The following is a 57,671-nucleotide window of genomic DNA, read 5'->3' as shown; positions in this document are numbered from 1 at the left end:
CTAGTCGACGCCCGATTAACTCCAATCTTCATCCTGGAAAATGTTCGTGGCAGACCACGGAATGAATATGGAAATCAAGACTTACCGTGCCAGCTCGATGCAAGAAGCGCTCCGTTTGGTGCGCAGTGACCTGGGGCCTGGCGCCGCTGTGCTGCACACGCGCGAAGCACCGTGGAGCCGATTGCTTGGCTGGTTACCTGGCGTGCGCCGGATCGAGGTCACGGCCTCGAATGATGTCGTCGTGCCCCATCGCTTTCCGCTGCTCGACGGCGACGACGAGCCCGAGGTTGACACCTTTCTCGATACCGAGGCGCCGACTACCGCGGCGCCACGAGAGCTGGCGCAGCAGATCAACGAGTTGCAGGCAATGGTCGAGGATCTCTGCCGGCGCAGCCGCGGCAAGTCGGCCCCCGATCTACCGGATTCGTTGTTCGGCCTATACACCGAACTGATCGATTGTGAGATGCCCGAGGAGCTGGCACGCGAACTGATGGAGCGAGTTCGCGACGAATCGTCGCGGCAGGAACTGACGGACGTAACGGCGTTGCGTTCGCGCGTTGCACAAATCGTCGAACGGGATATCACCGTGCAGGCGCCGATCGAGATCAGTGCCGGCCGCTGCCGCGTGGTGGCGCTCGTTGGTCCGACGGGCGTCGGCAAGACCACCACGATCGCCAAGCTGGCTGCCAATTTTCGCCTGCGCGATAAATGGAACGTCGGCCTGATCACGGTCGATACCTATCGCATCGCCGCGGTCGAACAGTTGCGCACCTACGCGGACATCATTGATTTGCCGATGCAGGTCGTCAGCACGCCGCGCGAGATGCGCGAAGCGGTCGAGCGGATGTCGCACCTCGACCTGGTATTGCTCGATACAGCCGGTCGCAGTCCACGCGACGAAGTCAAAATTCGCGAACTTCGCGCTCTGCTATCCGAGGCCCGCGCCGACGAGGTACACCTGGTCCTGTCGAGCGCCGCCAGCAGCGCCAACCTGGCCAACATCGCCGAACGATTCGCGCCGGCCGGCACCACCGCTCTGATTCTTACGAAGCTCGACGAAGCGAACGGGCTGGGGCATTTACTCCCGGCGCTGCGTAGCGCGCGACTACCGCTCAGCTACTTAACCAATGGGCAGAACGTACCGGACGACATTGAATCTGCCGACGCGAGGCGCGTCGCGCGCACCATTTTGAACGCGAACGTTCGCTAGGCCACGGCGGCCGAGAATCTAATCCCGGGTGTTCCGAATCATGTCCGATCAAGCATTCCGACTACGAACGCTGATGCACGCAGGCACGCGCCCCGGCGCGACGGCCGGCCATGCTGCGCCGACGCTGTTGGCAATTGCGGGCGCCAAGGGCGGGGTCGGCACGACGACACTGGCTGTCAACCTGGCGGTTGCCCTGGCGCAAGAGGGACGACGCACATTGCTGGTTGATGCCGATCCGCAACGTGCGGACGTCGCCGTGCAATGCGGCTTGACCGAGGGGCCCTGCCTGGCTGACGTCTTATCGGGCGCGCGTTCGCTGCACGAGGCCATCCGTCTAGGTCCTGGCGGCATTCAAGTCTTACCAGGTCGCTGGGGAGTACAAGCCGCGGCGGTTTGGTCGCCTCGAGCGCAGGACCGTCTTGTGTGCGAATTGCGTGAATTGGGACAGCACGCGGATACCGTGCTGCTCGACCTGGGCGCTTCGATCGAACCGGTCACACGCTTCTTTTGGCGCGCGGTCGATGAAGTCGTGCTCGTGACTAGCACCGATAGCATTGCTGTGATGGACGCCTACGCGGCCGTTAAAGCCCACTGCCATGATTCGCATTCGATCCGGATTGTGACGCTCGTGAACCAGGCGGCCGACTCGCAGACAGCCCAGGACGCTCACACACGATTGCAACGTGCGTGTCGGCGATTTTTATGCGTCGATACCAGCATGCTTGGTTCGCTGTCATTTGATTCGGCGGTGCCCGATGCGGCTGCAAAGACACGCCCCTTCGTCGTGCATGCACCCGATTGCGCGGCGTCCCAAGAACTGGCAGGCGTCGTCAGTCGATTAACGGCCCACATCGCGCGACGCGGCGAATCAATAACACGCGTTGTCGAACGCGGCGCCGCTTCGGCGGTTGCCGTCCGTTGAGATGTAGATATCGACACCGGTTCGCCATCGGCGGCCCACGCTACGACGAACGATAGCCAACGAAAAAAGTAAGACGACCGAGCGAGATTGCTTCAACTGATACGACCTCGACTGACGATAAATGGAGCGAGTTTCGCTTTATTCCGTTTAGCGGAAATGGAAAAGTTGCTGCGACTTTAACGGCAAGACGACAGCCCCTTCTGGCTCAAGCCCGAAAGACTGCCGACTGACACGCCGAGAGTTGCCGCGAGGAAAAATCGGAAAGTCCACGAAGCGCGTCGCACGGATGCGACTGGCTCGTGGCAATGGCGTCGTCCGGCTCGCCGCTCGTCTCGTACGAACGCATGCCTGGCAATGCGATCGCGGGATGAAGCGCCGAACCGAACGTCGCCTGGCTGATTCACGGAGGATGGCATGGTAATGACGATGGCTCCTGAGGAAGTGGCCCAAATCTGGGAGGCCTTCAAGGCAGATCCCAATAACCAGGATATGCGCAACCGGCTGGTCGAGATGTACCTGCCGCTGGTGAAATACAACGGCGAACGCATCTGGTCGCGTTTGCCTGAAGGGGTCGAACTGGACGACCTGGTATCGGCCGGCGTTTTCGGGCTGATGGACGCCATCGACGCCTTCGATCTTTCGCGTGGCGTCAAATTCGAAACGTACTGCGTGCCGCGTATTCGCGGCGCCATGCTCGACGAACTGCGCACCATGGACTGGGTGCCGCGCCTGGTACGCTCGAAGGCCAGCAAGCTGAACGAAGCGGTCAAATCGCTCGAAACCAGACTTGGCCGGCAGCCGTCCGAGATCGAACTCTCGGAACAGTTGCAGATCAGCGTCGCCGAGCTCGAAAAGATGATGCTCGACGCCAGCGCCGTGAACCTGATCAGCCTCAATAAGAAATGGTACGAGACTGACAGCTACAAAGACGTACGCGAAATCGACATTCTGGAAGACAAGAAGGGGGAAGACCCCACGCGCCGCATCCAGAAAAACGATCTCATGCGTTTGGTGACCAAGGGCCTGAATCGCAACGAGCGGCTGATCATCATCCTCTACTACTACGAAGAGCTGACGATGAAAGAGATCGGCGCCACGCTTGATCTCTCTGAGAGCCGCGTCAGCCAGATGCACAGCTCGATTGTGCAGCGTTTGCAAAGCCAACTCGAGCGGCGCCGCCCCGAGTTCAGTACCTAAGCCAGATTGCATGCCAAGCCATCTTGGCCCGGCATGCATCAAACCGCGAACTCGCAAAACGGCCGGGCAACCGGCCGTTTTTTTATTTGGTCAGCGAGCTGAAATACGCCAGGATCGCCAGCAACACCAATCCCAGCCCCAGCATCGCGATCGTCACGCGATCGTTCAGGTATTCGACCGATTCGGGCGGCTCGTTCTCGCGCCCGGCGCCGAAGTCGTGTCCGCACCAGGCGCAGCGCCGATAGTAGATGGGCGTAAAGGGCTCGTCGCAGGTCTGGCAAATGACGAGGGCCGCTTCGCCCTGCGCGCCGCGCGGCACGGGATCGTCGGCCGCGGGAAACGCATCGCTGGCCGTGTTGCAATACGGGCAGATCGTCATTCGCCCTCGGCCGCACGCGGGGCAAAGCTCGATCTCGCGGCCGGCGAATTCGGCCTCATCATCGGCTGCGGGCGTCGTGGCAATCGCCGCGCCGGCGCTGCGCGCTGCCGCGATGACCAGCGCCGCGCGTGACTCGCCTCGGAACTCGGCCACGACCTGACGCGCTTGTTCCGCATCGACTTCGGCCACGATCACGCGGGGCATGATCGCGCCGGCCGGGAGATCGCCCGCCGCTTGCCCCAGAAACGCGTTATCGACGAACGCCTCGATGCCGGCTTCGGCCAGCCGGTTGTAAACCAGGTTCACCAGCGCCGGCCGCGCGTCGGAAAACACCACGACTTGCCGCCGATCGTCCTCGGATTTTTCAGTCATGCCGGAAATTATACGGGGGCCTGGAATTAGGGAATATCGACACGCCTGGGCCGGCGCCCGCGGACATCGGAAATGCCGAGAAAACGGGCCGGATCTTACAGGTTTTCGGCCGCTCGCCAGACTAGACTTGATAGCTTCAGGCGGCCCTCGACGGCTGCGACATGCCCACCATTTGTTCCCTCCGCATCGATGATTGAAACTCGCACTTACGAAGGGGACGCTGCCCAGGTCGCTGATTTCGCCGGCCGCGTCTGGCAAGGCACCTACGCCGGCAAGATGATGTTGCCGCTGTGGGACGCTCGCTATTTCGATTGGCAATTGCTTTCCGAGCGGCCTGGCGGACGCGACTTTCTCGTGGCCGCGTATGAAGGCACGAAACTGGTCGGCAGCTTGCTGGGGGAGAAGTTCCGCTTTCGCCTGCACGACCAAGAATTCGACGCCACGATGGGAAGCTGGCTGACGGTGGATCCCGAATATCGCCGGCAGGGAGTCGGCATCAAGCTCTTCGAAGAGCAGCGGCGCCGGCACCTGGAGCACGACGCCAAGTTCCATCTTGGTTACGGGTATACCGGCGCGCGAATGAGCATGGGGCCGAAGTTCTGGAAGAGCTTTCCCGACAACACGGTCTTGCTGGGGCACGTCGGTTTTTGGGCGCGGATGTTCGATCCGCCGCTTGTCTCGCGTTGGGATCTGACGCTGCGCGATCGGCTCGGATCGCGAATCCTGGGTGCCTTTCAAACTCGGCATCCGCGACCGCGCCTGACGGGCGTCTATCGGCGCTATCGCCCTGAGGATTTGGAGGATTGTCTGCGGCTCGCCCATGGTTTGCTGAACCGCGTCGACATGGGCTACGTGTGGAGTGCCGAACGCCTGGCGCATCAACTGTCGGGCAGCGACATGCCGCGCACGCTCGTGGCTGAACGCAACGGTCGCGTCACGGGCTTCGTGAATTGGTACTTGTTGGACTTCCTGGGGCGTTACGCCCTGCCGGGTGCCATGGTCGACCTGATGGCGTTCGGCTCGATGTCCTTGGCCGAGAGCAAGGATTTAATCCGCGCCGCCTTGGATCAGATGGTCGAAGAAGGGGCGAAATTCGCCCTGGCGCTGCGGCTTCCCTGCTATCCGTTCATGCCTCTGGCACAAACGGGCTGGATCACGATGCCGCGCGATTTCAGCCTGATTTGCGTGAAGATGGACACATCATTCCCCTTGGACAAAGCCCGCCGGCTGCACATTCACTGGCGGTAACAGAATTGAATTCGAATCTGTTCGCGTACGCGAGTCGTAAACAAGAATAGTGATCTTGTTGTCGATCGGGCAGGATCGGCATCGCATCAGCACCGAGATACGTCGCCTACCGCTTCGTATCCTCGTAGATGGCATTATGCGGTACACGATTGCCCCACAATTGACCAAAGAACTCGCCTACGACTGGGAAGTCGTCAGTGGCGAGTTCGACGATCCCTTCATCGATCCGCGCATGATTGTGGCGGTGCAGGAGAGCATGGGCCACTTGTGCCACTTTCAGAACGTCATCGTCTATGACGAAGAAGATCGGCCCGCCGCCGTGGCCTGCTTCTTTGTCGAACGTGCCGACGCCCTGATGATGGCTCCGCAGCCGGTACGTCGACTGGCGAACGTCGTGCGGCGCGTGCGGGGGAACTTCCTGCGATTCCCCATGCTGTTTTGCGGGCTTCCGGCCTCGGCAGGCTGGAACCAATTGCGAGTGCGCCCCGGGGCGGACGTGCGCGGGGCCCTATCGGCCGTTCATCGTGCCCAAGAGAGCCTGCGTCGCGACGTGCGGCCTCGCGCCACAGTGTTTATGGAATTCAATGACCGGCAGGCCGAGGAATTGGCGGGGCTCTCCGAATTGGGCTATGCACGCGCTGACAGCCCTCCAATGTATGTGCTGCCCGCCGAAGGGCGCACGTTCATGGAATACCTCGGCACGATGAAATCTCACTATCGTCGAGTGATTGCAGGATCCGAGCGCAGATTCGCGAAATCCGGTGTCCGCGTGATCCACGCTACTGGCGCTGCACCGTTTCTCGACGTGTTCGACGACGAACTGTACCAACTCTATGTGCAAGTTGTCCGTCGCGCGGAAGTCATGATGCACGTGCTCCCTCTAGAATACTTTCGCGCCGTGGCGCGACGCTTCGATCAGCAGTTTCTGTCGACGTTTCTTTATCAAGGCGAACGACCGGTTGGATTCGCTGTTGGCATCGTCACCCCGGCGGCTTATTACGGCCTGTTTATCGGGTTGAATTATGCTGCCAAACTCAACGCCGAAAACCAGGCAACAGATCTGTACTTCAACCTGTTTTATCAAAACCTGCGGTACGCCATGCAGCGCCGTGTGCAGAGCGTTTTCATGGGCTCGGATTCCGATCGCTTCAAGCTACGGCTTGGTTGCCGTCGCCAGCGTCGGAACGTTTTCATCCACTTGCATGGATTGCTCGATCGGCCGTTTCGCCAGACGCAGCACTGGTGGCTGCGACCGCACAAACCGGGCGAACCCGAAATGGACGTCTTCCGGGCACCGGCCGACATTGCCTCGTCGAAGTTGCGCTCGATCGTCGACAATCTCTGAAAATGGACCATTCCGCGGCGAGTCACACTGCCGGAATCGGTGGAACGTCGATGCCCAGCGCCGTGGCCAGATCGATGGCGTGCTCTTGTTCCTGGACAAGAATCTGCCGCAGTACTTCACACAGGGCGTACTCTTCCAGAGCGTCGGCCTCGCGAATTCGATTGCGGTAGTTGGCAATCGTCTGCAACTCGTTGTCCAGGTCAAATTGCAGCATCTCTTTGGCTTCTTTCGAGGTTTTTACTGCCTTCGGCGTGACCGTGGGCGATCCGCCCAAGTAGTCGATTTGATTTGCAATCTGTATCGCGTGGGCTAGTTCTTCGCCGGCGTGCTTCTCCAACTCCTTGGCGATGCTCATGTACGCTGCGCCTTTCAGCACCTGGCTGTAGTTCACATACGCAATGATCGCCTGATACTCGCGCGACAGATCTTCATTCAACGCAGCGATCAGCTTTTGGCGGACAGCGGACTTATCGTTGGACATTTCTTCATACTCCCTGGAGATGTGGATACTTGTTTGAAATAGAACTTAACGTCGCGATTATCCTAACGCTTTGCCTGGGCGAAGGGCAGTCTCGTCCTCTTTAAGTCAAAAGAGCCTTCGTAGCGGTCGCCCGTGAAATTTGCGCGAAACGATTGGGCATCGATCCGCCCGCGCCATTGATACGACGCGCCGTCGACGATCGCCGTGCCGCGCAGATCATCAGGCGGCCCTTGAAACGTCACATTGTGATCAAAGTCGACTCCTTGCCATGTTCCTGAGAAGCGCGCCTCCCATTTTTGATTCGCCAGGGGAGTGGCAATGCAGTTCATGACTCCGTCCAGCTTGCGATTGGTGGTTTTCCAGGGCCCGGTGAACGCGTAGTCTTCGCCCCGCTTGTCGTCGGACGAGACGAACATGAGTACTGCGCACATGAGAAACTTCATCGTCCCCCTCCTCATCAATCGCCCTGGACGCTTAAAGATCGGTTGGCACTCTCGTGTCCAACTTGGGCAAATTGCGCGCCATCGAGCCGCGTTATTCAATGGCCGGCATTCACCTGCGCCCTCTTAGGCACGTCTTTTGCGTCGGGGAGCGAAACAGCTGGAAATCAATTACTTATTCCTGCGCCAGGAGTTAGGGAAACTGGTTGACCCCATGAGTAACGGAACTGCTACCAAAGGACCTTCAGACGCCCCGCGCGACCCTGCATCCATCGCCCGCGATTGCGCGAAGTCTGCCGGCCTGAAATATCTTGTTGACAACGTTCCAGGCATTCGCCGGAAGTCTCGAGGCCGCGCGTTTACATATCGTTTCCCGGACGGGAAGTCGATCCGTGACGCCGAGACCTTGGCGCGGATTCGAGCGCTCGCGATCCCGCCTGCTTGGACCGATGTCTGGATTGCCCCCGTCGCGAACGCGCATCTGCAGGCTACGGGGCGCGACGCCAAGGGGCGAAAGCAATACCGTTATCACGCCCGCTGGCGCGAATCACGTGATGAGAGCAAGTACGACAAGCTATTACTCTTTGCCGGCGTATTACCGCGCATTCGGCGGCGCGTCGATCGTGACCTGCGCCAGCCCGGTCTCGCGCGCGAAAAGGTGCTGGCCACGGTGGTTCGATTGCTGGAATCGACGTTGATTCGCGTCGGCAACGACGAGTATGCCCAGCAAAATAATTCGTTCGGTCTGACGACCATGCGCGACCGGCATGTCGACATCAATCGCGGCAAGATTCTGTTTCATTTTCGCGGTAAAAGCGGCATCGACCACACGCTCGACCTGCGTTCGCCCCGGTTGGCCCGGATCGTGAAGCGTTGCCAGGATCTGCCCGGCCAGGAACTGTTTCAATACCTTGACGAAGATGGCCAGGTGCGCGACATCGGTTCGGCCGACGTTAACGACTACCTGCGCGAAATCTCGGGCGAGAATATCAGTGCCAAGGACTTCCGCACCTGGGCCGGTACCGCCTTGGCCGCTCGGGCATTGCAGGAATTCGAGGACTTCGATTCTGGCGCCCGGGCCAAGCGAAACATCACGCAAGCCATCGAACGAGTCGCAGAGCGGTTAGGTAATACCAAGACGGTATGCCGCAAATGCTATGTGCATCCTGCCGTGATCGACGCCTATTTGGACCGGTCGCTGATGGACATCGTGCGGCGTCAAACAGAACGTGAGCTACGGCGTGGATTGGCTCACTTGAAGCCCGAGGAGGCAATCGTCCTGGTGCTTCTGCAGGATCGCATGAAGCGCGAGCTGAAGCCGGGCCGGAAAACAAGGCCCTCCATCCCCCGCTCAAGCATCCGCTTCAAAACGCCGCATCGTCGGCTATCTGCCTGATTCGGCTACCTGGCTCAAAAAGGGGATGGTCGCTGCGCCGCCACGGTGGCCGGCAGCGTACCGCTTCCCATACCTTTCCGCCTTAACGCCCACGACGTTCTCTTTTGCGCATTTCACCCCGAACCGTGGCATGCCTTTCGCATTTGTTGCGTCGCCGCGCGAGGCAATCGCTTCGCCAGAAGACTCTGAAGTCGTCTTCAAGTCTCTTTAAGGGGGGGATCCATAATGGCAGTCAACGTTCTGGTGGTGGATATCGGTGGGACCAACGTCAAGCTGTGGATAACGGGCGAGGCCGACAAGATCAAATTCCCGTCCGGCAAGTCGCTCACACCGGATCGCATGGTTGATGAGATCCAGAGGCATCTTGCCGGACGGACGGTTGATCGCGTGTCGTTGGGCTTCCCCGGGCCTGTCGAGAAGGGGCTGCCCGCCAGCGAGCCCTACAATCTCGGGCCGGGCTGGGTGGGCTACGACTTTGCCAAGGCGTTCAACGCGCCGACGCGCGTCATGAATGATGCCTGCATGCAGGCCCTCGGCAGTTACGAGGGAGGACGCATGTTGTATCTAGGGCTGGGGACCAGCATGGGAAGCGTCTATATGGGCGAAGGGCACATCGCCCCGTTGGCCCTGGGACATTTGAAATTCTGCGGCGGCGAATCGTTCGAGCATTATCTCAGTCGCAAGGGGCTGGAACTGCACGGCGAAAAATCGTGGCGCCGCGCTGTGTGTGAAGCGGCCGCGACGCTGAAGGCCGCTTTCCTGGTTGATTATGTAGTGCTCGGAGGCGGGAACGCCAAGCACTTGAACGAATTGCCAGAAGGTTGCCGCCGCGGCGGTAGCCACAACGCTTATTTTGGCGGCCTGAAGATGTGGCATCCCGAACCGGTCCACGAAGCCAGCTTGTCGCTAATCCCCGCGCAAGCGGCAACCGCCGGCTGATCGACGAATGTCGATCGAAACTTTTCTCACGGCGGCGCGCTGATCGCCTCGAATATCTTGATCGCCGTTATCTCTCCGAAGAGGCCTGCGTGCGATATCTCTTACTGGCTTGCGATTACGACGGCACAATTGCCAAAGACGGGCACGTCGACGAAGCGACGATGGCCGCGTTTGATCGATTGCGCGCTTCGGGCCGAAAGCTGATGCTGGTCACCGGGCGAGAAATCGAAGACCTGCAGCACGTTTTTCCCAAGCTCGAAACGTTCGATCGGATCGTGGCGGAAAACGGCGGGCTGCTGTACTTTCCCAAGACAGGCGAGGAACGCCTGCTGTGCGCCCCGCCCGAGCCACGCCTTTTGACGACCCTGGCCGAGCGCCACGTTGCGCCCTTGTCGGTCGGGCGCACGATTGTTGCCACCTGGCATCCGCACGAAGAGACCGTTCTGCACGTCATTCGGGACCTGGGCCTGGAACTGCACGTGATCTTTAACAAGGGGGCGGTGATGATCCTCCCCTCGGGAGTGAACAAAGCCACGGGCTTGCGTGCCGCGCTATCGGATCTTGAAATCTCGCCGCATAACTGCATCGGTGTGGGCGACGCTGAGAATGATCATGCCTTCCTCGAGATGTGCGCGGTGTCGGTCGCCGTCGCCAATGCCTTGCCCAGCCTGAAGGAGCGTGCGGACCTGGTAACCGTCGGCGACCACGGTGCCGGGGTGACGGAATTGATCGATCAGATCGTGGCCGATGATTTGGCGATGCTCAAAGGAGTGCGATAACTTATCAAGATCGCAACCGTTCCCGCCTTAGGTCGCTTGCCCGATAACTTTCCCGAGCGGCGAACTCTTCGCGACCTTCCGGCCTAGCTTGCGAATCATGTTCTTCGCTTGGGCCGCTTGCAAGGCGCCCTGATCGGCTTCATCGCGATTGCACTCAGGCACTGACGCGGTATCCTCGGCCGGGCTGTTTTCCTCTTCCGAGACCTCACTCGTCGCGTCAGTAGCTCTCTTCGCGGCGGCCTTCGCCTCTTTCTCTTCGTCCGTCAGCGGTCGGTAGATATCACCCAGGACTTCCATGATCTCGCTTTGCACCCGGGCGCATTGCTGGAAACTGTTGTACTGTATCCAAAAGCGAACCTCGAAGATCAGCCAGTAGTTGTCGATCTCTTTCACTAGCACTAGCGGGTGCAACGACTTCACGACCTCGGGATGGGCAAACACGGTTTTCAGAATCTGCTCTTTGGCTTCAGTGATCTTGGTTTCGCGATCGACTGTGATGGCGAACGAAGACTGCACGATATTGTCCGAGAGCGTGAAGTTAGTGATCTGCTCGTCCAACAACGACTTGTTCGGCACGATCACCTCGTAATTCGCCTCGGTTTGCAATCGCGTGCTGCGCAGCCCGATATGCAGCACTACGCCGGACGTGCTGCCAAGTGTCACGACGTCACCGACACGAATCGGCTGCTCGGCCAGCAGGATGATACCGCTCATGAAGTTATTCATGATGTCCTGGCTGCCGAAGCCGGCGGCAATCGCAATGGCGCCTCCCAGAAAGGCGAATGCCGCTATTGGAATATTTAAGACGCGAAATGCCATCACGCCAAAAGCGGCGCAAAGCGTATAGAACAGAATCGAATGAATGGCGTCGGTCTTACCGCGATGAAAGCGAAAATGCCGTAGGACAAAGAAGCGAAACAGACGACTTACAGCCCAGGCGCTGATGACTCCGCCTACCACGTAGATCAACAGAATAACGAGCGTTCCCAGGGTGACGCCGTCCTTCTCTTCGCCGACGACCTTTTCACCTAATAACCGACTCAGGCCCGTGGCCGCGAGCCAACCTTGCTTTTCGGTCGGCGCTTTCTCTTTCATTTCGCTTTCGAAGCGATCGACCAAGCGCAGTGCGGCCTGCCCTTCGACGACGCTGGCAGCGCAGAGTTCGGCCAGCTCGTGCCGTTGCGCCTCGTTCAAAGCGCGCCACTCCTTGATGACGGCGTTATCCTCGAACGGCGGCGGCGCGAGCTTCGTTGGTGTCGAGGCGAGGGCCGGCTTCGCTTTGTCGTTGTCGGTGGCCGCCGAATGCTGCCGATTGTCGAATGAGCGCAAATTGTCATGCAACTCGTCACGGAATTCGGATAGCTCTTCGTGCCATTGCTGCAGTTTCGCTGGCTCAGGCTTTGTCGTTGCCACTTCGAAACGGCGCCGCCAGTATTTGCGCAGCCGCGCGAGCCATTCGATCCGTTCGTCCAGGATCACGACCTCGGCCTGGCAAGTATCGGCCGCGCCACGCCACGCTTCGGCCGCGGCCTCTTTCTCGGCCGGTTGTGCCTTGTCAGCGCTCAACTGCGTCTCGGTCGCGCGCTGCTTTTCTTCTAACTGCTGTAGCTGACGCTGGGCGGTGCCGCGCTGCGCCTTAAGCCGGGATTCCTCAAGAGCGATCGCATCCAACTGCTTGTCCCGGTCGGCCGCCGAGAATGCCACCTCTTTCCCAACGACTTCGATCTTCTTAGATAATTCCTTCTGCTTTGCCTGGCAAATCGCCGTGCGTAGCGTGTAAACCTCGATATCTGCTTCGCGCAGCGCTACCTGAGCCCGCTCCTGCTCAACCTTCAGATCGGAAAGATCACTCTCCGCCTTCTTAGGCGCGGAAGCCGCGTCGCCGTCCCCTGAGGGATGCACTTCGGCTTTCGCCTGGTCGAGCGCTTGATGGGCGGAGGCGAGCTGTTTTTTCGCAGTCTTGCCGTCGGCTGTTAACCCTTTTTCCCGCTCTTGTTCGACGGCCAATTGATCTTTCAGCCCATCCCACAGCAGAAACGAATACGGCTTTGGTTCATCAGGCTCGAACTTGTCGAGCGAATCGATCTCGTGGTCGATTCGCTTCTTTTCCGTCTCGAGTTGCTCTTTTTCCTGCAGACGGACTTTGTGCTGGGCGTACAGGGCATCAATGGCCCGCAACTGGTTGAGTCGCTCGTCGCTGGCCCCGGATGTCTCGGCGTTCCCGCCGCTCCCGGATTGATTTCCGTCGAGCTTACTGATCTCGGTGGCTACCGCAGCGCGCTGTTGCTCGAGCGCGATGGCGCCACTTTTAGGATCTGCCGTGGAGTCGCCTCTCGATGTCGCGGCTAGCACTCCGACGAACGCGAAACTGTAGAGGCTAAGTCGCATAACCGAGGTACGCCCGACCAAGCGAGCTTGACCATACGCTTGTTGGAGCAAACGTCGAAACGGTGGGTTTTGCATAAAGTCATCGTCCAGACGGCGTCGCGCATCGTCGGCAGGACCGACGGATTTTCGTTACCGGCCCATCATTTTGGCCACGAGGTACACGACGATGGCTCCGCCAATCCCTCCCCCTCCCAGCAGGTAGACCAACGAGTAGTCAGCGGCCGCGATGGGTAGCGTCGATAACAAGGCGTCCATGATTGTCTCCCAAAAAATGCAGATTCCCCGGGGCAACTCGCTCTCGTCTGGATAAACAAAACGGGTAGTTGCAAACTGCGTACCGAGACCCGATTCGCAGCCGAACGCTCGGAAAACAGCCCTTGCACCCCTCCGAACGCTCGAAATGCGACGAGCGCAGGACTGGCCGGCAATCCGCCAGAGGGTGGGCTCGGGACGACCGCCTGGGGGCGGCCTTTTTGGCCGTCCGTTCTACCGTTCGATTACATCAACTCTGCGGGCTACTGAAACAGCCGGCCGATTCCCTGGACGGCAAATACCAAAATCGCAACCGCCCCGGTCACGGCCAGCACGAGCAGTAGCGCCAGGCCCGCGAGGAATAGCCAATCCGAGCCGCGCGCCTTTCTGCGTTCATGAGGGAGGGCCTCCAAGTGCCGGCGTAGAATCGCCACGTTCCACTGGTTCGATTTCCAATAGACGTCGAACAGGTCGCCGACAAAGGGGATCGCGCCCAGCAGCGAATCGAGGGCCACGTTCATTCCCATGCGCATCAATGTTACGCGCGGCAAACCGTGGCGACTGGCCATCCCAATGATGTACAGCGAAACCAGCGACGTTATCGCGTCACCCAAGCCCGGCACCAGTCCCAAGAGCGCATCCAACCCGAAACGTATGCCGAGTCCGGGAATCTCGAACGCCGTATCCATCCAGTCGGCGATCTTCTGCAGATCGGCCAATTGGCGGTCGGAAGATTCGACGCTCTTGCCGCGTCCTCGCAGCAACGTGACAGGCACACGGATGACGCGATCGCTTGCAGATTGCATATATTGTTTCTCGATGTTTGCGGGAAATTGGGTTCTGTCGAAGGGAAATGCATATACCATGCCGGCTAAACGCGCTTGCGTCCGGACGACGCCGGAATTGGCCGATCAGTCCTGTTTGCCCGAGACGAATCTCCCGGTCCAGAGCCTGATCGGCACCGCATCGCATGGCTATCTGGTTATTCGCGGGCCGGACCGTGAGATTTGGGAGAACTTAAACCCCGCCGGTTCGTAGCGGGGGCCGCTCTTATTGATCGCCGGACGCTGGACGGTCATCATGAAGTGACAGTTACCTGCCCAACGGCCCACCGTAGCCAGCCTTGGCACACCCGCCTCGATCACGCGCTTAGACGGACCAAGGAAAAGATCCTTGCCTCGTTGTTTTCGAAAGACCACGAGTTACCGATGAGCACCGCTTCACTAGAGCCTGCGTCAGCGACCCCGCGTGATGGAGTTGGATCGACCAGGCCGCCACCGACGGATCGCCCTCGACCCGCCATTGGCGATCAACTGTATCGTGTCGTCTGGCGATGGCATTTCTACGCGGGCATGATCGTCGCGCCGGTGTTGATCGTCGTTGCCGCGACCGGTGCGCCGTACATCTTCAAGGATGAACTAGAAGGGGTCTTGTACCCCGGCGTCACGTATGTCGAGCCGGCCACGGAACGTGTTTCGTACGAGCAGCAAATGGCGGCGGCCAAGGCAACCGCGTCCGAGACAGTACGCATCGGCCTTATGCAGGTATTCGCCGACCCGCGGCGCGCGACGGCCTTCGCGATGTTCGACAAGAAGTTTCAATTCGGTTACGTCGATCCGTATCGAGGTCAGTACCTGGGGTCGATCGAGCAAGGAAACTTTTTCGAAATCGTTCTGAAGCTGCACCGGACGTTATTTCTCGGTACTACGGGCCGGATCATGGTCGAGCTGACCACTTGCTGGACAATCGTCCTGGCGGTCACGGGCATTTACCTGTGGTGGCCCCACAAGTGGAATCAGCCGTGGGGCGTCTGGCTGCCGCGACTGCGCAAGAAGCCCTACGTTGTGCTGCGCGACCTGCACACCGTCACTGGCATCTACGTGGCGATTGTCGCAATCGTGATTGCCCTTACCGGGCTGATTTACACGTACGTGTGGGGATACGGATTTCAGTACGCGTCGCAGAAGACCGAATCGTCCGACATGTTCAGCAAGCCCATGCTGTGCAAGTCGCCCCCCGAGGCCAAGGACCTGCCCATCGACCGGTTCATCGAGATCGGGCACGAGAAGATGCCCGGCAAGTCGTTGAATATCTGGTTTCCGCGCGCTCCGAACGCGGTGTACATGGTGTTCGGCAGCGGCAATTACGGACCGCAGGTGCATCGGATGTTATTCATCGACCGCGCCACGGGCGAGGTCCTGGCCGATCGCTCGATTAGCGAGGCCAAACCTTTGTACTGGTTCGGGACGTGGAACTTCGCACTGCACGTCGGCTCGGTTTTGGGAATGCCGTCGAAGATTCTGTGGCTGCTGACGTGCGTAATCTTGATAACTTCCCCAGTGACCGGCGCCTGGATGTGGTGGGAGCGCCGCCCGCGGGGGACGCTCGGCCTGCCGCGCCGGATCGACAGCCGCCGTCCGCGCTGGCTGGTCGCCACGGTCACAGCCTGCTGCCTGTTTCTGCCCGCGATGGGGCTGTCCGTGGTGGCGGTGCTGGTGGGCGAGTTCTTCGTGTCGCGATTGCGACGCGTGTGGAGTTAGCCGATCGCACGCCGCTACCAGCAGCCGCTATGCGCACCGCCATCGACGTACAAGATGTGACCCGTGACGGTCTCGGCGTCGGTCAGAAACATGACCGCATCCGCAATTTCCTTGACCGTCGAAGGGCGACCCATCGGCGAGAGCCGCACCATCATCTCCTGGGGGGTGTCGCGGTGCAGCGGCGTGTAGACGACGCCGGGCGCGACGGCGTTCACACGGATATTGTCCTTGGCGTACTCCATCGCCAAGTGTTGGGTCACGGTTTCCAGGCCACCCTTGGTGATCATCGGCACGGCCGCCGTGACGCCTCGGATTGGATTGCGCGCCAGGGCCGCCGTGATCGTGACGATGCTCCCGCCGGTCTTCTGCGCGAGCATTTGCTTGACCGCAAGCTGCGTGACGTGCAAAAAGCCTTCGAGATTTGTCCCGACCAGCGACTGAAAATCCTCGGCCGTATATTCGGTGAACGGCTTCGTGAAGAAAATCCCGGCGTTATTGACCAACGCATCGATCGACTTGAAACGCGATAGCGCCGTCTCGACGATCTTCGCGGCGGTCGTTGCCTCGCCAATGTCTCCGTCCACTAGCGCGACATGGTCCGAGGCTGTGACCTCCGCGGATTGCGTGATTCGACGGGAACTGGCAACGACGTTGAAGCCCCGTTCGACGAACGCTTTCACGATTCCGGCGCCGATGCCTTGCGAAGCGCCGGTCACGATGGCTGTCTTTTTTGCACTGCTCATGAGTACCTGCCTGCGAATGTCCTGTCAGCCATCAGCACCAGGCGCTCACGGTGATTTGATGCACCACAGGTGATCCGTGGTGCGCAGGAAAATTGTACCGTCGGCCGCGGCTGGCGTGGCCCAGCACATTTCGTCGAGCTTGTTTTCATCGAGCAGTTCGAACTCGGGCCCAGCCTTAATCACGAACGTCTCGCCGCCCGCGTCCAGGCAGAAGACCTTGCCATCGTTCGCCCACGGCGAGGAGGTAAAGCCCTTCGCGCCCTGAACACGTTGCTGGTACGCGCGCTTGCCGTCGGTGGCGTCATAGCAGCTCAGCAATCCGCCTCGTTCCTCCAGGATGTACAGATATCCCTGGTAGACCAGCGGCGAAGCCATCGGTGGGCCCCCTTTTGGCAGCTTCCAGGCAATCTGCTCAGGCTGTTCCTTTCCGGCGGCAAGCGCGAACTTGCCAGCCGCGCCGGCCCGCACGGCTACCAAGGGACCGCTGCCTGCCATGCCACCGCCGGTACCGAGATAGACTCGCTCGTCATCTCCCACCGGCGTCGCTGCGCATCGGCCCACGAAGCCTTCGACTTCCCACAGCACGGCGCCATCTTTGGGATCGTACGAAACGGCACGTTTCGGAGAAGCGACGACTAGTTCGGTGCGTACCTTGTTGCGCCACAAGCAGGGAGTCGACCAGCCTGACTTGTCCTCGCGCGAGACTCGCCATTTCTCATCGCCGGTTTTCTTATCCAGCGCCACAAGAAAAGATTCCTTGTCGTTGTCGCATTGCACGATCAGGTTTTCGCCTGCCAAGACGGGCGAGCTTCCTGTGCCCCAGCCCAAGAACATCGGATAAACGCCTAGATCCTTGCTCCAGATATGCTTCCCATTGAGATCAAAGCAGAACAAGCCCGTCATGCCGAAATAGGTATAGAGATGTTCTCCATCGGTGACGGGCGTCTCCGAGGCATACGTGTTGGTGCTGTGCGTGGGAATCGCCGGCTTCTGCTCGGCGGCGAGTTGCTTCCAGAGAACGTCGCCCGTGTTGCGATCCAGGCAATAGACCTCGAAACGGTAGAGGGCATCAGGCTTCTCGCCGCCGAATCCACCACCTCCTCCGCCGCCGCCACCGCGGCGCCGGCGGCCTTCTCCCTTGGGACCGTCGCCATCCGCGGGCGGGCTCGGCCGATCTGCGGGCGCGTCTTGCGGATTCGCATCGTCGGCCGCGGGACGTTCGCGTCTTGGTCGTTCACCATCCGGACGATCACCGTCAGGACGCTCGCCTCCCGGTCGACCACCACCGAACGTGAACTGAGCAGGCTTTTTCTGATTCTCCGTGATGGCCGTGGTGATGAAGACTTTGTTTCCCCAAATCACCGGCGAGGACCAGCCGACGCCCGGGATCTCGACCTTCCAACGGATATTCTTATCGACGCTCCACTGGGCTGGCAATTTCGACTCGTCGGTCAATCCCGCACCGCCCGGCCCGCGAAACTGCGGCCAATCCGCGCCGCGCGCGGCGTCGGTCAGCGCGACTAGGCAAAAAGCAAATCCGATGAACAGTTTTCGCGACATTTTGATACTCTCCCGCTAACCATGGATCGGTTTCGGTCGACGTTTAAGGATGCCCGGTTTTCATCACGCGCTTTTGAGCGCTAAGGAATTCTTCGAGTCGTTCCACCGTGTTGAAGACATTCGACGGATAGAGCCCCAGAATCTTAGCCGCAACGTATTCCGTAATTCGTACAAACATCTCTGCATCTTGTCGGACAAAATCTCTATCTGGGAAACGACCGTAGTGAACGAGTCGATTTCGAATTGCGACGAGATCATCGAGGCGCGATTTTTCATGCTTCTGAAGTTCGACTCGAACTCCGAAATGCACTAACAGAAAAGCGATCTTCTCCTTCGCACTTAGACGTTCGATAGACGCGTTTGACATCCACGCATCATTTAGACACGCGAATAAATGCTCCCAAATGGTCCAACATTGTGAGAACGCAATTTCAAGCGATCGCTGCTGCATGGCGATTTTCAGCAAAACGAGGAAATAACCGTTTCTATAGCCTTTCCGCCACTTCTCGTCATTCAGTCGCTCGTAGATTTTGGGAAGTTGCTCTAACAAGCCGATGTCGACCTCGTCAGTTGGATTATCTGTCGGGTTAAATCCCTTAAACGGAACAGAGCAACTGAGCACGCCACCCCACGGAAAACAGCGAGGATCTGCGAGTATTGCAAATGGTTTATCGCCGAACCGCGACAGGTCGACAACGAATACATCTCGCTGCGTAAATAGGCTAAGCAGCAATAGGATATCATCCAGCGCCGTCGCATGTGCGAAGCCCCATGAAATCGCTGCGGGAGGGATAGGGTTTGGCGTCGTGGCATTCGCCGTGTGGGCGTGGCCGCCGGTGCAGACTTCCCGGGAGCCCTCTGGATCATGCACGCTGACGAGGTGCTGTAATGCGCGAAATCGACTCGGGTAATCCACTACCCGCGAGAACTCGTCGCCACAAATGGACAACGTCTTGCAGTTAAGCGGAAACTCAAGATTGTAAACGGCGAGTTCCACACGAATCGCTCCGAGCGCCGCTACTCCCCCATCACATACGCGAACATCAGCGGCGCCACGATCGAGGCGTCTGAGTTGATCATGAACTTCGGGGCGTCGCGGTCCAGCTTCCACCAGGTGATCTTTTCGTTCGGTACCGCGCCTGAGTACGAGCCGAATGAAGTCGTCGAGTCCGAGATCTGGCAGAAGTAGCTCCACAGGCTGACGTCTTTTTCCAGGTCCTGGATGATCAACGGCACCGCGCAAATCGCAAAGTCGCCGGCAATGCCGCCGCCGATCTGGAAGAAGCCGATCTGCGACTTTTCGACGGTCTCCAGGTACCAGCGGACCAGGTGCTCCATCTGCGCCGTGCCGCTCTTGATCGCGTTGTGGCTTTTGACGCGCCCTTCTAGAACTCGGGCCGCGAAAATGTTGCCCAGCGTCGAATCCTCGAACCCCGGCGTGTAGATGGGGATCTTCATGTCGTAGGCGGCCCACACCCAGGAATCTTCCTTGGGAATGTGGCGCACTTTTTCCAGCACACCGTCCTTGATCAGGCGATAGAAGTATTCGTACGAGAAGTACGATTCGTTCTTTTCGGCCGCTTCGCTCCAATACTCGAGCAGCTTCCCCTCGATGCTCCGGATCACGGTTTCCGGGATGCAGGTGTCGGTCACCCGGTTGAACCCCTTGTCGCGCAGCGCGACTTCGTCGTCCGGCGACAGGTCGCGATAGTGCGGCACCATGCAGTAGTCGCGATGCGCGACCAGATTGAAAATGTCTTCCTCGAAATTGGCGGCCGTGCAACTGATGGCGTGAACCTTGCCGGCGCGGATCATCTTGGCCAGGGAAATGCCCAACTCGGCGGTGCTCATGGCGCCAGCCATGGCTAGAAGCATCTTGCCCCCCTCGTCGAGATGCTTTTTCCAGGCGCGCGATGCCTCGACGGTCTCCCGGGCGTTAAAGTGCCGGAAGTGATGATCCATGAATTTCGAAATCGACATTCCGCAAAGCCCTCCCAGGTGCGCCTGTCGAGACTCGATCCGCTATGCCAACCACGGCAATCACGCGGCGAGTTCAATCGACCCAGGCTCGTAGTAGCAGATTAATTCCCTCCCTTCCAGGGAGGGCGCAGGAAGGTGACAGGCAACGAAACGTTCGCCCCTCACCTTACCCTCTCCGCGAGGGAGAGGGATTCGGAAGACCCTTCGAACGACTCTCGCCCCCAGGGGGCGAGCAGTGCGTGATTTCTTGCAAATTGTGCAGCCGTGGTCGGGCCGATTCTAACGGACGCTCATTTCGCAGCTCACCCCGCCGGCGGCCGGCAGGTACGAGCGACGGACGTAGTCCATCACCATGCGGTGGGCGCTGAACCGCCAGGCCAGCGAGCCGATCGAGTTCATCATCCGCCGGACCCACATCCGCGGCAAGCCGTCGACGTCGCGGTCGTAATAGAGCGGAATGACCTGCTCTTCGAGCGTGCGATACAAGTCCTCGGCGTCACGCGCATCATTGATCTCGTCCGAGACGTGGCTCGTCCCCTTGCCAATGGAAAAGCCGTTCGAGCCGTCGAACGCCTCGGCCCACCAACCGTCCAGCACCGACAAGTTAAGGCCGCCGTTGAGCACGGCCTTTTGACCGCTCGTACCCGAGGCTTCGAGCGGACGGCGCGGATTGTTAAGCCACACGTCGACGCCTTGCACCAGATGCCGGCAGACGTTGATATCGTAATCCTCGATAAACGCGACGCGCGAGGCGAAGCGCTCGTCGTGCCGCAGGTTCGAGATTTTCTTGATCAGTTGCTTGCCGGGCTCGTCGGCCGGATGCGCCTTGCCGGCGAACACGATCTGGATTGGCCGCTCGCTGTCAGCGATCAAGTCGTAGAACCGATCGACGTCCGTCAGGATCAGGTCGGCCCGCTTGTAAGTGGCGAATCGTCGCGCGAAGCCGATCGTCAATACATTCGGATCGAGCATGTTGCGTGCTGCTTCGATCGATTCATCCGTTTCACCCCGCCGCCGACGCTGTCGGCTGACGCGGCGCCGTACGAACGCCAACAGCAAGCTCTTCAGCGTGTGGTGGATTTCCCATAGTTCGCCCGGGTCAACATTATGAATGCCTTGCCAAACCTCGGGCTCGCCCATTCGCAAGAACCAGTTGACCGGGAACTTACGGTCATACAACTGCTGCATCTGCCAGGCCAGCCAACTGCGGACGTGTACGCCGTTGGTGATATGGCCGATGGGAATTTCTTCTTCGACGCGCCACGGCCACAGATGGGCCCACATTCGGCGTGAAACATGCCCGTGCAGGGCGCTCACGGCGTTGGCGCGGCGCGAAAGCTTGAGCGCGAGCACCGTCATGCAGAAGGTTTCCCCTTCGTTCTGCGGCTCGACGCGTCCCAGCCCCATCAATTGCTGAAACGAAATGCCCAAGTAATCGCGTAACGGGCCCAAGTGCTCTTCGATCAAGCCGCCGTCAAAACGGTCATGACCGGCGGGCACCGGCGTATGCGTCGTAAAGACGGTGTGCTGCGCGACATCGCGGAAGGCTTCGTCGAAGCTCAGCCCGTCGGTCTCCATCATTTCGCGAATGGCTTCCAGCGACGCGAACGCGCTGTGCCCTTCGTTCAAATGGAAAACGCCCGGCGAGATCCCCAGGGCCCGCAAGGCGCGGACACCGCCGACGCCCAACACCAGCTCCTGGCGAATGCGCGTGCGGTGATCGCCGCCGTACAGCCGGCTGGTCAGTTCGCGATCCTCGGGTCGATTTCCTTCGACGTCGCAATCCAGCAAATAAAGATTTACACGGCCGACGTGCATCAGCCAGACCTTGGCGAGCAACTGTCCGGCCCGCGTATCGATCGAGACCGTGATCGGCTTGCCGTGAACGTCGGTGGCCGGCCGCATCGGCAGGTTTTCGACCTTGGTATCGATGTACTCTTCCTGCTGATAACCGTTGACGTCGAGCAGTTGCTTGAAGTAGCCCTGGTCGTAATACAAGCCGATTGCGACAAACGGCACGCTCAGGTCGCTGGCGCTTTTGACATGGTCGCCCGAGAGGACGCCCAGGCCGCCCGAATAAATCGGCACCGATTCGTGGATGCCGAACTCGGCCGAGAAATAGGCGACCGGCTTGGCACCCAGAACGCCAGTGTGGGTCGCTGCCCAGGCGTTTTGCGTCGCCAGATATTCCTTCAAACGGCGGAACGCCTGGTTGATACGGCTGTGCAACACCAGCTCGTTAGCGCGGGCGTCGAGCCGCTCGGGCGTGAATTCCGCCAACAGAGCGATCGGATTATGATCCAATTGTCGCCAGCGAATCGGGTCCAGGTCGCGGTATAATTCCACGACTTCCGGATGCCAGCTCCACCACAGGTTGTTCGCCAAGGCGACAAGCTTGTCGTAGATCGATTCGAACTCGACACCGCCTTTGGACAGGCCTTCGATAGACTTGCTGGGTGCGATTTCGGTTCGGCTCATCGATTATTGATCCTTCAACTACGGGCAATTCCTGGTTTGCCTTACGCACTCAAAGCCGGTGATTTTAGCAAGTTACGCCCCCGGTCGCGACCCCACTGCCGGACGTTTCGCACGTTTCCTACGCCAGCGACCCTCCGGACGGTGTACGACAAGCGTGAGATAGGCTTCTCATAATTCGCTCACGAAACGCGACCACCTACCTGTGCGCCTGCGAATCAAGAAAAAACGAGGAGAATCGATAGCCTTATGCCTGCCACGATAATCACCTCTCCGGATGCACCGGCGCTCGATGACCTTTGCCGCGAGCTAGCGTCGCGCACCGACGCGCTCGACCTGGCCGGCAGTTGGCCGGCCGAGCAGTTGCAATTGCTGGGCAACTACGGCGTCTACCAGTGGTTCATGCCCAAGGCGTGGGGGGGACAGGAATGGAGCGAGCTTGATTGCATTCGCGGCTACCTCCGCCTGAGCGAAGCCTGCCTGTCGACAACGTTCATCCTGACGCAGCGCACCGGAGCCTGCCAGCGAATCGCCGACGGCGAGACCTCGCGCAAACGCGACCTACTGCCGGGCTTGGTCTCGGGTGAGTCGTTTGCCACTGTCGGTATTTCGCACCTCACGACCAGTCGACGTCACCTCGGACGCCCGGCACTCGCGGCCCGGGAAACCGCGACGGGATTCGTGCTCGATGGTTTCAGCCCTTGGGTTACCGGAGGCGCGCATGCCGATTCGATCGTCACCGGGGCGACCTTGGCCGACGAACGGCAGATCCTGGCGGTCGTCCCCGCCACCCTGCCCGGGATTACGGCCGATCCTCCGGCCCAACTGGTCGGGCTGTCTTCGAGCCATACCGGCGCCGTCCAATTTCGCAACGTCGAGCTGTCGCGCGAGTGGCTGCTGGGAGGGCCGGTCGAAAACGTCATGTCACGCGGCATCGGCGGTAACACCGGCGGACTGCAGACGTCGACCTTGGCCATCGGCCTGGCACGTAGCGCCATCGATTACCTGCAGGCGGAGTCGCAAAAGCGAGAAGACCTGCGCAGCGCAGCCGACGCGCTAGCCCGTGACGCCGCCAAAGCCGCCGATGATCTACTGGCGCTGGCCGGTGGAAATGCCGCGTGTACGCAGCAAGACCTGCGCTACCGCGCGAATAGCCTAGCGCTACGCGCGAGCCAAGCCGCGCTGACTGCCGCGAAGGGAGCCGGTTATGTGGCTGGCCATCCGGCTGGCCGCTGGTGCCGAGAGGCGATGTTCTTCCTGGTTTGGAGCTGCCCGCAACCGGTCGCCGCCGCCGCGCTTTGCAACCTGGCCGGCCTGGGCGATTGATGCTCGGCCGTGCCACCGGGACACCGTCCTCTGCTTTGACACGCGCCGGCGCGGACTTCACAATGCTCTTTCTCTGGCCTGCGACTGTTGCCGGAATCGCGCTGCCGCGGCTACTTCCCCAACTGCCAGCAGCCCCGGGTTTGATTGCCGCACCACCTTGATTGCCGCACCACCTTGATTGTTGCACCGCTTGACTGCTTCAACTGGAGCTACGATGTTCGATTCCCGCTCGCCATCAATTTTTCCGGATCAGCCTGGCCGCTCGTATAGCCGTCGATCGTTCTTGGCCACTACCGGTTCGCTTGCCGCGGCGGCTGTGTGGGCTTCGCGTGCCGAAGGCGTGGTACAGCGCAACGTGACGTTCGCCGACTATCCTTTCAAGCTTGGCGTCGCGTCGGGTGATCCGGCGCCCGATGGCGTCGTGCTGTGGACACGGCTAGCACCCAAGCCGCTCGAAGGGGGCGGCATGCCGGCCGAACCGGTCGAGGTCGACTGGCAAATCGCCGAGGACGAACAGTTCAGCAAAGTTATCCGGCACGGCACAACCGTGGCCACGCCCGATTGGGGGCACTCGGTGCATGTCGAGGTCGATGGCCTCGAGCCTGGGCGGTGGTACTGGTATCAGTTCAAAGCCGGCAGCGAGACAAGCCCCAAGGGACGCACGCGCACCATGCCGCCGGTCGATGCGGCTTCGCCGGGACTGCGCTTTGCGTTCGCGTCATGCCAGCATTTCGAGACGGGCTACTACACCGCCTACGAGCACATGCTCAAGGACGATCTCGACCTGGTCGTACACCTGGGCGATTACATCTACGAAGGGGCCGCGCGCGACGACCGTGTGCGGAAGCATCTGGGGGGCAAGCTCCAGTCGCTTGACGATTACCGAAATCGTTATGCGCAATATCGCAGTGATCCGGCGCTGTTGGCGATGCATGCCGCGGCGCCCTGGATCGTGACTTGGGATGATCACGAGGTCGAAAACAACTACGCCGGCCCATTCCCCGAGGATCTGAAAATCTCGCAGGCTGATTTGCTCAAGCGTCGCGCGATTGGCTATCAGGCGTATTACGAGAATATGCCGCTGCGGCGCAGCACGTTGCCGCATGGGCCTGACATGTTGCTCTATCGCAAGCTGCCGTTCGGCCAGCTTGCCAATTTCTACGTGCTCGACACGCGGCAGTATCGTACGGACCAACCATGCGGCGATGGTCACAAAAAGCCTTGCCCCGAAGTGTATGACGAAAAGGCTACGATCATTGGCGAGGCGCAACGCAACTGGCTGCTCGAAGGTCTCAACGCGTCGACGGCGAAATGGAATGTGTTGGCCCAGCAGGTGATGGTCACCAAGATCGATTACGCCGCGGGAGACGTGGAAGTGCTGGATATGGACAAGTGGGCCGGTTACGAAGCCGACCGCCGGCGGCTGCTCAATTTTCTAGTCGAGCGGAAACCATCGAATCCTGTCGTGCTGACGGGCGACATTCACACGAATTGGGCCTGTGATATGACGACCGATTTCAACCAGCAGGATGTGAAGAACGCCGGCGTCGAATTTGTCGGCACGTCGATCTCGTCCTCGGGTGATGGGCTGCGCGTGCCAGGCAACCAGGCCGCGATCCTGGCCGAAAATCCGTCCGTGAAGCTGTACAACGCCCAACGCGGTTACGTGCGCTGCACGGTGTCGCCGCGCGAGTGGCGCACCGACTACCAGGTCGTGGAATACGTGACTCGCAAGGGAGCCCCGCCGGTTACGCTCGCTTCGTTCGTCGTCGAGGACGGCCAGCCGCGCTTGGTGAAGGCGTAGTGTTGACCGTGGAAACTTACGCTCCTTAAGCGCGGGCCTCGCAAAGGCCAGCTACAGAGGGGTTAAACGTCTGGGTTCGGCACACGCGACGAATGGAGTTTGCATCTTGGACGCTCGCATCACATTGATCACTCTCGGCGTAGCCGACCTGGAACGGTCGCTTCGCTTTTACCGGGATGGGCTGGGACTGCCCACGACGTGGTCCGTCGATCGAGGAGTTATCTTCTTCAAAACCGCAGGTACCTGCCTGGCACTGTATCCCTACGACAAGCTGGCCGAAGACATCTCAGAAGAATTCCAGGTACCGAAAGCGAAGTTTGCAGGCATCACGCTGGCGCATAATGTTCGCACCAAGGAAGAGGTCGACCAAGTGCTGGCGAGCGCCGCTGCGGCCGGCGCGAAAATCGAGAAGCCAGGTCAAGACACCTTCTGGGGCGGCTATAGCGGATACTTTTCCGACCCCGATGGCTATCTGTGGGAGGTCGCCTGGGGCGCCTTTCCGATTCGCGACGACGGATCACTCGAGATACCGTGAGCCGCGACGAATCGATTTATCTCTCACTCGAACCCAACCATCTTCAACTAGGATTGCCCAACGATGAACGCCCACGATGTGATCAAGTTCTCGCTCGATTCTGCGACGCACGTTGTTTCGAGCCTGTTAGCCGATCTGACGGACGCCGAGTTGCTGCACCGCCCGGCCCCCGGTTGCAATCACATCAACTGGCAGATCGGTCATTGCATCAATGGCGAGCATCAACGCGTCGAAAAGGTGTTTCCGGGTTCCATGCCGGCGCTGCCGGCTGGTTTCGCCGAGAAATACACCGGCGAATCTGCCAAGTCGGACGACGCCGGGGCGTTCTGCAAGAAGGAAGAGCTGCTACGCCTCTTTGCCGAACAGCGAGCTGGCGCCGCTGCGGCCCTGGCCAAGTGCAGTGCCGAGGACCTGAGCAAACCGTGTGAAGGATGGACGCCAACCGTCGGTGCCATGTTCACCGGCATGGGCAGCCTGCACTGGATGATGCACGTCGGGCAATGGACCGTCGTACGGCGCGAGTTGGGGCGGGCGCCGCTCTTTTAACAGAGTCGGTCGACTAGCGCGCCACTGGCATCGAGGCGGCCGCCGGTTTTTTACGCACGGCAACCGGCTGATGCTGCGCTGCCGGACCGCCCGAGGATTGAATGCGATACAGCGCCGATTCGGTGCGCGCGAAAATGGCGCCATCGGCCGTGGCCAGTGAGGCGAGCATTCGACCGTCCAAAGTGTTCTCGGCCAGTTTCTTCATCGCCTTTCCGGGCGCAATCACCGTGGTCACGCCTTCTTCGCTAGTGATGTAAATCCTTCCGTCGGCCGCGAGCGGGGACGCTGAGAAGGCACCGCGCAACCGTGATTGCCAATGTTGCTTGCCGCTGCGCGCGTCGAGGCACGTGACTACACCTTGATCGCTCACCAGGTAGAGTTCATCGCCGACGATCAAGGGGGAAGGATCGAACGGGACACCGCGCCGCACCGTCCACGTCGCGTCGGCCGTCGAGATTTCACCGCGCGACGCGAGATCGATGGCATAGAGCGCCGTCGACGTGTAGCCCGACGATACGTAAACCAGTCCGTGGTCGACGACGGGGCGCAACACGACCGAATCACCACCATGCCGCAGCCGCCAGATTTCCCGCCCCGTGGCCGGTTCATACGACGCGATCATGCCACCGCCGGGGCTGATCAATTGATCCGCGCCGTTCACTGTCGTAAGTAGCGGTGTCCCGTAGCCAGGTTGCTGCGACTGCCGATCCGTGCGCCACCGCACACGCCCCGTCTGCCGGTCCAGTGCTACGACGGCCTGCGTGTCCGCGCCGTCGCAGTGAAAGATCAGCAGGTCGCGCCACACGACCGGCGAGCCGCCCGGACCATGCCGATGATCATAAGCGAGTTGATCGTTTCGCCACAGAACGTCGCCGCGCAGCGAGAGGCACGCCGTGCCATGCGCGCCAAAGTGTACGAACACACGATCGCCGTCGATCACGGGCGTGGGCGAAGCGTGACTGTTCTTTGGATTAATGGGGCCGAGGTCCGCCTTGTGGAACACTTCCACATCACGCAGCACTTGTCCCGTCAGCGCATCAATGCACAGGGCACGTAGCGAACCCTCTTGTTCGATGGCGGTGGTAAGCCAGATCAATCGGCCGCGGACGACGGGCGAGGACCAGCCAAGCCCTGGCAGCGGCGTTTTCCACACGACGTTTTCTGATTCGCTCCACTCGAGCGGCAAGTCGCGCTCGCGCGAATATCCTTGCCCGTCCGGGCCACGGAATTGCGGCCAATCTTCACCGCGCAGCGAGGCAGTTAGTGCCACGCACAGCATTGGAACAACGAGCGCGATTTGCGCGATGTGACGGCAATGAAAATCGAATCGCAGTCTCATGGGGAAGCTCGCACAGACGTTCATTTAACGATCTGCATTTCGGGGCGATTGCGCGACAGCTCTTCGATCCGCTCGTCCGAGACTTGTGTGTTGCGCAGGCGAAGCGAGTGCAGCCGTGGCATCTGGTCGATCACGACCGAGCCTTCGTCCGTGACGTGCGTGTCGTCCAGATCGAGCACCTCCAGCTGTCGCAGCCGGCCAATAGCGGGCATGCCGGTATCATCGACCTTGGTTCCGGCCAGCCCCAGGTAACCTAGGTTTGCGATGCGTCCGACGTGTTGCATCCCTTCGCTGGTGACTTCCGTATTGTTCAGAACCAGCATTTCCAGTCGGGTCAGGCTGGCCAGATGGGCCACACCGGCGTCGCTGACGGCCGTGTTCGAGACATCCAGCCGGGCCAGGGTCCACAGCTTACTCAGCTCGCGCACGCCTGCGTCGGTAATGCCGGTTTCGATCAGGTAGAGTTGCTTTAACTGCGGCAATCCGCGCAGCAGCTTCAGTCCCTCGTCCGTGACTTGTGTGCCATTGAGAAACAGGATTTCCAGTTGCGGCAAGTTCAGTACCTGCATCAAGCCGGCGTCAGTGATTTCGTTCCAAGTCAGCTTGAGCGATTTCAACCGACGCAGCGGGGCGAGATAGACCAGCCCGGCGTCTGTGATCTTGGTGTCGTAGAGAAACAGCTCTTCCAGGTTCGGGTGTGCGGCAACTACTTTCTTCAAGCCCTCATTGCCGATCGCGGTCCAATTGAGATTGAGAATCCGCAAGTGCGACAGCGGCGCGAGATGATCGATCCCCGCAGTGGTGATGTGCGTTCCCAGCAGTGACAGTGCTTCGAGCGACGTCAACGAACGTAAATGCGAAGCGCCCGCGTCGGTGATGCGGTCTTGGTTGAGCTTTAATCCTTCTAGTTGCGTGAGCTGCCCGACGATGGCTAGCCCCTCGTCCGTGATCTTGGTGCGTGTGAAGTCGAGCCAGCGGAGGTCAGGCAAAGCCTGCAGATTTTCGAGGCCCTCGTCGCCACCTTTCCAATACACGGCCATCAACTGCCGGCCGTCGGGCGTAGTAACCCATTCGATCAGGCCGCCGAGAGCGCGAATCGCGTCTTCGGCGCGGCGCGCGTCGGTTCCCTTAGGAGTGAGGGGAGCGACGGCGGCCGGTTTTACCTGATCATCGGTTATCGATTCGGAAGAGACGTCTTCATCGCGCGCGGTCGCCAAGTATGGTGGCACGCCGGCAGCTATTACCGCCGCGGTCACCAGATTAAGTACCAAGCGTGGTCGACGAGCGTACACCGAGACTTCCCCGCACTGAATTCGAGCGACGGTGGCAGAAGCCGGCACGGCGAGGGACACACCGCGCGGCGGGGAAGTCTAGGGGAAAGAGTTTTGCGCGGTCAATGCGACCGTTGGGCGGCGTATGGTCAGCAAACTGCTTGTTCGTAAGCAAGCGCGAAGCTACGCAAGACAGGCAGCCGGCGCGACGGTGCTAGCACGCGATTCGTGTGGATCAGTCGTCGCGGCTGATGATCTTTTGCACTTCGGCCGTAATCACAGCGGCCAACAAAGCATGGCCGTACTGCGATGGATGTACCCCATCGTAGGCCAACTGTGTCGCCCCCTGACCGACGCGAAAGCCCTCAGCGAGCGAGGGTGCCTCGATGAGGTGAACGCGCAGGTCTTGTTGCTCGCGCCGCGCAGCGGCGGCCGCCGCGATTTCTTCTCGGTGCAGACCCAGCGGGGGCACAATGCAAAAGAACCTTGCTCTTGGGCAAGCCTTGCGCATCTCCGTGAGCCAGCGCGTGTAGTCGGCCGTGATATTCTTCTCAAAGTCGTTGGTGCCCATCGCGCAGAAAACGTAGTCGGGCTCGGGCAGCAATCGCCCGTCGGTCAGTCGTGACGTCGTGGCGTCGTACCGATCCCAGGTATCGACCAGCCCCGGCAGATGAATCACGCGCGTCATTCCTTGTCCGCCGGAACCAAGCTGCCCGTATTCTGCCTGCAGCGCCTCGGCCACGATGGGGAACCAGGTGCCGCGCGCGTCGTTCACGTCGAGCTTTTGCCATGAAGTAAACAACCCGTCGGTGCCGACCCCTTCGACGATCGAATCGCCAAAACCGATGGCATGGCGCGGCCGTGACTTGGTCGGCTTGAGTGTTGCTTCAGCATCGAGCGATAGCCCGGCCAGGCGCAAGTGCGTCTGCGAAGAAGCCCAGCGCTTGTTTGTCAGATCCGCGGCGCGAAAAAAAACTTGCAGTCGATGCTCCTTCACCGGATCGAGATCATCGGCCAAGGGCAGCGTGTAAATCCCGCCACTGCGTGTGAGAGGAATCGTCGTGAAGGCTCTCTCGTCAATCGAATATTCGACGACCGGCATCGAGGCGGCCGGGCAATCGTTGTTCGCCGTGCCATCGATCAACAGGCCGACGTGCTGCGTTCCCTGAAAAGTGGTCTTGAGGTACGCGCCGGGCATCGCGGCCTCGGCCCGCGCCGTTGTGCCGTTCCCGTCACGGCGCCATGTATAGGGAGAGAGCAGCAGAGCGGGATTGTCGATCGATATCTGCGCTGTCGAAGGGGAAACGGCCTCGTCGGCCGCTTCGGCATTTGAATTCGAAAGCGCCACGACGAGCGCTAGTGGCAGGCATTGCAACCCGCGAGTTGTCTTTCTCACGTCGAATTCCTGTTGCAGTCGGCCGTTGCGCGATGAACAAATGCGGTCCGGGCCGGCGGCTTGGCCTCTTGGCGTGAGCGATTCGATCGCTCATCATAGTCGCATGCCCACCGGCGGCGCGACGCGCTGCCAGCATGCGCTGCCGCGAGCAGTCACGCAACCATTTTCGCATCCTCGACCGACAACAGGTGATGTGCCCATGATGCTACGTAAACAGAGTAACGTCGGAATACTGTGGCACAGTTTACGTTCGACGTGCGCCACCCTGGGTTTGCTGGGTGCGCTGCTTTGTGTCGGCAACGTGTACGCTGAACCTGCGACCAACAACGCGCTGAAGGTCGGCACCGGCACGGCGGAATTTGTGGCGACGGACGAGATGACCGTCGCCGGCGGCATTGGCGGCGCCAAGGTGCAAGGCCAAGAAGGGAAATTGCGGGCCGTGGCCGTGGTGCTCGAGCATCCGGTTGGCGGGAAGTTCGCCATCGTGGCCTGTGATGTGCTGTTTGTGACCGATGCCATGGTGCAGGCCGCGGCCGGCGAAATCTCGAAACGGTGTGGCATCTCGCCCGATCATCTGCTGGTCAATGCCACGCACACGCATTCGGCCCCCAGCACGGTTCGCGTGCATGGTTACGGCCCGGAGCCGGAATTCATAAAGAGCGTGATCGACGGCATTGTTAGCGCCGTTGAGACGGCCGATAAAAATCGAGCCGATCATTGCCGGTTCGCCTTTCGCATGGGCGAAGAAAATACGATCGGCGCCAACAGCCGGCTGTTGCTGAGCGACAACACGATCTATTGGATCGGCTCGCGCGAGGATGCGGTGCGCCCGACCGGGCCGTTCGATCCACAGTTGCCGTTGCTGGCGTTTTATGCACCGCAGGATAAGCTACGCGGCCTGATCTTTGGCCACTCGACTCACACGATTGGTACCGTGCGGCCGAACGTCCGCTCGCCGTCGTTCTATGGCCTGGCGGCGCAAGATTTGGAAGAAAAGCTGGGGGCCACGGTTTGCTTTTTGGAAGGGGCATCCGGCTCGACGCACAACATCGCGGGCGTCCCGGCCGCCGAGGCGATGTTGCGCATCGAGCAAGCCGTCAACGACACGCTAGCTAAGGCCGAAACGCGGCCCGTGACGAAACTCGCCTCGCTGCGGCGCGAGTTTAAGTTCCGCGTGCGCACGTTCGACGACGCCGTCGAGGACGAAAAAGTGCTGTCGTACTGCCGCAAACGGGCCCCGGATCATGCCGATGCGATCGCCAACATTTTTCGGCAGCAGCGGCTCGATTTGAAGGGAGAACAAGGTAAGGAGCGGCGTACCTGGTTGCAGGTGATGCTAATTGGCGACGTGGCGCTAGTCGGCGTACCGGCCGAGTATTTCACCTCACTGGGGGTCGATATCAAAAAGCGGTCGCCAGTGAAGGATACGTTCATCGCCGAACTGGCTAACGACTGGATCGGCTACCTGCCGGACCGCGAAGGGCACAAGCTGGGTGGATATCAAACCTGGATGGGGCATCAGAGCTATGCCGAACCTGGCACCGGCGAGCGGATCGCCGACGAAGTGATTGCCATGCTTCAATCGGTTGGTAAGCAGTAGTTGGTAGTTGGTAGTCAGCAGTTCGGACGCAGGGCGAGATCGAGGCTTCGGAAGTGGAGTGTTGATGTGTTGAATATCGCTTCTCACGATACAGCTAATGCTCGTCGCGCCTTGCGAAGGCTTGTCGGCGGGGCGATCGTAGTTGGGTCACTACTCGGCACGGCGCTGACTTGTGCAACCGCCGAAGATTTGCCGCCGGTCGGTCCGCGCTCGCCGCAAGCAGAGCAGGCCGGGCTGGTGCTGGCCGATGCGAATCTCGTAATCGACCTGGTCGCGGCCGAGCCTGATGTGATCAGCCCGGTTGCCATCTGCTGGGACGCCGATGGCGCGATGTTTGTGGCCGAGATGCGTGATTATCCGGTGGGACCCACCTCGGGCGTCATTCGCCGACTGGTCGACGCCGACGGTGACGGGCGTTACGAACGCTCGACAATCTTCGCCGACAAGCTGAACTTTCCCAACGGCGTGCTCTGCACCAGTGCCGGCTTGTTGGTCACCGTGGCGCCTGACCTGTTGCTGTTGCGGGATTCGGACGGCGATGGTGTGGCAGATACACGCCGCGTCCTATTCATCGGCTTTGGAGAAGGAAACCAGCAACTGCGTGCCAATGGACTGTGCTGGGGGCTCGACAATTGGATCTATGGCGCCAACGGTCGCAGCGATGGTGTGATCCGACGCTCCGATGAAGCGGCCGATCGCGGCGTATCGATACGCACGCGCGACTTTCGCTTCAGCCGGGATTTCCAGCGTTTCGAGCCGGTGATGGGGCAAAGCCAGTTCGGGCAGACGCACGATGATGATGGCCGACGGTTCTTGTCGTGGAATACCATTCCGATTCGGCAAGTCATGTTCGACGAAGCGGACGTGGCGCGAAATCCTTATCTGGCTGCGACGGCTGTGCATAATCTGGCCGAGCCGAACGACCCGGGCGAGGTCTTTCCGATCAGCGCACGACCGCAAACGTTCAATCGCGAATCGACGAATCATTACAACGCGCTGGCGGGCCTGACGATCTTTCGCGGTGATGCGTTGGGGGCAGAGTATAACGGCGATGCGTTCGTCGGCGAATCCCTCTCCGGCTTGCTGCATCACCGGCGATTGCAGCCCGAGGGTCCGACGTTCGTTTCGCAGCGTGTCGAACAGGGAAAGGAGTTCCTGGCCGGCAATGACTCGTGGTTTCATCCCGTGTTCGCCTGCACCGGCCCGGACGGAGCGCTCTACGTTGCGGATTTTTACCGCCGCTGGGTAGAGCATCCGCAATTCGTCACCGGGCAATGGCGCGACAAGGTGGACTGGCGCGAAGGCGTGGGTCATGGCCGCATCTGGCGGGTACGTCGCCGCGATCATGCGGTGATCGGCGCACCAACCTTAGGCAAAGCAACTGGATCGGAGTTGGTCGCGCATCTGAAACGTGCGAACGGCTGGCAGCGCGACACAGCGCAGCGATTGCTCGTCGAGCGCGAAGATAAGAGTGTCGTTCCCGAGCTGCTCGTGCTCGCTCGTGGCGACGATGCGCTTGCTGCGTCGCATGCGCTGTGGACGCTCGACGGGCTTAAGTCGCTCGATGACGCTGTGATTCTCGCCAGCTTCGATCATCCATCGGCCGAATGTCGTCGCCAGGCGCTGATCGTGGCCGGCGATCGGTGGACAAAATCGCCGCAACTGCGCGAAGCCGTCGGTCGTCTGGCGCGTGTCGAAAAAGATCCCGGCGTTTTGTTTGAACTAGCCCGCGCGGTCGGCGCGTTCTCCGGCGATCAGAAACTGCCCGTGCTTATGGCGCTCGCCCAGGCGCACGACGCGCCCTGGGTGGTCCGTGCTCTGTCGGCGAGTGCTGCCGATATGGCTGGTGCGTTCCTCCTGCAACTGGCGCGCGAGCAGTCCGCCTGGCTCAGCCGGCCAACGCCCGAGCAAGTCGAGACGCTCGAATACCTGGGCCAGCGTTGGGCATCAACCGAGAGTGCCACGGAATGTCTCGATTTTCTGGTCACAGCCGACGCTGATTCAAATTCCCTGGGTCGGCTGGCGATCCTGGCCGGGGCAGGGCAAGCCTGGCGCAGCGCTGACCGAAAGCCCGATTCGCGGTTGGGACACGCGATCAACGCGGCCGTGCTACAGGCTCTGGATAGCAGCGTGCGAGCCGATTTGCGTACATTGGCCGTGCGCGTCGTAGGAGATTTGGGATCGGCCGAGCAGGTGAATCGTTTGCTTCCTTTGACCGCGGCTGCCGAAAGTGGCTCGACGGCCGACGCTGCGGTGACCGTGATTTGCCGCCACGGCGACGCTAGCGCCGTCCGCAACCTGATCGACGGTTGGGCCGGGTATACTCCTGCGCGGCGCCGGATGATCAGCAGTGCGGCGGTCGAGTCGACGGTCGCCAGCCGGGAGTTCATCGACGCCCTGGCGCGCGAAGTGGTGCGCGCCGCTGAGATCGATCCCGCGGTACGCACGGCATACGAGAAATCGCGAGATGCTGACGTCGCCACCCGCGCAACGGAGCTGTTCGCGAAAGCGGCGCCGGCGCCACGCGACGAAGTGCTGGCCCGATATCGGCCGGCGCTCTCGCTACTTGGCAGCCGTGAGCATGGCGCAAAGCTATTCAAAGAACATTGCGCGACCTGCCATACGAATCTTGGCTTCGGTCGCCAGGTTGGGCCGGATCTTTCCGGAGTTGCCGGGCGGCCGAAGGAAACGCTGCTCGGCGATATGCTCGACCCCAGCCGACAGGTAGCGCCCGATTTTCTGAGCTACTCGCTGGTGACGCGCGACGGTCGGGCGCTGGCTGGCATCCTGGTTAGCGATACCGGTGAGGCCGTCACGCTGCGGCGCGGCGAAGGGGCCGACGACGTCGTAAGGCGCGCGGACATCGAAGAATTGCAGGCCTCGGGCAAGTCGCTCATGCCCGAGGGGCTGGAGCAACGCTTGAGCGTGCAAGACGTGGCCGATGTATTGTCGTTCCTGACGCTGCCCGAGCGCAGATTGCTCGAACAGCCGTAGCACAGGCGCAGTCGCCCACGCTTTCCCTGCAACGCGGCGCTTACGCAAAAAGAAAAGGCGGCTGTTTAGGCCGCCTTTTCTTCGCAAATGTCTTCGAACGCGAGTTGTGCTATTCCGCGTCGCCGTCGGCTTGCTTGGCTGCCGGCTTGGCTTCTTGATTCTGCTCGGCGCCTGCGTCGCGACGACGGCGGTTCGCACGCTCGGGTACGGCGTCCACCAGCGAGGCTTCGACCGGCACGGCCATGTCGTACCAGCCGATCATCATTTCTTCCCACGTCTGATCTCCCCACCGCACGGTCTCGTCGGGATTGGGATTGGCCAGGTTGTGCTCCGAGTTGTCGAAGTGCGCCAGGCAGTGCAGCGTCGTCCCCTTCGGCAAATTCTTCATGTCTTTGAAGATGAAGCTGGTCTGCCAGTTGAAGTCGTAATGTGGCACGTCGAGTAGCACTTCCCGCTTGCCATCGGGGTATTCAAGCTCGTAGTGGAATGCCTTGCCACGCAGGTGCATGTGCGGGAAGACCGAAAGGAGTCGAATGTCGGTGCCGAATTTTTGTTCCGATTCCACAGGGTAGTTATCGGCGTGCGGCGGGATGGCAAAGCCCGCGTTCGTCGCCCCGATCGTGGCGACGCGCCATTTGACGTTTTTCGGATCCTCAAACTTGATCGCCACGGCGCTGCGGTCCTTCTGCGGTGTGCCATTGGGCGTGTAGTGCAATTGGAAAACCAGTTTTGAACCGGCCGGCACGAACTTGGCCATGCCCTCGGGCAAAACGTGCGGACGAGTTCCCGGCGCATAGCCGGTTAAATGGCCGAACGCCTCGATCCCCTTGGCCGTCCCCTCAGGCGGCTTGATGAAGACAATGATGTGATGCACGATGCCGCGATTGTCGGGCAGACATTCGGCGACCTTCACCCATTTGTCTTCGGTGAAGCCGGGATCGACGGCGAAGTATTTGTATTCGACCGTCCCTTCGGCGGGCACGTCGTACGCCTCGTCGGCCATATGAACGATCATGTCCGGCTCGAACGGCATCATGTAGGTGCCGGGGAACTTTCGCGGCGCCGGCAGGTTCTTCGGATCTCCCTCGGGCGCGCCGTTGGCGACCCAGGTGTAAATCTGCTCTTTCTCTTCGTTGGTCAGGCTCGAGTCGTTCGAGAACGTACCGAAGTGCGGATCGGCGTGCCAGGGAGGCATGCGCTGATCGCGGACAACTTCTTCGATCATTGGAGCCCAGCCGGCGGCTTCTTCGTAGTTGGTCAGGGTGAAGGGGCCGATCTGCCCCTCGCGATGGCATTCGACGCAATGATCTTGAAAGATCCGCGCGATCTGATCGGAATAAGTCACGCTCCCTTGCTCCTTCACAGGACGCACGCGGCCGATCAAGCAGCCGGCCACATCGGAAGTCGGTTGGCTGACAGCTTTGCTGGCCAGCAGCTCGTTGATCGCTTCGGAAAGATCACTGCGACTGACCTTGGGTCGCGAATAGCCAGTGCCGGATTGAAAGCCGTATTGATCGTCGATGCGGCCGCGATAACGCACCACTCGGTTTTGATCGAGCACGATCACCTCGGGTGTGCGCTCGGCGCCGAGATTGTCGGCGATGGCGTTGTTCAAATCTTTGAGCAGAGGAAAGCTGATGTTGTGCTGCCTGGCATAGGCGGCCATCTCAGAGAGCGAATCTTGACGGTTCGAATCGATGCCCAGGATCGTTACGCCCTGACCGGCCAATTCTTTCGATAGCTGTTCGAGTCGGGGCGCGTACATCTTGCACAACGGACACTCGACGCCCAGGAAGGCCAGCACGATCACCTTCGAGTCGGCATAGTCCGACAGGGAATGGGTCTTGCCACGAAAATCGTCGAGCGAGAGTTTGTCCAGTTTTGTGCCGATCGAGGACTGCTTTTCGGCTCCTCGATTTTCGGCCGCTGAGGTCAGGCCCGAGCAGGCCAATAACCCCGAACAGGCTAGCGACAATGCCAACGCCAGCGAGAATGCGCAGCGCGAACTCATGTTCGTGACCCCCAAAGAAGATGGCGGTTAGAGAAATTAGGCGCAGAAAGACACCGCCGCCACACCGCCCGTATCTTAAGCCTGGGCCGAGGGTATTGCAAATTCTTTGGGCCGACACTTCCCGTGTCCAACCGCTGTCACTTCCTCCCTTCGACCGGCGCATCGGCGGTATCGAGCCAGGCTTTGACGTTCGCCTCCAGCACGCTCAGGGGGATAGCACCGCTCGAGAGGACGACGTCGTGGAATTCGCGAACGTCGAAGCGGTCTTTCAGCCGATCCTCGGCCAGACGGCGCAGCTCGCGAATCTTTAGTTCGCCCATTTTGTAGGCCACGGCCTGGCCCGGCCAGGCGATGTAACGATCCACCTCGGCCGTGATGTTATGTAATGACAGGGCCGTGTTATCAGCCATGAACTGGATGGCCTGCTCGCGGGTCCAACCCAGGTAGTGCATGCCGGTGTCAACGACCAGTCGGCAGGCCCGCCACATTTCGTAACTCAGCCGGCCGAAGTTGCGGTACGGGTCCTGGTAGAAGCCGACTTCCAGGCCCAGCCGTTCGGCATACAGCCCCCATCCTTCGATAAAGGCGGTGAAGCCGGCGAAGCGGCGGAACGCTGGCACGTCTTCCAACTCTTGCGCCAGCGCGATCTGCAGATGATGGCCGGGCACCGCTTCGTGCAGCGACAGGGCTTCGATTTCGTACAGCGGCCGGCTTTTCAAATTGTACGTGTTGACGTAATAGAACCCGGCCCGGCTGCCGTCACCGGCCGGCGGTTGGTAATAGGCCGTGGTGGTACGCGGCGCGATGAAATCCGGAATCTCGCGAATGCCGTAGGGCGTGCGTGGCAGCTTGCGAAACAGCTTGGGCAACTCGCCGTCCATGCGCTTCAGCACCAGACTGGTTTCCTTCATCAGTTGCTCGGGCGAATCGGCATAAAACTGCGGATCGGAGCGAAGTTGCTCGACGAACGCCGGAAAATCCCCCTTGAAATCCACCTGCTTGATGAGCGATTGCATCTCGGCCTTGATTCGTTTTACCTCGGCCTGACCGATGTCATGCACCTGCTGCGGATCGATATCGAGCGTGGTGAACTGCCGCACGCGGTGCCGGTAGTATTCCCGGCCCCGCGGCAAGGCGCTTGCGCCAACCTGTTGCCGACAGGCGGGTACGTATTCCTTGCCCAGGAAAGTCAGCAACTTTCGGTAGCCGGGCACAACGCTGGCGACGATTGCCTTGCGACCGGCCTCGGTCAGCGCCGCACGCTGCGACTCGAGCACGGTGTCGGGATACTTGGCCAGTGGTTTGTAAAGCAGACTTGCCGTGGGATCATCGACGATGTGGGGCTGAATCGCCATTTCGAAATCGACCATCGAAATCGCAGGGAGGACCATTCCTTGCTTAATGCCGGCGCGCATCAGCTCGATGTTGTCGTCAACGAATTGCGAGAAGGCCGCGAGGCGCGAGACGTAATTCTTATAGTCATCGACCGACGCCAGCGGCATTTCCAACGGCAGTTCGGGAAACGAGACATGAAAGCCAGACCGATTCGTAATCGGCATCAAGTCCGCCTGGAATTCGTATTCGGCGATCGCTTCGCGCTTCAGCCGTTCGAAGATGTCGTAATTGACCTGCTCCGTCGCCGTGAGTTGATCGCGGGGAATCTTTTGCAGCCGGTCGAGGAATGCGCGTTCGGACTGCAGGCGGCGCGCATGATCGGTCAGGGTCTCGCGCGGCAGCTTGTCGTTGTAGCGACTGTCGCCGGTGCTGGTGGCGAACAGAGGATCTTCGCGCAGGGCGAATTCCCAACTATCGGCGAAGAGCTTGGACAATTGTTTGCCTGGCACGTCCTCGGCGGCAAATGTCTCGGTGCTCCCGCAGAGAATCGATGTCGCAAAAAATGCGATCGCAACAATGCTGCCGTTCAGCGACAAGCCCATCTTTGAAGAACCTCCTTGAGTAATCTTGCTCGCGTCATTTGAGCGTCGGCAGCACGAGAATAAGGATCGTGGCCTCGTAGACGGCTGCCACAGTCAGTGTCGTGACTATCAATGGATAAAGCGCGAGCGACTGACAAGCGCCAATCTTGTAACCATCCCAACGTCCTGTGGCGCCCACGGATGCCGGCCGTAGAAGTGCGCGGCCGTGCAGAAACGATCCGAACATCGCTAATACGTAGCCCGATCCTTCCAGCAGAAGCAACAGGCCGATCAGTGCTCCGCGCGATAATGTGACAGCATCGAGCCGTGCCAAGCTTGGCGTAAAAATAAGTCCCCAGGTGACAGCGCGCAGAGAGCCCGTTACCAGCCCGGCCATCGGCACGGCGAGCGAGGGGAGCGTGATATAAAGAAACGCTCCGCCCATCAGGTTTATTCCCAGGGTCCAAGCCACGGCGCGAAAAAAGTGCCCGTCCCCATAGGCGGCTACCACGGCGGGAAGCCCCTGTTTCGCTCCCGTGCGCAAATTGCCAGCCAATCGCTGGTGAACATCCGGATTCCAGGACCCGTATGTCATGCCACAACCAACAAGCCCGAAATAGACGAAGTTCACAAGCAGGAACGAGCGGAACGAAGCGCCGACAACCCCTAGACCATGCTTCCATAGTGACATGATTGAACTCCTTTCAGCCAACGATGGTTGTTGTAACTGATAGAGGTTCGCCGTTTGGTCGGTATCCTTGGAGCCTCGGGACGAAATCCGACTTGGCCCTCGACGCCCAGCTCTTTCTACGCAGCTAATGCACCCATTTCTTGGGAAATCCTTCCAGGGCGCCCCCGTTCGGCTTCCAAAGCACGACTTCGTCGATCTTAGCGGCCAGTTCGGTATCGCTGGCCGTAATGCCATGAACCCGGTGCGTTTGCAGCTTCACAGTCACTTCGGCGTACCCCAGCGACAGGTCCGGGTGGTGGTATGCGGCCTCGGCCAGGTAGCCGATCGTATTGGCCAGCAGCAGGGTATGTGGCCAGCCGGGAGTCGCAAACTTGCGGCGCAGCCAGCCGTCGCGGACCTCCCAGCCAGGGAGCTTCGCCAGTTCTGCCTGCAACTCGGCCTCGGTAAAGACATGATCCTTGGCCATGACGATTCTCCTTACGATCTAAGTATCAGGTGCGCGGTTTGGGACGCGCGATAAAGTCTGCAATCAGCATGCCGCTGTCACAGACGATCGTTTGACCGGTCACCGTATCGGAGCCCGTGATCAGGCTGATGACAGCGGCGGCCACGTCCTCGGGCTGACAGACGCGCCCCAGCGGGAGCCGATCCTCGTACATCTTCAGCGCGACTTCGAACGAGGCGCCCAATCCGTTGCGCAGCCAGCGCCCGTCAATGAAGCCGGGGGCCACGGCGTTGACGCGGATATTGGGAGCCAGGACGCGGGCCAGTGCGACCGTCGTATTCAAGAGCGCCGCCTTCGAAGCGCAATAGGGAATCGAGCTCCCCATCGCAGCGATACCCGCCGTGCTGGCAATGTTGACGATTTCTCCCTCGCCGCTGCTGGCACGAATCGCGGCCGCCGCGGCGCGCGCGCACTGAAACGGACCGTGCAGGTTCACGGCCATGATCCGTTCCCAATCTTCGGTCTTTACGTCGTCTAACTGATCGTGCGGAATGAAGCGAGTCGTGCCGGCGTTGTTGACCAGCACGTCCAGGCGTCCGAATTCGCGGACTGCAGTGTCGACCATTTTGCGGCAGGCCGCATCCTCGGCGACGTCTGCCTGAACGGCGAGGCCGCGTACGCCGAGCGCCGTGACGTCGGCGGCGGTCTGCTCGGCCTCGTCGCGCGATCGTGAGTAATTGATGAGCACCGCGCAGCCGCGCCGTGCCAGTTCGAGTGCGGTGGCCCGACCGACCCCGGTGCCGCCGCCGGTGACGATAGCTGCCTTTCCTTCGACGTTCATATTTCCTTCTCCACGTTGAGGACGAGCGTGCGTTGATTGATCCGATTCTTCCCGATTCTTAGCCAGCGTTGTAGCACACCACCGCTGGCCTCGCACCGAGGTTGCGCTGGAGATCAATTCGGGGGTGTCAGGCACCGGGCCGGAGGTCGTTTCGGTGCGACGTGACGTGCCGAAATCGCGGCCGGAGGCGGGCCCGCCGCGTGATTGCGTAACGCGCGGGGAGGGATACAATTGCAGCCAGACCGGCGACAGCCGGCCACGGCGGTAGCAGACCCGCAGTGCGAAACCTCTCGGGCGGCAGATTCTTAGGCGGACGAGTTTGCAGGCGGACACAATCGCGATGTCGACGGCCCGGCAGGCCGCGGCGTTCGGCGGGTCTGGCGTGGTAGGTGGTTGGTTAGTTGTTCCTGCGTTCCTCACCAAGCGTCGGTCCATTACAAAACACGAAAGGCGAACGAAATGTTGTGCTCTCGCGCTTATCGGTACTACTTGCTCGCTGTCACTGTCGCGACTTGCGGAATGATCTCCGCCGGCGCCGCGCGTGCTGACAACACGCTACGTTGGAAGTTCAAGGAAGGCGACACCCTGAACTACGTCATGGATCGCGAGACGGATATGAAAATCGATCTCTCCGGTTCACTGATCGAAATCAAATCGGGCATGATCTTCGACACCAGTTGGAAGGTGAAGTCGGTCGACGCCGACGGCACCGCCTCGATCGAGCAAACGGTCGATCGCATTCAGATGAAGATGGATTCGCCCCTGGGTGGCGGATTGGATTACGACTCGAAGAAGCCTGGCAGTGGCACGGGACAAATCTGGGACATGATGGGCCCGATGATCGAATCGCTTGTCGGCCAGACGTTCACGCTGAAGGCCACGGCCACCGGCCAGGTTAGCGACATCACTCTGCCGGAAAAGGTCACCGAGCAACTTGCCAAGCAGCAAGGGGGCGGCGGTGGCGGCGGCCGTCGCGGCGGTGGTGGCGGAATGGGTGGCATGATGGGGGGCCTAAACGAGAACAGCATCAAGGAAATGATCACGCGCTCGATCGTTCCTCTGCCCGAGAAAGCGGTCGCGCCTGATGTGAAGTGGTCGCAGAGCTTCGCCGAAGAGATGCGCGGCGCGGGCGTAAAGAAGACCGAGGTCACGTATTCCACTTCGGAGAAGACGTCGGCCGAAGGACACGAGATTCAGAAGATCGCGGCCAAGAGCGACATCACGTTCGAGCCGGCCGAGGAATCGCAGGTCGATATTGAGATCGAAGAACAAGAAGGGGACATGACGATCTACTTCGATGTCAACGCCGGCCGCACGCTGAAGGCCGAGGGCGTCCAGAAGCAGGTCATCGCGATCACCGCTCCGAACCGCGAGATCACACAAGAAGTCGAAGAGAAGGTCACCGTCCGCGAAGGAAAGAGCGACGACGGTAAGGGTGCCGACAAGTCCGCCAAGGACGAGAAGTAGTCGTTCGGCGGCAATGACCAGTACGCTGCCGATGGTTGGGCGCGTGGTCGTGTCGCCAAGGACGTCCCGCTCGTCCAATCTCGCTGCAACGAGATTGAATTAGCGAACATTTTCGCGAATCAAGCACGGCCCCGGGCGAGATCGAACTCGTCCGGGGTCTTTTTCGTGCGCCACACGTCCGCGTGAACCTGGCACTCGAATTCGAATGCGTTTGATCACAGTCGCTTACGAGTCCGACGGCGCGGCCGGGCCGGGTGCAGGCGCTTGCGCTGGCTGGGCCGATGATGGGCCGAAAACATCTTGCGAGCCCGATTCCGGCTTGTCGAGGCGGACCATCGTCCAGTTTTGTGTCTTCTCATCGCCGAAGTGGACCAAGACCGGCGTCTCGTCCTTCGTCAGGTTGAAGATGCCCGTCTCAAGCACGGTGTTCTTCTTGTCGCCTACGGTCCACGCCGCGCGTTGCGTCTTTTGATCGACGGCTCCCTGGATCGGCAGCGCCACGTCATCCGAGGTGTTGTAGTACATGCCGGCCAGGTTGCCCTGCTTGCTGACGGCCATTTGCATCATCATCGCCGGGTGATCGTCGTCGGCGCGGCTCGACACAGCGAACACGCCCAGCGGCATCCAGTCGCCGTTCTGAGCATCGTTGCTGACCGGCGTCTGCGCGATTTGCTGCGCTTGATCGTAGTACTCATCAGGCGTTGCTGCGTACTGACCGTTGACGTATACGCCGCCGTCTTGATAGGCGACGTTTCCGCCGGCGCCGTAGCCGTAGTAATACGGCGTTCCCCAGTTACCGAGCATGAAGCCGGATAGAGCGCCGACGCCGAGCCCGCCCCAGAAATAGCCAGGGCCCCAGCCGTGCCAATAATTCCATCCGTTATTCCACGCGCCACCGTGGTTGTTCCACCAGTTGTGGTTGTACCAGTTGTTGTGATTTCCGTACCAATTGTTGTGGTTGTTTTGGATATTGTTGCGGATGTTCTGCGCGTGCTGTTGCTGCTGCTGATTGAGATTTCCGGCCGTGCGATTATTCAGATTGCGGTCACCAGGAATGCGATCGCCCGCCTGATTACCAGCGGGGCCTTTGCCAGCGCCGCCGATGTTTCCTGGACCGCGTCCGGCACCGCCTGCTCCTGCGATATTGCCAGGACCGCGCCCTGCGCCGCCGAAGTTGCCGCCAGTTTGCGGCATGTTCAAAAAGTGTCCTAGCTCGCCGGCATTGGGCCGAGCGCCGAATTGCCCGCCACCGAATTGCCCACCGCCAAACTCACGGCCGCCGTAAGCGCCAGCGCCGCCGAATTCACGACCGCCGTATCCGCCCGCCGCGCCGTAAGCGCCGCGCGAGCCCTGGTTATAAGACGAGCTATGGCTCATCGACGGAGTGTGTTCACCGAAGTTGCCCGCGCCGAAATTACGCGATCCCCCGCCGAAATTGCCACCACCAAAATTGTGCGATCCGCCGCCAAAGTTTCCTCCACCGCCGCTGAAGCCACGGCCTCCGGCGCTCGAGAAGCTACGGCCGCCGCCAAAACTTCCGCCGCGACCGCCGCCACCACCACGAGCCAAAAGTTCAGCCGGTTGCGCCACCAGGATCACGAACAGCATGAGATGGCTTGCTACTTTGGTCATCGCATATCCCCTTGCGCGAGTGCGGTCTGGTGTTAGTCTTTGGTTTGGCGCACGATCGTGATCGGTTCGACGTTCGGCAGCAACTCGCCGTCGACTTGCCGGCCGATCGATTCGAAAGTGAAGCTGTTGTCGTCAACCTTGGTAATGATCTGAATACCGGTCGCCTTGCGGCCGTTGGCCAAGGTGTTCGTCGTACGGATCGTCCAGCGGTTCTCTTCGTGGGTCCAATTTCCTTCGCCAAAACTACCGTCGGTGTCGAAAACCCAGGAACGAATGCGATTGTTCACCGGATCCCAGGCGATGATCTGTGTGCCGACCATAACCGGCTGCCCTTGAACCGCGACGCGGAATGTTCGAGTGATGAACGCGCCGTTCATCGTCCAGTCGCAAACCGTATCGACCGACGTATCGCTCGACGACTTATTGGCCCATTGGCCGACCATCCAGGCCAGCTCATCCAGCGGGCTGGATCCGTCGCTCTCCGGCTCCGGCAACAGGGTTTCGCGCACACTGTCGAGCTGCCATTTGCCATCCTTCTTGACGTGAATCGCGACGTACGTGCTGTCCTCCGGCGGCGCCCTCTTGTTTACCACCGTGGCGGTGCCTTCTTCGATCGCGACGCTGTCATTCAACAGGCGAATGGATTCGACGGTTACGCTCAGCTTGGGCTTGTTCCCCTCGGTAAAGCGCTCGGCGACCGCCTTGGTGATGGCCTCGCGGCCGACGTTGCGCTCGCCGCTGATCGGATCGACGTAGCTGCCGGTTTCCGAAAAATGATTCGCGATGGCTGCTGCATCGCCGTGATTGAATGCTTCGACGTAGGAGGCGATCGCCTTGCGAATCGCCACTTCATCGGGCGAAGGCGGGGCTGGTTCCTCGGCCAACGCCACTCCGCGGCCCATGACGACCGTGGACGTCAAAACTGCCAAGCACACGATAGTCCGAATCATGGCATGAAGCTCCGAAAGATTAGCCACGCGATTTACCGCCAGCGCTTATTCTACGATTGACCACGAGCGTCACCACGTTTTGACGGGCAGTTCGCTCCGCGCCATCACGCGACGGAATCGTATTTCTGAAACATAGCTTCCGGAATCGTCGCAGGAGCCGGCTCGGACGATCCCGCGAAAAGCGCGCGATCGATACGACCAGCCCCGTCGCGGGCGGTCGCCAACGCTTGCCGGGCGCAAAGCCCCGCAGGATTGCCGTGCGCTGCGCCAGCAGTAGCAACGCAATGTGAATGGGAGTTAGCCGCTGGAAGTGGGACTTAAAACCACGAATGACGCAAATGACATGAATAAGAGCCGGCACCTGTTGGCGCCCATTCATGATTTCAGTTGTGGATGCTTCGTGATTCTCGTGGCGACTTACGATCCCGTCTCCCCTTGGGGGATGGGTTTGGTGACGACGAACGGCCGATCGCCGAGGCGCTTCCAGCCGTCAATGCGACGCCGGTTTACGCTGATTCCCTCACCTTACCCTCTCCCGGAGGGAGAGGGGTTCATGCTCGGCCGTGCGACGAAAAGGTGTTGGGAATTCTGCCGCGTGGTCCGCAATTATGAACCGCTAGGGCAGAATCGAGACGGTCAAACGTGACGGCCGCGCCGACGAGCGAAAGACTTGCTGCGTTGCGGCGCGATAATCCCGCTCCTCGGCACGATAAATGTCGACGAACGTCTGCGGATTGCGGTCGACCAACGGGAACCAACTGCTCTGCACCTGCACCATCAGTCGATGCCCGCTGCGGAACGAGTGGCAAATATCCGGCATGACAAACTTGACGATCGTTGGTTCGCCGGGCGTGAATGCCTGCGGGTTTTCGAAGCTCGCCCGATACTTCCCGCGCATCACGTCGCCGCGGACCATTTGCTGATATCCCCCCATGCGCACTCCGGTTGGATTGGGTTCCGGATCGGGATACTCGTCCGGATAGACGTCAATCAGCTTGACGACAAAGTCCGAGTCCGTGCCTGAAGTCGCGACGTGCAACTCCACTTCAACGGGGCCCGCCAGACGCATGTCCTCGGCCAATACGTCCGTCTGATAGACCAATACATCCGGACGTTGCGCGGCGAAACGCTGATCCTCGAGCATGTAACGCGTGGGCATACCGACGAACGTCCCCTTCATAAAGGGCACCGGCCGATGCGGGTCGCTGAGGTACGCGTCATGCGCGTCGGCCGGCTCGGAATTCGGCGGCGCATCGTTCGTCAGCCGGCCTCCGTTGGCCAAGTAGATCGAGCGACGCTGCGAAGTCTTGGGTGGCCAGGCGTCGTACTTTTGCCAGTCGTTGGTCCCGGTTTCGAAGACCCAGGCCTCGGGATGGGCGCCGTCTCCTTTGCTCTTCAAGTGATATTCGAAGAACGGGAGTTCGATTTTCTCGCGATAGAACTCGGCCGTCTTGGAGTTAAAGTTAATGTCCCCCAAATTATCGCCGGCATCGCGCGACCAGCCCCCGTGGCGCCAGGGCCCCATTACCAGCACGTTCTGAATGTTGGGACTCGTGCTCTCGATGCTCTTGTAAGTCTCCAGCGTCCCAAACAAATCCTCGGCGTCGAACCAGCCAGCCACGGTCATCACGGCCGGGCGGATGTTTTTCAAATGCGGCCGGATGTTGCGCGCTTTCCAGAATTCGTCGTAGTTCGGGTGCGAGATCACCTCGTCCCAGTGTGGCATCGCTTCCTTGAAATGCCGACGGTTCGCCTCGGCCAAGGGACCGAAGTTCAAAAAGAACTGATATCCGTCAGGCGTGCCATAATCGAATGAGAACGAGAATTTTTTCGTCGGTTTGTCGCGAAACCGATCATTCGACGACATCCAGCCGAACGCGTGGGCGAGAAAGAAGGCCCCGTTGTGATGCCAGTCGTCACCGACGAACCAGTCCGCCACCGGAGCCTGAGGGGACGCTGCCTTGAGCGCGGGATGCGCGTCGATTATGCCGCACGAAGTATAGAAACCGGGATACGAAATACCATACATGCCGACGCGGCCGTTGTGATTGGGAATGTGCTTCGTCAGCCATTCGATGGTATCCCAGGTGTCGCTTGTCTCGTCGACGTCTTGCGATCCGTTCTTGTTGGCGATGTACGGCCGGACGTGCAGAAAATCTCCTTCTGACATCCAGCGGCCACGTACATCCTGATAAACAAATATGTAACCTTGCTGCCCGAACAGCGTGCTCGGCCCCAAATCGGTCTTGTACTGGTCCGCGCCATAGGGGCGCACACTGTAGGGAGTCCGCAACAATAACATCGGGTACTGCTGCGACTGATCCTTCGGCACATAGACGGCCGTAAACAGCTTTGTGCCGTCGCGCATCGGAATTCGGTATTCGAACTTCGTATAGTGCGAAACCACGTAATCGCGTCCCTGGCCGCGTGCGTCATCCGTCGCGACACACAGTGACGTCAGCAGCGCCAGAGCAAGTACGAGCGCAGGGCGAAGAAGTCGTAATGACATACCGAGAACTCCCCGTGGCAGGATCGAGCGGTCGAAACCATGATAGGCAGGGCAAACGCCCCTTGCCAGCGGCGGAATCGCCGGGTCGATGGTCGCGCCCGAGCGTCAGGCAGAGGCCGACTTACGCCTTGACGGACGAGTCGGCTTGAACTTGCTCGACCGGGGTCTTATGCGGCACGTGGCCGTTGCTACCGGCGCGATTGGGAGAAGGGCCGATGATCGTTTCGATCTCTTTCTCGTCCAGGATTTCGCGCTCGCAAAGGCGCGTGGCCAGAGCGTCCAGCTTGTCACGATTCTCTTCCAGCAGTTGCCGGGCGCGGTCACCGGCCCCGTGCAGGATGCGCGACACCTCTTCGTCGATCACTTGCGCAGTATGCTCGCTGAACTCGCGCTGCTCGTGAAACTCTTTGCCCAGAAACGGATGCTCCTCGCTGGTGCGATACGCGACCGGCCCTAGCCGTTCGCTCATGCCCCAATGCGTGACCATGCGGCGGGCTAGTTGCGTGGCGCGTTTCAGGTCGTCCTCGGCACCGGCGCTGTATTCGTTGAACACTATCTTTTCGGCCGCACGCCCACCGAGCATGAACACCAACCGCGCGTGTAGTTCTGTTTCGCCGATGTTCAGCCGATCTTCCTCGGGCAGCAGCTGCGTCACGCCCAAAGCCCGCCCGCGCGGAATGATGGTCACTTTGTGCAGTCGATCGGCCCCCGGCACGATCCAGGCCAACAGCGCATGGCCGGTCTCGTGGTAGGCGGTCATTTCTTTTTCCTTGCCAGTCAGGACTTCCTCGCGCTTGGGCCCCATCAAGATTTTGTCACGGGCGATTTCGAAATCGTCCATCGTGACCTTGTCTTTGCCCTGGCGCGTGGCCCACAGCGCAGCCTCGTTGACCAGGTTGCGAATATCCGCGCCGGTCAAGCCGACGGTGCCACCGGCCAGGCGTTCGAGATTGACGTCGTCCGACAGTGGCACGTCACGGCTATGGACTTTGAAGATCGCGACGCGCGCCTTGAGGTTCGGACGGTCGACCGTGACGTGGCGATCGAATCGTCCTGGGCGCAATAGCGCCGGATCGAGCACATCGGGTCGATTCGTGGCGGCCAGCACGATTACGGCTTCGTTCGGGCTGAAACCATCCATCTCGCTGAGGATCTGGTTCAGCGTTTGCTCGCGTTCGTCGTGACCGCCGCCCAGGCCTGCGCCGCGCACCCGGCCAACGGCGTCGATTTCGTCGATGAACAGGATGCAGGGAGCCGATTCCTTGGCTGTCTTGAACATGTCGCGCACGCGGCCGGCGCCGACGCCGACAAACATCTGAATGAACTCAGAGCCCGAGATCGAAAAGAACGGCACGTTCGCTTCACCGGCCACGGCCTTGGCCAACAAGGTCTTGCCGGTGCCCGGTGGCCCCATCAACAGCGTTCCCTTGGGAATGCGTCCCCCCAGGCGCTGGAACTTTTGCGGGTTCTTCAAGAACTCGACGACTTCGCTCAGGTCCTGCTTCACCCCTTCCAGGCCAGCAACGTCGGCGAAGGTGATCCGTTTCTTACCCAGTTCATAGCGCTTGGCGGGGCTCTTGCTAAAGCCGGACAAGATGCCGCCCCCCATGAACTGGTCGCGCGCACGACGATACATGGCCCACATCACGACCAGCAGAAGAACGGTCATGCCCAGATAGAAGATCATCAACGTCATCGTGCCGTCGGTGACTTCCTCGGCGCCGTATTGAGGTCCGAGCTTGTCGTACAGCAGCCGATCGAGATCCTGCCCGACAAAGCTGGGAATGTCTGTATAAAACTCCTGCTTCAGCGCCGCAGGCTTGCTTGCCTCCTTGGCAGTCTCGTCGGCAGGCGGGGCTTCGGGAATCTTCTTGAACGCGCCGCGAATCCTGGCGCCGTTGACGACGACCTTGGATACGTTGTCTTCCTTCAGCTCTGTCAGGAAGAAGCCGTATTTGACCTCCGAGCGCGCCGTCGGATCTCCGATGTAATAAAACACCAACAGCATGCCCGTGATGATCAACGGCAATATCAACCAGAAGGCGGCCGGGCGGGGACGCGGCGGCTGTGCTTTTTGAGGGGCCGTGGGGCCGCCAGGCGTACGCTGCTGATCCATTCTCGAAAGGCCTCTGTTAACGGATTACGCGGTCGTCGCGATGTCGGAGTCCAGCGCGCTCTGGGCCGAGTGCCTTGCAGCACCCGCGACTGGCACAGCACAAGAGCTCTCTGTCCTTAGGCCGGCATCCGGGGGGGCTGTAAATGTAGTTCGCCCTCGACCGTGCGGGCTTGGGGAATTGTACCGCATAAATCGTGCTTGTTCGATCCGGCCGACGGCATCGCCGTAATCGACGGCCCCAAGCGGCTAAGACAGTTAGAGTGTGCGGACAATTTTCATCGTAACCAGGTTGGATCACCCTCGAGGTGCGAATTAATCGATGGCAGACGATTAGATGCATCGCCAGCATTATGAACCAGTTCGAGCGCGAATCCTGACATGCCCCGTTGTCAGGATGCTCTCGACAAAATATCCAAATTTGCCTGCTGCGCCTTGGCGCGATACTGGACCTGGCGCGTCTTTTGCGCCCATAATCGGGCCTATTCAGCCGAGACACAGGATGCGAGCTATGCGCTCGCGCCCTGTCGAGTGTCCGCTGCCGGCGTGGGCGGCGAGTCGTTGTTATGACCCCTGGTGCAACAGTTCCAGGGCAAGTTACTGACACACTCCGCCAGCGCGGCGCGGCATGCCATTGAGTTCGGACGGGGCCCGGCAAGAAGCAGGGCACCACGGCGGATGCCGGCCGCACAAGCAATGCAGGTTTAATCTGCAGGGAGACGTACTCACCATGCGCTTGCAATTGTTGTCAGCCGATGGGCCCGTGAAGAGCGTCAACGCATCCGGGCGCATCACGCAAAGCGCCTTCGAGGCTGAGGACGAGCCGTTGGCCGTGAAGCTCGGCGACGACGTCTACGGTGGCCGATTGCTGCTCAGCCTGGAGGGAGCCGACTATCTCGATTCGCGCGGAGTCGGCTGGTTGTTGAAATGCCACCGTCGCTTTCGTCAGGCGGGCGGCGTGATCGTCGTCCATTCGATCCCGGCTGTCATTCTCGACGTGCTCAAGGTGCTACACATGGACGAAGTGCTGCACCTGTCGACAGACGAAGAGCGCGCCCGCGAAATCGCCCTGGCGGGCCATCGCTAAGATGCCGGCTCTTCGCGGAGTCGTGGCTGTCCTCGTGCGCGGCGAGTGCCTGCTGGTGATTCGCCGCTCAGCCTCGGTGGTAGCGCCTGGCAAGTATTGCTTTCCTGGCGGCGGCATCGAAGAGGGGGAGAGCGAGGAGCAAGCGCTCATGCGCGAACTGCTCGAGGAGTTGGGCGTACAAGTCAGCCCGACGCGCCGATTATGGCAAAGCGTTACGCCGTGGGGCGTGCAGCTCGCCTGGTGGCTGGCCGAGCTTGATCACGACGCCGAGCCCGTGCCGAATCCGGACGAGGTCGAAAGCGTGCATTGGCTTTCGATCCCTGAAATGGAATCGCTGGATGGGCTGCTGGAGAGCAACCACGAGTTCCTACGATTCCTGCGCCAAAGCGGACGGGCGCTCGAGTAGCGCGGCACACGCCAATGGCGTTAGGGCGCTTTCCCGTGGAACTGCTGGTTAAAGATTTCCGCGTCGAACGGATCGCCCGTCGTTTCGGCAGAATCCAGGCGCGGCGATTTGCCCTCGCCACCTTTCGCGCCACTATTGGTCAGCGGCGCGGCTGGTCCGCCGAACAAGGGATTGGTCGTCGCAGAGCCGCGGCCGGCTTGCGGCAATTGCTGCAAAAGATTGTCGTCGGGCTTTTCCACGCTTGTCGGTTGCTCGAAACCGCCGCGCGACACGCGCATCACCCAGCCCACGAGTTGCCGGTATTGGGCCGCGTCGCGATTCGTGAAAATGGCTGCCTTCGCCGTACCGTGCGGTGCGACGGGGATTGTCAACAGCGGGCTGGCCGGTGGATCGTCGCGATCGATCATTTCCACAATCGCGTGCAAGTTTCGCTGCGTGAAACGGCGGCTTGAAGTTTTGCCCAATTGAGTCCGTAGCAGGTGCAGCTTGCTTTCGGATTGCGGTCCATGACAGCCGGAGCTGGCACAGGTGTTCAACAGCAGCGGCTGAATCGTGTTGGCGAAGGTTTCGATCGTGCCCGGTGGCATGCCGCGCATCATTCGGTCAAGATCCTCGGCCGACGGTCCGGCGCTGCCGGCATTTTTGGAATCGTTGTGCGATGGCTGTTCCTGCGCCAATTTCAATTGCCGCTCGACAAGCGGTATCCGCGGATGCCGCTCGTTGATCTTCCGCGATTCAGCAATTTCTTGCGTCGCATTGTCAAAAAGCTTTTGCCAGATGCACCACAGTGCCAGATCCAGATGATCGGCGACCTTCGAAGGGTCGATGCGCGAACGTTTGCGCTCGTATCCCTCCTGCAAGTCGCGGCAGATGAGTTCGACCTGGTTCGCCTGTAGGCGAATCTCGCCGCTGGGCAAGGCAATGTAATACTCCTCGCCCGCGTGTGTTACCTTGCCTGAGAGGACCTGGCCATTGCGCAGCAACACCACACCCTCTTGCGGCGAGACCTTCAACGAAGGATCCTCGGCGCGCACCGGGGCGACAAGCCACAAACAGCAAGTGAGTAACGGCCAGATTAGGCGAGACATGAGGGCGCGGAGGGTACGCGATGCCGCGCAGCAGGTCAAGGCGAGGTTGCCGGCAGCGTCCGCGCGCTAGCAATAATATGATCTGGAACCGGTCGCGTCGTCGGTCCCTTGGTTTGCTTCGAGCGTCAAGCTCGGCTAACGTTGAAGGCACTGCTAGCAATCATCATCAACGCCCGTTGTCCTTACGAACATTCGACATGCAAGCACCGCCCGACCCGCTCTGGTCCAAATTGACCGAGCAGGAGATCGTTCTCGACCTGGCGAGCCATTACGTCGTGCTCGGGCGGCTGGTGGCCGTGCATCCCGATTTTCTGGAGCTCGTGCAAGTCGACACCCACGACCTGCGCGATACGCAAACGACGCGCGAGAAGTATGTCCTCGACAGTCGGCTGCATGGCATTCGCCCGAATCGCGCCCGCGCCTGGATCAACCTGCGCGAAGTGGTCGGCATCTCACGACTGGCGGACGTGGTGGTCGATTGAATTGGCCTGCGCGCGGCAACCGGAAAGAAGTGGATCGGCAGCGCGGCAACTCGCTTGGCTACTTAAAGAGGCCCGGCCCTCGTAGGGCGTCTTCGATTTTTGTGGGCGCGTAGACTTTCACGTCCTGCTCGCCTGCGGCCGAATCGTCTTCCCGTTTCCCTGATATTGCCCCGTCGGTCGATGGGTAGATACCCTGCATTGGCGCGACGACCTGTGTCGTCGGGTAGATGCTCGGTGCAATCTCGGCGGGCAGGTTCGACGACGGCGTTTTGCCTTTCGTGCGGCGAGGTTGCAGACGTTCGGCGGCTGCCCGATCCTCAGCCGCTTCCTGGTCGTTCGACAGCGCCGCGTGACATGCGGCGCGACCTCGATAGAGAACCGCCTGGCTTGCCGCTGGTGCGTCCTTCGCCGACGCCAGGGCCTGCGAATAGTCGGCGACTGCCTCTTCATAGTTATGCTGATAAAACTGCAGGTAACCGCGCGACGACAGAGATTCCCAATCTTCGCCATGCTGACGCATAATCTCGTTATAGTCGGTGATCGCCGCGTCGAATTGCTTCTCTTCCTTTTCACAATAAGCGCGGGCCTCGCGCGCCTGCAATTGATGCGGGTCTTTTTGCAGCACTTCGCTCAGCTCCCGGATGGCGCGCGGATACTTCTGCGCGGTGGTGTCCGCTAGTCCGCTATACAAAAGCGCGTAAAAATCGTCGGGATGTTCCTCGATCGCTTCGCCGGCAGCCTGCGAGGCAGCGCGCCATTCGCGCATAAAGTAGAGTGCTACCGTGCGGCGCAGCCAGCTTGGCACCTTGTCATACTCGGTACCGAGTTGTGAAAGTGCGAGCACGTTCCCTTCCCGTGGCGCGTGCAAACGTTCGATCTCGGCCAACGCAACCTGCAGCCGCTGCTCGTCGTTAAGCGCCCAGGCGAGCAATCCGCGATCGGCATGGCGATAGGCGTTCCCGGGTTCAAGACGGAGGGCGAAATCCAGATCCGCCACGGCCCGCTCGTTGTCGCCCAGGCAGAAGTACCGCATGCCGCGAGCGCGATAAGCATGCCGGTCGGCCGGCGAGAGGCGAATCACCTCGTTCAAGTCCGCCAGGCAACTGACGTCATCCTGCAATACAGCGTACACCTGAGCCCGCCCCTGGAATGCCTCGCTGTTCTCACTATCGAGCGTCAGGGCCTGCGTATAGTCGCGCAGCGCCAGGGTGTAAATCTTTTGTTCAAAGTTCGCAATTCCCCGCGCCACGTAAGCGCTGGCGCATTGCAAATCGATGGCCAGCGCCGCTTCGCATTCCTCGGTCGCACGATCGATGTCGTTCACGTCCAGCCATGCACGGGCACATTCCACGTGCCCCGCGGCGCTAGGATCGAGGCGCGCCGCGGTTTGAAAATCGGCGACTCCCGACTCTCGATCACCGGCTTTGAATGACAATCGGCCACGCAAAAGATAGTCGGCTGCAGTTTCAGGATCCTCTTTGATCGCTGCCGTGACGTCGGCGATTGCCTGCTCGTGCCGGCCGAGAATTTCGAGCGTTCGTGCCCGCTGTCGGTAGATCGTCGGGGACGGCGCCAGTGCCACGGCGCGATCCAGGTCCTCAATCGCGCGATCTGGCCGGCCGCTCCGACCCCATAACATGGCACGGTTGCCGTAAGCGCGGGCTTGGCCCCCCAGCGCGATTGCGCGGTCGAGATCTTCCAGTCCGCCCTCGACGCTTCCCATCTCGGCCTTGATCATGCCGCGCACCTCGTACGCCTCGCAACGCTTCGGGTCCAATCGCAGCGCTTCGTTCGCGGCGCCCATCGCTCCGGCGTGGTCATGGCAGGCCATATAAATAGTGCTCGCCGCGATATAGGAGTCGGCCGTCGGTTCGCGTGCAATCGCTGCCTGGGCATCCTGCATCGCCAGGTCGAATTCCTGTCTCTCGAACCTTACCGCGGCACGTCCGATGATGAGCCGCGTATTCTCAGGCTCAAGCGCGATGGCCGAATTGATGTCGTCGAGCGCCCCGGCATACTCCCCGCGCGCACGTCGCGCGATGCAGCGCATGCCATAGGCCCAGGCTGTATTGTCGCGCGCGAGTTCGGCGCTGAAGTAACTTTCGGCCGCGTCGAATCTGACAACGTCCCGTTTGTGGAACCAACCGTCGGCGGTTGAGGAGTGAATCCACAACCACGGTCCTTGCACGCGGCGAACGCTTATGGGCCATGACAACTCGCCGGCCGTCGTCACAACGCGCCCGGGCAATTGCAATCGCGCATCGCGCGACTTGGGAAGGATCTCGGCCGATTGCCATTTAGCGACTTCGTCGGCCGGCGACACCTTCAAGGCGGGGGCCGGATGGGCGAAGCGCTGACTCGCACGTCGCCCTCGATGGCGAGCAGCGAGAAACCGCGGGCCGCGGGCTTGCGTTTCGCCTGGTGCCGAAACAAGCAGACAGAACGCCACCACCAGGAACTGGAAAATGCGCATGCCCGATCCTCCTTGACCGCCCGGCTGTCGGGTATGTATCGCCCGCTCACGCAGCAAATATGGGGCAAAGGGGGGTGATGCGACAATGGCAGTTGCTATGGCGTAGGGGCCGGTCGTCGGTTGATACCGGAAGAAACCCATGGCTGGCCCGCACAATCCGGCGAGACATTACCGCCAGCACCGCGGGCCGCGTGCTTGTTCCAGGACATTTCGCGGAGTTCTTCGACCGGCGTTCCCTGGCCGATGGGTCAGATTAGACTAGAAGAATGGTCGCGCGGGGTAAGACGCCCCGCGACGTGCCCGCAATCTTTAATGAACCTGGCACCGGAGGCCCGCTCTCTTTCGAGGAGTGAATTCGGTGCGTAGCTCTATCGCCCCCGCATTCGTGCTCTGTTCTCTCTTGGTGAACGCCCACGCGGCACACGCGCAATTCGGTGAAGTCGACACCAACGGCCCGAAGCGCGACAAGGAATTCGTCACCAAGTACGAAGTCGGCCTGATGATCACGGCCGGAAGCGAGCCGTGTACGGACATTATCGGCACCGTGCCTGTCCCCATCGATTGGCCCGAGCAGGAAGTTCGCGTCCTGGAAGAGGATTTTGATCCGGCGGCCAAGCGCGTGACCTATCGCGAGGTCGGGGGCGGCACGGTCAAGCAAATGGTCGTGAATATGCCGCTGGTGCCCGCGAATGAAAAGGTGCGGGTGATCGCAGTGCTCGAGATTTCGCGCTATTCGCTGCTTCCGCCGGACAATACATCGATCTACATCATTCCCAAGAAGCCGCCCAGCCGCGTGCGTCAGTACCTGACGTCGAGCCCCAAGATCGAAACCGCGAATCCCAAGATTCGCGCCTTGGCCAAGGAAATTGTGGCCGACAAAGAGGGGGCCTGGGAAAAGGTCGAAGCCATCTACGATTGGGTTCGCGATCACGTGAAGTACGTGAATGGTCCGTTACGCGGGGCGCTGGCTGCGCTGAATGACGAGAAAGGGGATTGCGAGGAGTTGACGTCGCTGTTCATCGCGCTGTGTCGCGACATTGGCGTCCCCGCCCGCACCGTGTGGGTACCGGGGCATTGTTATCCCGAATTCTATTTGGAAGACGAATCCGGCCGGGGGCACTGGTTTCCCTGCCAGGCAGCGGGCGCACGTTCGTTCGGCGGCATCGACGAAAAGCGGCCGATCCTGCAAAAGGGGGACAACATATCGGTCCCGGAAAAGCGTGAGAAACAGCGGTACGTGGCCGAGTTCCTGCGCGGCGACGGCGGGCAGCCGCGTGTGCAATGGGTCCGCGGATCGAGCGGCGAGAAGTAATAATTTGCCGCACTTTGTGCAGCCGCTTCGCAACCAGCGTCCCATCGGGACAGACGTGGCGGCGAAGATTCAAATCCGTGTCGGCGCGCGCAAAAAAAACCCGCGGCTGCCAGAAGGGACAGCCGCGGGTTTCGTTGTAAATAAATCCGGCAACACCTACTCTCGCACTTGTGGTACTACCATCGGCTCTGAAAGCTTAACTACCGTGTTCGGAATGGATACGGGTGTGGCCTTTCAGATATGGTCACCGGAAAAGAGGCCGTGCCCCGGTAAGGAGGCACGGACTCGGTATGGTTGTGGATCAGTGGCATTCTTGGCACTCAGCAGTCACGTCGGTTGCGTGTTTCACAGGGCACGCGTCCTAGACGTGAAAGAGAGTGTTGAATCAATGTGGTCAAGCATTCGTCCGTTAGTACCGGTTAGCTGAACGCCTTGCGGCGCTTACACATCCGGCCTATCAACCTGGTCGTCTTCCAGGGGACTTTCGGGCAATTGCCCAACGAAACCTAATCTTGGAGCGGGCTTCACGCTTATATGCTTTCAGCGTTTATCCTTTCCGTTCATAGCTACCCAGCCGTGCCGCTAGCGCGACAACTGGAACACCAGAGGAACGTCCTTCCAAATCCTCTCGTACTAAAGAAGAACCTCCGCAAGTTTCGTACGCCCACAGCAGATAGGGACCGACCTGTCTCACGACGGTCTGAACCCAGCTCACGTACCACTTTCATTGGCGAACAGCCAAACCCTTGGGAGCTTCTTCACCCCCAGGATGTGATGAGCCGACATCGAGG

General features: G+C 60.4%; 46 protein-coding genes and 2 rRNA genes. 21 read left to right on the top strand and 27 right to left on the bottom strand.

All coding sequences use genetic code 11. The features are described from left to right. Positions 1-67 precede the first annotated feature (67 nt). The 3 genes from flhF to VGN12_01575 all read left to right on the top strand — a co-directional run bounded on the left by flhF (position 68) and on the right by VGN12_01575 (position 3,329). Positions 68-1,210, top strand: a complete 1,143-nt coding sequence (gene flhF / locus VGN12_01585; GenBank protein HEY4308115.1) for a flagellar biosynthesis protein FlhF — start codon at positions 68-70, stop codon at positions 1,208-1,210. Positions 1,211-1,250: 40 nt separating this feature from the next. Further along, on the top strand, positions 1,251-2,132 hold the full coding sequence (locus VGN12_01580; protein ID HEY4308114.1) for an AAA family ATPase: 882 nt from the start codon (positions 1,251-1,253) through the stop codon (positions 2,130-2,132). A gap of 414 nt (positions 2,133-2,546) precedes the next feature. Beyond that, complete coding sequence (locus VGN12_01575) at positions 2,547-3,329, top strand: FliA/WhiG family RNA polymerase sigma factor (protein ID HEY4308113.1); 783 nt, start codon at positions 2,547-2,549, stop codon at positions 3,327-3,329. Positions 3,330-3,411: 82 nt separating this feature from the next. On the opposite strand, the gene VGN12_01570 is transcribed toward VGN12_01575, so the two are convergent. Further along, positions 3,412-4,080 (bottom strand): DUF2007 domain-containing protein, encoded by a 669-nt coding sequence (locus tag VGN12_01570; GenBank protein HEY4308112.1) that lies wholly within the window; start codon positions 4,078-4,080, stop codon positions 3,412-3,414. A 189-nt stretch (positions 4,081-4,269) separates the two neighbouring features. On the opposite strand from VGN12_01570, the gene VGN12_01565 reads away from it, so the two are divergent. Both VGN12_01565 and VGN12_01560 read left to right on the top strand, forming a co-directional pair. Beyond that, positions 4,270-5,328: a GNAT family N-acetyltransferase gene (locus VGN12_01565; protein ID HEY4308111.1), complete on the top strand. Its 1,059-nt coding sequence runs from the start codon at positions 4,270-4,272 to the stop codon at positions 5,326-5,328. A gap of 136 nt (positions 5,329-5,464) precedes the next feature. Further along, positions 5,465-6,673: a GNAT family N-acetyltransferase gene (locus VGN12_01560; GenBank protein ID HEY4308110.1), complete on the top strand. Its 1,209-nt coding sequence runs from the start codon at positions 5,465-5,467 to the stop codon at positions 6,671-6,673. A 22-nt stretch (positions 6,674-6,695) separates the two neighbouring features. Here VGN12_01560 and VGN12_01555 read toward each other — a convergent pair whose 3' ends face one another. After that, positions 6,696-7,154 carry a ferritin-like domain-containing protein gene (locus VGN12_01555; protein HEY4308109.1) on the bottom strand — a complete coding sequence of 153 codons (459 nt, stop codon included), beginning with the start codon at positions 7,152-7,154 and terminating at the stop codon, positions 6,696-6,698. Positions 7,155-7,216: 62 nt separating this feature from the next. Next, entirely contained in the window at positions 7,217-7,597 is a 381-nt protein-coding gene (locus VGN12_01550; GenBank protein HEY4308108.1) for a hypothetical protein, read from the bottom strand. Between the two features lie 211 nt (positions 7,598-7,808). Between VGN12_01550 and VGN12_01545 the strand changes: the two genes are divergently transcribed. The 3 genes from VGN12_01545 to VGN12_01535 all read left to right on the top strand — a co-directional run bounded on the left by VGN12_01545 (position 7,809) and on the right by VGN12_01535 (position 10,708). Next, positions 7,809-8,990: a hypothetical protein gene (locus VGN12_01545; GenBank protein HEY4308107.1), complete on the top strand. Its 1,182-nt coding sequence runs from the start codon at positions 7,809-7,811 to the stop codon at positions 8,988-8,990. Positions 8,991-9,215: 225 nt separating this feature from the next. Continuing rightward, positions 9,216-9,929 carry an ROK family protein gene (locus VGN12_01540; GenBank protein ID HEY4308106.1) on the top strand — a complete coding sequence of 238 codons (714 nt, stop codon included), beginning with the start codon at positions 9,216-9,218 and terminating at the stop codon, positions 9,927-9,929. Positions 9,930-10,018: 89 nt separating this feature from the next. Continuing rightward, positions 10,019-10,708 carry an HAD family hydrolase gene (locus tag VGN12_01535; protein ID HEY4308105.1) on the top strand — a complete coding sequence of 230 codons (690 nt, stop codon included), beginning with the start codon at positions 10,019-10,021 and terminating at the stop codon, positions 10,706-10,708. A gap of 27 nt (positions 10,709-10,735) precedes the next feature. Here VGN12_01535 and VGN12_01530 read toward each other — a convergent pair whose 3' ends face one another. The 3 genes from VGN12_01530 to VGN12_01520 all read right to left on the bottom strand — a co-directional run bounded on the left by VGN12_01530 (position 10,736) and on the right by VGN12_01520 (position 14,154). Continuing rightward, on the bottom strand, positions 10,736-13,096 hold the full coding sequence (locus VGN12_01530) for a mechanosensitive ion channel domain-containing protein (GenBank protein HEY4308104.1): 2,361 nt from the start codon (positions 13,094-13,096) through the stop codon (positions 10,736-10,738). Positions 13,097-13,225: 129 nt separating this feature from the next. Continuing rightward, positions 13,226-13,351, bottom strand: coding sequence for a hypothetical protein (locus tag VGN12_01525; protein HEY4308103.1), 126 nt, complete (start codon positions 13,349-13,351; stop codon positions 13,226-13,228). Positions 13,352-13,611: 260 nt separating this feature from the next. Then, positions 13,612-14,154, bottom strand: coding sequence for a DUF4112 domain-containing protein (locus VGN12_01520; protein HEY4308102.1), 543 nt, complete (start codon positions 14,152-14,154; stop codon positions 13,612-13,614). A 58-nt stretch (positions 14,155-14,212) separates the two neighbouring features. Between VGN12_01520 and VGN12_01515 the strand changes: the two genes are divergently transcribed. Together VGN12_01515 and VGN12_01510 are read left to right on the top strand one after the other, a co-directional pair. Beyond that, complete coding sequence (locus VGN12_01515) at positions 14,213-14,386, top strand: hypothetical protein (protein ID HEY4308101.1); 174 nt, start codon at positions 14,213-14,215, stop codon at positions 14,384-14,386. 170 nt (positions 14,387-14,556) lie between these two features. After that, positions 14,557-15,888, top strand: a complete 1,332-nt coding sequence (locus VGN12_01510) for a PepSY domain-containing protein (GenBank protein HEY4308100.1) — start codon at positions 14,557-14,559, stop codon at positions 15,886-15,888. Between the two features lie 14 nt (positions 15,889-15,902). On the opposite strand, the gene VGN12_01505 is transcribed toward VGN12_01510, so the two are convergent. The 5 genes from VGN12_01505 to glgP all read right to left on the bottom strand — a co-directional run bounded on the left by VGN12_01505 (position 15,903) and on the right by glgP (position 22,649). Continuing rightward, positions 15,903-16,631, bottom strand: coding sequence for an SDR family oxidoreductase (locus VGN12_01505; GenBank protein HEY4308099.1), 729 nt, complete (start codon positions 16,629-16,631; stop codon positions 15,903-15,905). A gap of 45 nt (positions 16,632-16,676) precedes the next feature. Next, positions 16,677-18,191, bottom strand: a complete 1,515-nt coding sequence (locus VGN12_01500; protein HEY4308098.1) for a PQQ-binding-like beta-propeller repeat protein — start codon at positions 18,189-18,191, stop codon at positions 16,677-16,679. A 43-nt stretch (positions 18,192-18,234) separates the two neighbouring features. Beyond that, positions 18,235-19,188: a hypothetical protein gene (locus tag VGN12_01495; protein ID HEY4308097.1), complete on the bottom strand. Its 954-nt coding sequence runs from the start codon at positions 19,186-19,188 to the stop codon at positions 18,235-18,237. Between the two features lie 20 nt (positions 19,189-19,208). Continuing rightward, positions 19,209-20,171: a deoxyhypusine synthase family protein gene (locus tag VGN12_01490; GenBank protein ID HEY4308096.1), complete on the bottom strand. Its 963-nt coding sequence runs from the start codon at positions 20,169-20,171 to the stop codon at positions 19,209-19,211. A gap of 279 nt (positions 20,172-20,450) precedes the next feature. Beyond that, complete coding sequence (glgP, locus tag VGN12_01485) at positions 20,451-22,649, bottom strand: alpha-glucan family phosphorylase (protein ID HEY4308095.1); 2,199 nt, start codon at positions 22,647-22,649, stop codon at positions 20,451-20,453. A gap of 246 nt (positions 22,650-22,895) precedes the next feature. Between glgP and VGN12_01480 the strand changes: the two genes are divergently transcribed. From VGN12_01480 to VGN12_01465, 4 genes are all read left to right on the top strand, one after another. Beyond that, positions 22,896-23,972 carry an acyl-CoA dehydrogenase family protein gene (locus tag VGN12_01480; GenBank protein ID HEY4308094.1) on the top strand — a complete coding sequence of 359 codons (1,077 nt, stop codon included), beginning with the start codon at positions 22,896-22,898 and terminating at the stop codon, positions 23,970-23,972. A 214-nt stretch (positions 23,973-24,186) separates the two neighbouring features. After that, positions 24,187-25,776 carry an alkaline phosphatase D family protein gene (locus tag VGN12_01475; GenBank protein HEY4308093.1) on the top strand — a complete coding sequence of 530 codons (1,590 nt, stop codon included), beginning with the start codon at positions 24,187-24,189 and terminating at the stop codon, positions 25,774-25,776. Between the two features lie 106 nt (positions 25,777-25,882). Beyond that, on the top strand, positions 25,883-26,311 hold the full coding sequence (locus VGN12_01470) for a VOC family protein (protein HEY4308092.1): 429 nt from the start codon (positions 25,883-25,885) through the stop codon (positions 26,309-26,311). A gap of 63 nt (positions 26,312-26,374) precedes the next feature. Continuing rightward, positions 26,375-26,857, top strand: a complete 483-nt coding sequence (locus VGN12_01465; GenBank protein ID HEY4308091.1) for a DinB family protein — start codon at positions 26,375-26,377, stop codon at positions 26,855-26,857. Between the two features lie 13 nt (positions 26,858-26,870). Here the strand turns inward: VGN12_01465 and VGN12_01460 are convergent, their stop codons facing one another. The 3 genes from VGN12_01460 to VGN12_01450 all read right to left on the bottom strand — a co-directional run bounded on the left by VGN12_01460 (position 26,871) and on the right by VGN12_01450 (position 30,863). Next, a complete protein-coding gene (locus tag VGN12_01460; protein ID HEY4308090.1) occupies positions 26,871-28,196 on the bottom strand; it encodes a PQQ-binding-like beta-propeller repeat protein in 1,326 nt (441 codons plus the stop codon). 20 nt (positions 28,197-28,216) lie between these two features. Next, entirely contained in the window at positions 28,217-29,488 is a 1,272-nt protein-coding gene (locus VGN12_01455; GenBank protein ID HEY4308089.1) for a hypothetical protein, read from the bottom strand. A 214-nt stretch (positions 29,489-29,702) separates the two neighbouring features. Further along, a complete protein-coding gene (locus tag VGN12_01450; protein ID HEY4308088.1) occupies positions 29,703-30,863 on the bottom strand; it encodes a GDSL-type esterase/lipase family protein in 1,161 nt (386 codons plus the stop codon). A gap of 199 nt (positions 30,864-31,062) precedes the next feature. On the opposite strand from VGN12_01450, the gene VGN12_01445 reads away from it, so the two are divergent. Both VGN12_01445 and VGN12_01440 read left to right on the top strand, forming a co-directional pair. Next, positions 31,063-32,463: a hypothetical protein gene (locus VGN12_01445; protein ID HEY4308087.1), complete on the top strand. Its 1,401-nt coding sequence runs from the start codon at positions 31,063-31,065 to the stop codon at positions 32,461-32,463. Positions 32,464-32,529: 66 nt separating this feature from the next. After that, the gene (locus tag VGN12_01440) at positions 32,530-35,457 is read left to right on the top strand and encodes a PVC-type heme-binding CxxCH protein (GenBank protein HEY4308086.1); all 2,928 of its coding nucleotides are present in this window, start codon (positions 32,530-32,532) and stop codon (positions 35,455-35,457) included. Positions 35,458-35,566: 109 nt separating this feature from the next. Here VGN12_01440 and VGN12_01435 read toward each other — a convergent pair whose 3' ends face one another. From VGN12_01435 to VGN12_01415, 5 genes are all read right to left on the bottom strand, one after another. After that, positions 35,567-37,468, bottom strand: a complete 1,902-nt coding sequence (locus VGN12_01435) for a redoxin domain-containing protein (GenBank protein ID HEY4308085.1) — start codon at positions 37,466-37,468, stop codon at positions 35,567-35,569. 137 nt (positions 37,469-37,605) lie between these two features. Beyond that, positions 37,606-39,405, bottom strand: a complete 1,800-nt coding sequence (locus VGN12_01430) for a DUF885 domain-containing protein (protein ID HEY4308084.1) — start codon at positions 39,403-39,405, stop codon at positions 37,606-37,608. Between the two features lie 34 nt (positions 39,406-39,439). After that, entirely contained in the window at positions 39,440-40,075 is a 636-nt protein-coding gene (locus VGN12_01425) for a hypothetical protein (GenBank protein HEY4308083.1), read from the bottom strand. Positions 40,076-40,199: 124 nt separating this feature from the next. After that, a complete protein-coding gene (locus VGN12_01420; GenBank protein HEY4308082.1) occupies positions 40,200-40,541 on the bottom strand; it encodes a 4a-hydroxytetrahydrobiopterin dehydratase in 342 nt (113 codons plus the stop codon). Positions 40,542-40,566: 25 nt separating this feature from the next. Then, complete coding sequence (locus tag VGN12_01415; protein HEY4308081.1) at positions 40,567-41,361, bottom strand: glucose 1-dehydrogenase; 795 nt, start codon at positions 41,359-41,361, stop codon at positions 40,567-40,569. 459 nt (positions 41,362-41,820) lie between these two features. Here VGN12_01415 and VGN12_01410 point away from each other — a divergent pair, with 459 nt between their 5' ends. Beyond that, complete coding sequence (locus VGN12_01410) at positions 41,821-42,828, top strand: DUF6263 family protein (GenBank protein HEY4308080.1); 1,008 nt, start codon at positions 41,821-41,823, stop codon at positions 42,826-42,828. A 225-nt stretch (positions 42,829-43,053) separates the two neighbouring features. Here VGN12_01410 and VGN12_01405 read toward each other — a convergent pair whose 3' ends face one another. The 4 genes from VGN12_01405 to ftsH form a co-directional block, all read right to left on the bottom strand. Beyond that, on the bottom strand, positions 43,054-44,460 hold the full coding sequence (locus tag VGN12_01405; GenBank protein HEY4308079.1) for a hypothetical protein: 1,407 nt from the start codon (positions 44,458-44,460) through the stop codon (positions 43,054-43,056). A 32-nt stretch (positions 44,461-44,492) separates the two neighbouring features. Continuing rightward, a complete protein-coding gene (locus VGN12_01400; GenBank protein ID HEY4308078.1) occupies positions 44,493-45,410 on the bottom strand; it encodes an SgcJ/EcaC family oxidoreductase in 918 nt (305 codons plus the stop codon). 616 nt (positions 45,411-46,026) lie between these two features. Beyond that, a complete protein-coding gene (locus VGN12_01395) occupies positions 46,027-47,919 on the bottom strand; it encodes a CocE/NonD family hydrolase (GenBank protein HEY4308077.1) in 1,893 nt (630 codons plus the stop codon). Positions 47,920-48,040: 121 nt separating this feature from the next. Next, complete coding sequence (gene ftsH / locus VGN12_01390) at positions 48,041-50,035, bottom strand: ATP-dependent zinc metalloprotease FtsH (protein HEY4308076.1); 1,995 nt, start codon at positions 50,033-50,035, stop codon at positions 48,041-48,043. Positions 50,036-50,762: 727 nt separating this feature from the next. Between ftsH and VGN12_01385 the strand changes: the two genes are divergently transcribed. Together VGN12_01385 and VGN12_01380 are read left to right on the top strand one after the other, a co-directional pair. After that, on the top strand, positions 50,763-51,119 hold the full coding sequence (locus tag VGN12_01385; GenBank protein ID HEY4308075.1) for an STAS domain-containing protein: 357 nt from the start codon (positions 50,763-50,765) through the stop codon (positions 51,117-51,119). A 1-nt stretch (position 51,120) separates the two neighbouring features. Then, positions 51,121-51,525 carry an NUDIX domain-containing protein gene (locus VGN12_01380; GenBank protein ID HEY4308074.1) on the top strand — a complete coding sequence of 135 codons (405 nt, stop codon included), beginning with the start codon at positions 51,121-51,123 and terminating at the stop codon, positions 51,523-51,525. A gap of 20 nt (positions 51,526-51,545) precedes the next feature. Here the strand turns inward: VGN12_01380 and VGN12_01375 are convergent, their stop codons facing one another. After that, entirely contained in the window at positions 51,546-52,613 is a 1,068-nt protein-coding gene (locus VGN12_01375; GenBank protein HEY4308073.1) for a hypothetical protein, read from the bottom strand. Positions 52,614-52,810: 197 nt separating this feature from the next. Here VGN12_01375 and VGN12_01370 point away from each other — a divergent pair, with 197 nt between their 5' ends. After that, on the top strand, positions 52,811-53,095 hold the full coding sequence (locus VGN12_01370; protein ID HEY4308072.1) for a hypothetical protein: 285 nt from the start codon (positions 52,811-52,813) through the stop codon (positions 53,093-53,095). A 58-nt stretch (positions 53,096-53,153) separates the two neighbouring features. Here the strand turns inward: VGN12_01370 and VGN12_01365 are convergent, their stop codons facing one another. Next, the gene (locus VGN12_01365) at positions 53,154-55,568 is read right to left on the bottom strand and encodes a tetratricopeptide repeat protein (protein ID HEY4308071.1); all 2,415 of its coding nucleotides are present in this window, start codon (positions 55,566-55,568) and stop codon (positions 53,154-53,156) included. 358 nt (positions 55,569-55,926) lie between these two features. On the opposite strand from VGN12_01365, the gene VGN12_01360 reads away from it, so the two are divergent. Next, positions 55,927-56,880: a transglutaminase domain-containing protein gene (locus VGN12_01360; protein ID HEY4308070.1), complete on the top strand. Its 954-nt coding sequence runs from the start codon at positions 55,927-55,929 to the stop codon at positions 56,878-56,880. Positions 56,881-57,024: 144 nt separating this feature from the next. On the opposite strand, the gene rrf is transcribed toward VGN12_01360, so the two are convergent. Further along, positions 57,025-57,132 (bottom strand): 5S ribosomal RNA (rrf, locus tag VGN12_01355). A gap of 138 nt (positions 57,133-57,270) precedes the next feature. Continuing rightward, positions 57,271-57,671 (bottom strand): 23S ribosomal RNA (locus VGN12_01350); the annotation flags it as partial.

It is taken from the genome of Pirellulales bacterium, assembly GCA_036499395.1.
Lineage (GTDB): Bacteria > Planctomycetota > Planctomycetia > Pirellulales > JACPPG01 > JACPPG01.
The sequence above is the reverse complement of the archived record's forward strand: the minus strand, read 5'-3'. Positions and strand labels throughout refer to the sequence as shown.

Coding starts and splice junctions, on each gene's coding strand:
- VGN12_01425 (HEY4308083.1), bottom strand. CDS start 40,075: ATGTCACTATGGAAGCATGGTCTAGGGGTTGTCGGCGCTTCGTTCCGC.
- VGN12_01475 (HEY4308093.1), top strand. CDS start 24,187: ATGTTCGATTCCCGCTCGCCATCAATTTTTCCGGATCAGCCTGGCCGC.
- VGN12_01410 (HEY4308080.1), top strand. CDS start 41,821: ATGTTGTGCTCTCGCGCTTATCGGTACTACTTGCTCGCTGTCACTGTC.
- VGN12_01510 (HEY4308100.1), top strand. CDS start 14,557: ATGAGCACCGCTTCACTAGAGCCTGCGTCAGCGACCCCGCGTGATGGA.
- VGN12_01515 (HEY4308101.1), top strand. CDS start 14,213: ATGCCGGCTAAACGCGCTTGCGTCCGGACGACGCCGGAATTGGCCGAT.
- VGN12_01505 (HEY4308099.1), bottom strand. CDS start 16,631: ATGAGCAGTGCAAAAAAGACAGCCATCGTGACCGGCGCTTCGCAAGGC.
- VGN12_01520 (HEY4308102.1), bottom strand. CDS start 14,154: ATGCAATCTGCAAGCGATCGCGTCATCCGTGTGCCTGTCACGTTGCTG.
- VGN12_01540 (HEY4308106.1), top strand. CDS start 9,216: ATGGCAGTCAACGTTCTGGTGGTGGATATCGGTGGGACCAACGTCAAG.
- VGN12_01570 (HEY4308112.1), bottom strand. CDS start 4,080: ATGACTGAAAAATCCGAGGACGATCGGCGGCAAGTCGTGGTGTTTTCC.
- VGN12_01490 (HEY4308096.1), bottom strand. CDS start 20,171: ATGTCGATTTCGAAATTCATGGATCATCACTTCCGGCACTTTAACGCC.
- VGN12_01430 (HEY4308084.1), bottom strand. CDS start 39,405: ATGGGCTTGTCGCTGAACGGCAGCATTGTTGCGATCGCATTTTTTGCG.
- VGN12_01420 (HEY4308082.1), bottom strand. CDS start 40,541: ATGGCCAAGGATCATGTCTTTACCGAGGCCGAGTTGCAGGCAGAACTG.
- VGN12_01375 (HEY4308073.1), bottom strand. CDS start 52,613: ATGTCTCGCCTAATCTGGCCGTTACTCACTTGCTGTTTGTGGCTTGTC.
- VGN12_01385 (HEY4308075.1), top strand. CDS start 50,763: ATGCGCTTGCAATTGTTGTCAGCCGATGGGCCCGTGAAGAGCGTCAAC.
- VGN12_01530 (HEY4308104.1), bottom strand. CDS start 13,096: ATGCGACTTAGCCTCTACAGTTTCGCGTTCGTCGGAGTGCTAGCCGCG.
- VGN12_01545 (HEY4308107.1), top strand. CDS start 7,809: ATGAGTAACGGAACTGCTACCAAAGGACCTTCAGACGCCCCGCGCGAC.
- VGN12_01370 (HEY4308072.1), top strand. CDS start 52,811: ATGCAAGCACCGCCCGACCCGCTCTGGTCCAAATTGACCGAGCAGGAG.
- ftsH (HEY4308076.1), bottom strand. CDS start 50,035: ATGGATCAGCAGCGTACGCCTGGCGGCCCCACGGCCCCTCAAAAAGCA.
- VGN12_01565 (HEY4308111.1), top strand. CDS start 4,270: ATGATTGAAACTCGCACTTACGAAGGGGACGCTGCCCAGGTCGCTGAT.
- VGN12_01525 (HEY4308103.1), bottom strand. CDS start 13,351: ATGGACGCCTTGTTATCGACGCTACCCATCGCGGCCGCTGACTACTCG.
- VGN12_01465 (HEY4308091.1), top strand. CDS start 26,375: ATGAACGCCCACGATGTGATCAAGTTCTCGCTCGATTCTGCGACGCAC.
- VGN12_01575 (HEY4308113.1), top strand. CDS start 2,547: ATGGTAATGACGATGGCTCCTGAGGAAGTGGCCCAAATCTGGGAGGCC.
- VGN12_01380 (HEY4308074.1), top strand. CDS start 51,121: ATGCCGGCTCTTCGCGGAGTCGTGGCTGTCCTCGTGCGCGGCGAGTGC.
- VGN12_01395 (HEY4308077.1), bottom strand. CDS start 47,919: ATGTCATTACGACTTCTTCGCCCTGCGCTCGTACTTGCTCTGGCGCTG.
- VGN12_01435 (HEY4308085.1), bottom strand. CDS start 37,468: ATGAGTTCGCGCTGCGCATTCTCGCTGGCGTTGGCATTGTCGCTAGCC.
- VGN12_01555 (HEY4308109.1), bottom strand. CDS start 7,154: ATGTCCAACGATAAGTCCGCTGTCCGCCAAAAGCTGATCGCTGCGTTG.
- VGN12_01405 (HEY4308079.1), bottom strand. CDS start 44,460: ATGACCAAAGTAGCAAGCCATCTCATGCTGTTCGTGATCCTGGTGGCG.
- VGN12_01365 (HEY4308071.1), bottom strand. CDS start 55,568: ATGCGCATTTTCCAGTTCCTGGTGGTGGCGTTCTGTCTGCTTGTTTCG.
- VGN12_01580 (HEY4308114.1), top strand. CDS start 1,251: ATGTCCGATCAAGCATTCCGACTACGAACGCTGATGCACGCAGGCACG.
- VGN12_01460 (HEY4308090.1), bottom strand. CDS start 28,196: ATGAGACTGCGATTCGATTTTCATTGCCGTCACATCGCGCAAATCGCG.
- VGN12_01415 (HEY4308081.1), bottom strand. CDS start 41,361: ATGAACGTCGAAGGAAAGGCAGCTATCGTCACCGGCGGCGGCACCGGG.
- glgP (HEY4308095.1), bottom strand. CDS start 22,649: ATGAGCCGAACCGAAATCGCACCCAGCAAGTCTATCGAAGGCCTGTCC.
- VGN12_01480 (HEY4308094.1), top strand. CDS start 22,896: ATGCCTGCCACGATAATCACCTCTCCGGATGCACCGGCGCTCGATGAC.
- VGN12_01400 (HEY4308078.1), bottom strand. CDS start 45,410: ATGATTCGGACTATCGTGTGCTTGGCAGTTTTGACGTCCACGGTCGTC.
- VGN12_01445 (HEY4308087.1), top strand. CDS start 31,063: ATGATGCTACGTAAACAGAGTAACGTCGGAATACTGTGGCACAGTTTA.
- VGN12_01500 (HEY4308098.1), bottom strand. CDS start 18,191: ATGTCGCGAAAACTGTTCATCGGATTTGCTTTTTGCCTAGTCGCGCTG.
- VGN12_01560 (HEY4308110.1), top strand. CDS start 5,465: ATGCGGTACACGATTGCCCCACAATTGACCAAAGAACTCGCCTACGAC.
- VGN12_01550 (HEY4308108.1), bottom strand. CDS start 7,597: ATGAAGTTTCTCATGTGCGCAGTACTCATGTTCGTCTCGTCCGACGAC.
- flhF (HEY4308115.1), top strand. CDS start 68: ATGGAAATCAAGACTTACCGTGCCAGCTCGATGCAAGAAGCGCTCCGT.